57 protein-coding genes (2 of these 57 running past the window's edge) are annotated in these 57,671 nt (G+C 32.0%); 33 read left to right on the plus strand and 24 right to left on the minus strand.

Features of this window, described 5'->3' with window-relative positions:
* The 9 genes from N534_RS0109650 to N534_RS0109690 form a co-directional block, all read right to left on the minus strand.
* Positions 1-1,668, minus strand: partial view of an RND family transporter gene (locus N534_RS0109650; RefSeq protein WP_028892293.1) — the 5' portion only. It extends 699 nt beyond the left edge of the window; 1,668 of the gene's 2,367 nt are visible here — the first part of the coding sequence; the start codon lies at positions 1,666-1,668; its stop codon lies off the left edge, out of view.
* 96 nt (positions 1,669-1,764) lie between these two features.
* The gene (gene frr / locus N534_RS0109655) at positions 1,765-2,319 is read right to left on the minus strand and encodes a ribosome recycling factor (RefSeq protein ID WP_028892294.1); all 555 of its coding nucleotides are present in this window, start codon (positions 2,317-2,319) and stop codon (positions 1,765-1,767) included.
* A gap of 47 nt (positions 2,320-2,366) precedes the next feature.
* Positions 2,367-3,077, minus strand: coding sequence for a UMP kinase (pyrH, locus tag N534_RS0109660; RefSeq protein WP_028892295.1), 711 nt, complete (start codon positions 3,075-3,077; stop codon positions 2,367-2,369).
* 127 nt (positions 3,078-3,204) lie between these two features.
* Positions 3,205-3,765, minus strand: a complete 561-nt coding sequence (locus N534_RS14685) for an RDD family protein (RefSeq protein WP_051435892.1) — start codon at positions 3,763-3,765, stop codon at positions 3,205-3,207.
* A 120-nt stretch (positions 3,766-3,885) separates the two neighbouring features.
* The gene (tsf, locus tag N534_RS0109670) at positions 3,886-4,854 is read right to left on the minus strand and encodes a translation elongation factor Ts (protein WP_038005889.1); all 969 of its coding nucleotides are present in this window, start codon (positions 4,852-4,854) and stop codon (positions 3,886-3,888) included.
* 85 nt (positions 4,855-4,939) lie between these two features.
* Positions 4,940-5,686 carry a 30S ribosomal protein S2 gene (gene rpsB, locus N534_RS0109675; protein WP_028892297.1) on the minus strand — a complete coding sequence of 249 codons (747 nt, stop codon included), beginning with the start codon at positions 5,684-5,686 and terminating at the stop codon, positions 4,940-4,942.
* A 142-nt stretch (positions 5,687-5,828) separates the two neighbouring features.
* Positions 5,829-6,215 carry a 30S ribosomal protein S9 gene (rpsI, locus tag N534_RS0109680; protein ID WP_028892298.1) on the minus strand — a complete coding sequence of 129 codons (387 nt, stop codon included), beginning with the start codon at positions 6,213-6,215 and terminating at the stop codon, positions 5,829-5,831.
* A gap of 2 nt (positions 6,216-6,217) precedes the next feature.
* Positions 6,218-6,673, minus strand: coding sequence for a 50S ribosomal protein L13 (gene rplM / locus N534_RS0109685; RefSeq protein ID WP_028892299.1), 456 nt, complete (start codon positions 6,671-6,673; stop codon positions 6,218-6,220).
* 188 nt (positions 6,674-6,861) lie between these two features.
* Positions 6,862-7,710, minus strand: coding sequence for an OmpA family protein (locus N534_RS0109690; protein ID WP_028892300.1), 849 nt, complete (start codon positions 7,708-7,710; stop codon positions 6,862-6,864).
* A gap of 133 nt (positions 7,711-7,843) precedes the next feature.
* Between N534_RS0109690 and N534_RS0109695 the strand changes: the two genes are divergently transcribed.
* Positions 7,844-8,815 carry an FAD:protein FMN transferase gene (locus tag N534_RS0109695; RefSeq protein ID WP_156025591.1) on the plus strand — a complete coding sequence of 324 codons (972 nt, stop codon included), beginning with the start codon at positions 7,844-7,846 and terminating at the stop codon, positions 8,813-8,815.
* On the opposite strand, the gene N534_RS0109700 is transcribed toward N534_RS0109695, so the two are convergent.
* The 5 genes from N534_RS0109700 to N534_RS0109725 form a co-directional block, all read right to left on the minus strand.
* Positions 8,812-9,582, minus strand: coding sequence for a class I SAM-dependent methyltransferase (locus N534_RS0109700; RefSeq protein ID WP_028892302.1), 771 nt, complete (start codon positions 9,580-9,582; stop codon positions 8,812-8,814). The genes N534_RS0109695 and N534_RS0109700 overlap by 4 nt on opposite strands.
* 204 nt (positions 9,583-9,786) lie before the next feature.
* On the minus strand, positions 9,787-10,605 hold the full coding sequence (gene map / locus N534_RS0109710) for a type I methionyl aminopeptidase (RefSeq protein WP_028892303.1): 819 nt from the start codon (positions 10,603-10,605) through the stop codon (positions 9,787-9,789).
* 29 nt (positions 10,606-10,634) lie between these two features.
* Complete coding sequence (locus N534_RS0109715; RefSeq protein WP_028892304.1) at positions 10,635-11,165, minus strand: thioredoxin family protein; 531 nt, start codon at positions 11,163-11,165, stop codon at positions 10,635-10,637.
* Positions 11,166-11,176: 11 nt separating this feature from the next.
* Complete coding sequence (gene gpmI, locus N534_RS0109720; RefSeq protein WP_028892305.1) at positions 11,177-12,694, minus strand: 2,3-bisphosphoglycerate-independent phosphoglycerate mutase; 1,518 nt, start codon at positions 12,692-12,694, stop codon at positions 11,177-11,179.
* A 48-nt stretch (positions 12,695-12,742) separates the two neighbouring features.
* Complete coding sequence (locus N534_RS0109725) at positions 12,743-13,012, minus strand: hypothetical protein (RefSeq protein ID WP_028892306.1); 270 nt, start codon at positions 13,010-13,012, stop codon at positions 12,743-12,745.
* A gap of 153 nt (positions 13,013-13,165) precedes the next feature.
* Here N534_RS0109725 and N534_RS0109735 point away from each other — a divergent pair, with 153 nt between their 5' ends.
* Positions 13,166-14,923, plus strand: a complete 1,758-nt coding sequence (locus tag N534_RS0109735; RefSeq protein ID WP_028892307.1) for an aromatic amino acid hydroxylase — start codon at positions 13,166-13,168, stop codon at positions 14,921-14,923.
* A 34-nt stretch (positions 14,924-14,957) separates the two neighbouring features.
* Complete coding sequence (locus N534_RS0109740) at positions 14,958-15,242, plus strand: rhodanese-like domain-containing protein (protein ID WP_038005946.1); 285 nt, start codon at positions 14,958-14,960, stop codon at positions 15,240-15,242.
* An 8-nt stretch (positions 15,243-15,250) separates the two neighbouring features.
* Here N534_RS0109740 and N534_RS0109745 read toward each other — a convergent pair whose 3' ends face one another.
* Positions 15,251-16,201 (minus strand): GSCFA domain-containing protein, encoded by a 951-nt coding sequence (locus N534_RS0109745; protein WP_028892309.1) that lies wholly within the window; start codon positions 16,199-16,201, stop codon positions 15,251-15,253.
* A gap of 112 nt (positions 16,202-16,313) precedes the next feature.
* Here N534_RS0109745 and N534_RS0109750 point away from each other — a divergent pair, with 112 nt between their 5' ends.
* The 17 genes from N534_RS0109750 to N534_RS0109830 all read left to right on the plus strand — a co-directional run bounded on the left by N534_RS0109750 (position 16,314) and on the right by N534_RS0109830 (position 30,324).
* Positions 16,314-17,207, plus strand: a complete 894-nt coding sequence (locus N534_RS0109750) for a MerR family transcriptional regulator (RefSeq protein WP_028892310.1) — start codon at positions 16,314-16,316, stop codon at positions 17,205-17,207.
* Between the two features lie 211 nt (positions 17,208-17,418).
* Positions 17,419-18,378, plus strand: a complete 960-nt coding sequence (locus tag N534_RS0109755) for a fasciclin domain-containing protein (protein ID WP_038005891.1) — start codon at positions 17,419-17,421, stop codon at positions 18,376-18,378.
* 79 nt (positions 18,379-18,457) lie between these two features.
* On the plus strand, positions 18,458-19,939 hold the full coding sequence (locus N534_RS0109760) for an NAD(P)/FAD-dependent oxidoreductase (RefSeq protein WP_028892312.1): 1,482 nt from the start codon (positions 18,458-18,460) through the stop codon (positions 19,937-19,939).
* Positions 19,923-20,765, plus strand: coding sequence for a phytoene/squalene synthase family protein (locus N534_RS0109765; RefSeq protein WP_028892313.1), 843 nt, complete (start codon positions 19,923-19,925; stop codon positions 20,763-20,765). The genes N534_RS0109760 and N534_RS0109765 overlap by 17 nt, the downstream gene beginning before the upstream one ends.
* Positions 20,762-21,208 (plus strand): hypothetical protein, encoded by a 447-nt coding sequence (locus N534_RS15100; protein WP_051435893.1) that lies wholly within the window; start codon positions 20,762-20,764, stop codon positions 21,206-21,208. The genes N534_RS0109765 and N534_RS15100 overlap by 4 nt, the downstream gene beginning before the upstream one ends.
* Positions 21,205-21,660: a sterol desaturase family protein gene (locus N534_RS0109775; RefSeq protein ID WP_197017710.1), complete on the plus strand. Its 456-nt coding sequence runs from the start codon at positions 21,205-21,207 to the stop codon at positions 21,658-21,660. Before N534_RS15100 ends, N534_RS0109775 begins: the two co-directional genes overlap by 4 nt.
* A complete protein-coding gene (locus N534_RS0109780) occupies positions 21,657-22,358 on the plus strand; it encodes a lycopene cyclase domain-containing protein (protein ID WP_028892315.1) in 702 nt (233 codons plus the stop codon). The genes N534_RS0109775 and N534_RS0109780 overlap by 4 nt, the downstream gene beginning before the upstream one ends.
* Positions 22,345-22,818, plus strand: coding sequence for a TspO/MBR family protein (locus N534_RS0109785; RefSeq protein WP_028892316.1), 474 nt, complete (start codon positions 22,345-22,347; stop codon positions 22,816-22,818). The genes N534_RS0109780 and N534_RS0109785 overlap by 14 nt, the downstream gene beginning before the upstream one ends.
* A 3-nt stretch (positions 22,819-22,821) precedes the next feature.
* Positions 22,822-23,475, plus strand: coding sequence for a TetR family transcriptional regulator C-terminal domain-containing protein (locus N534_RS0109790; protein ID WP_028892317.1), 654 nt, complete (start codon positions 22,822-22,824; stop codon positions 23,473-23,475).
* Entirely contained in the window at positions 23,472-24,782 is a 1,311-nt protein-coding gene (locus N534_RS0109795) for an AarF/ABC1/UbiB kinase family protein (RefSeq protein WP_028892318.1), read from the plus strand. Before N534_RS0109790 ends, N534_RS0109795 begins: the two co-directional genes overlap by 4 nt.
* A 56-nt stretch (positions 24,783-24,838) precedes the next feature.
* Complete coding sequence (locus N534_RS0109800; RefSeq protein WP_231517317.1) at positions 24,839-25,396, plus strand: flavin reductase family protein; 558 nt, start codon at positions 24,839-24,841, stop codon at positions 25,394-25,396.
* Positions 25,393-26,811: an SDR family oxidoreductase gene (locus tag N534_RS0109805; RefSeq protein WP_028892320.1), complete on the plus strand. Its 1,419-nt coding sequence runs from the start codon at positions 25,393-25,395 to the stop codon at positions 26,809-26,811. Before N534_RS0109800 ends, N534_RS0109805 begins: the two co-directional genes overlap by 4 nt.
* Before the next feature lie 2 nt (positions 26,812-26,813).
* Entirely contained in the window at positions 26,814-27,491 is a 678-nt protein-coding gene (locus N534_RS0109810) for an SDR family NAD(P)-dependent oxidoreductase (protein ID WP_028892321.1), read from the plus strand.
* 3 nt (positions 27,492-27,494) lie between these two features.
* Complete coding sequence (locus N534_RS0109815) at positions 27,495-28,019, plus strand: CIA30 family protein (protein WP_081728308.1); 525 nt, start codon at positions 27,495-27,497, stop codon at positions 28,017-28,019.
* Between the two features lies 1 nt (position 28,020).
* A complete protein-coding gene (locus N534_RS0109820) occupies positions 28,021-28,563 on the plus strand; it encodes a glutathione peroxidase (RefSeq protein ID WP_028892323.1) in 543 nt (180 codons plus the stop codon).
* Entirely contained in the window at positions 28,563-29,048 is a 486-nt protein-coding gene (locus N534_RS0109825; RefSeq protein WP_038005894.1) for an SRPBCC family protein, read from the plus strand. Before N534_RS0109820 ends, N534_RS0109825 begins: the two co-directional genes overlap by 1 nt.
* Positions 29,038-30,324, plus strand: a complete 1,287-nt coding sequence (locus N534_RS0109830) for a deoxyribodipyrimidine photo-lyase (protein ID WP_028892325.1) — start codon at positions 29,038-29,040, stop codon at positions 30,322-30,324. Before N534_RS0109825 ends, N534_RS0109830 begins: the two co-directional genes overlap by 11 nt.
* A gap of 37 nt (positions 30,325-30,361) precedes the next feature.
* Here the strand turns inward: N534_RS0109830 and alaS are convergent, their stop codons facing one another.
* Positions 30,362-32,977, minus strand: a complete 2,616-nt coding sequence (gene alaS / locus N534_RS0109835) for an alanine--tRNA ligase (RefSeq protein ID WP_028892326.1) — start codon at positions 32,975-32,977, stop codon at positions 30,362-30,364.
* A gap of 154 nt (positions 32,978-33,131) precedes the next feature.
* Between alaS and N534_RS0109840 the strand changes: the two genes are divergently transcribed.
* From N534_RS0109840 to N534_RS0109865, 6 genes are read left to right on the plus strand one after another with little or no spacing between them, the layout of a single operon-like run.
* Positions 33,132-34,100: a M23 family metallopeptidase gene (locus N534_RS0109840; protein WP_028892327.1), complete on the plus strand. Its 969-nt coding sequence runs from the start codon at positions 33,132-33,134 to the stop codon at positions 34,098-34,100.
* A gap of 20 nt (positions 34,101-34,120) precedes the next feature.
* A complete protein-coding gene (locus N534_RS0109845) occupies positions 34,121-34,450 on the plus strand; it encodes a MerR family transcriptional regulator (RefSeq protein ID WP_028892328.1) in 330 nt (109 codons plus the stop codon).
* Between the two features lie 13 nt (positions 34,451-34,463).
* Entirely contained in the window at positions 34,464-35,066 is a 603-nt protein-coding gene (locus N534_RS0109850; RefSeq protein ID WP_028892329.1) for a LemA family protein, read from the plus strand.
* Between the two features lie 3 nt (positions 35,067-35,069).
* Positions 35,070-35,507, plus strand: coding sequence for a TPM domain-containing protein (locus N534_RS0109855; RefSeq protein ID WP_028892330.1), 438 nt, complete (start codon positions 35,070-35,072; stop codon positions 35,505-35,507).
* Between the two features lie 22 nt (positions 35,508-35,529).
* Positions 35,530-36,372, plus strand: a complete 843-nt coding sequence (locus N534_RS0109860) for a YgcG family protein (protein ID WP_028892331.1) — start codon at positions 35,530-35,532, stop codon at positions 36,370-36,372.
* The gene (locus N534_RS0109865; RefSeq protein ID WP_231517318.1) at positions 36,281-37,231 is read left to right on the plus strand and encodes a hypothetical protein; all 951 of its coding nucleotides are present in this window, start codon (positions 36,281-36,283) and stop codon (positions 37,229-37,231) included. Before N534_RS0109860 ends, N534_RS0109865 begins: the two co-directional genes overlap by 92 nt.
* Before the next feature lie 73 nt (positions 37,232-37,304).
* Here N534_RS0109865 and N534_RS14695 read toward each other — a convergent pair whose 3' ends face one another.
* On the minus strand, positions 37,305-37,757 hold the full coding sequence (locus N534_RS14695) for a hypothetical protein (protein ID WP_051435895.1): 453 nt from the start codon (positions 37,755-37,757) through the stop codon (positions 37,305-37,307).
* 166 nt (positions 37,758-37,923) lie between these two features.
* On the opposite strand from N534_RS14695, the gene N534_RS0109875 reads away from it, so the two are divergent.
* From N534_RS0109875 to N534_RS0109900, 6 genes are all read left to right on the plus strand, one after another.
* Entirely contained in the window at positions 37,924-39,759 is a 1,836-nt protein-coding gene (locus N534_RS0109875; protein ID WP_038005954.1) for a tetratricopeptide repeat protein, read from the plus strand.
* Between the two features lies 1 nt (position 39,760).
* The gene (locus N534_RS0109880; protein WP_028892334.1) at positions 39,761-40,510 is read left to right on the plus strand and encodes a LytTR family DNA-binding domain-containing protein; all 750 of its coding nucleotides are present in this window, start codon (positions 39,761-39,763) and stop codon (positions 40,508-40,510) included.
* Between the two features lie 91 nt (positions 40,511-40,601).
* On the plus strand, positions 40,602-41,012 hold the full coding sequence (locus tag N534_RS0109885) for a hypothetical protein (protein WP_028892335.1): 411 nt from the start codon (positions 40,602-40,604) through the stop codon (positions 41,010-41,012).
* Positions 41,013-41,045: 33 nt separating this feature from the next.
* Complete coding sequence (locus N534_RS0109890) at positions 41,046-41,687, plus strand: hypothetical protein (RefSeq protein WP_028892336.1); 642 nt, start codon at positions 41,046-41,048, stop codon at positions 41,685-41,687.
* Between the two features lie 20 nt (positions 41,688-41,707).
* Positions 41,708-42,868 carry a DUF6882 domain-containing protein gene (locus tag N534_RS15455; protein ID WP_197017711.1) on the plus strand — a complete coding sequence of 387 codons (1,161 nt, stop codon included), beginning with the start codon at positions 41,708-41,710 and terminating at the stop codon, positions 42,866-42,868.
* A gap of 13 nt (positions 42,869-42,881) precedes the next feature.
* Positions 42,882-44,372, plus strand: a complete 1,491-nt coding sequence (locus tag N534_RS0109900; protein ID WP_028892337.1) for a M48 family metalloprotease — start codon at positions 42,882-42,884, stop codon at positions 44,370-44,372.
* A 43-nt stretch (positions 44,373-44,415) separates the two neighbouring features.
* Here N534_RS0109900 and N534_RS0109905 read toward each other — a convergent pair whose 3' ends face one another.
* The 4 genes from N534_RS0109905 to N534_RS0109920 form a co-directional block, all read right to left on the minus strand.
* Positions 44,416-44,799, minus strand: coding sequence for a DUF423 domain-containing protein (locus N534_RS0109905; protein WP_028892338.1), 384 nt, complete (start codon positions 44,797-44,799; stop codon positions 44,416-44,418).
* A gap of 12 nt (positions 44,800-44,811) precedes the next feature.
* On the minus strand, positions 44,812-48,450 hold the full coding sequence (locus N534_RS0109910; protein ID WP_051435896.1) for a ShlB/FhaC/HecB family hemolysin secretion/activation protein: 3,639 nt from the start codon (positions 48,448-48,450) through the stop codon (positions 44,812-44,814).
* 66 nt (positions 48,451-48,516) lie between these two features.
* Complete coding sequence (locus N534_RS0109915) at positions 48,517-49,101, minus strand: NTP transferase domain-containing protein (protein ID WP_028892340.1); 585 nt, start codon at positions 49,099-49,101, stop codon at positions 48,517-48,519.
* 4 nt (positions 49,102-49,105) lie between these two features.
* The gene (locus tag N534_RS0109920) at positions 49,106-50,125 is read right to left on the minus strand and encodes an XdhC family protein (protein WP_028892341.1); all 1,020 of its coding nucleotides are present in this window, start codon (positions 50,123-50,125) and stop codon (positions 49,106-49,108) included.
* A 97-nt stretch (positions 50,126-50,222) separates the two neighbouring features.
* Between N534_RS0109920 and N534_RS0109925 the strand changes: the two genes are divergently transcribed.
* Complete coding sequence (locus N534_RS0109925) at positions 50,223-51,452, plus strand: Pycsar system effector family protein (RefSeq protein WP_028892342.1); 1,230 nt, start codon at positions 50,223-50,225, stop codon at positions 51,450-51,452.
* 3 nt (positions 51,453-51,455) lie between these two features.
* Here N534_RS0109925 and N534_RS0109930 read toward each other — a convergent pair whose 3' ends face one another.
* The 3 genes from N534_RS0109930 to der all read right to left on the minus strand — a co-directional run.
* A complete protein-coding gene (locus N534_RS0109930; protein WP_028892343.1) occupies positions 51,456-53,840 on the minus strand; it encodes a hypothetical protein in 2,385 nt (794 codons plus the stop codon).
* Positions 53,841-53,960: 120 nt separating this feature from the next.
* A complete protein-coding gene (locus N534_RS0109935) occupies positions 53,961-56,735 on the minus strand; it encodes a TonB-dependent receptor (protein ID WP_028892344.1) in 2,775 nt (924 codons plus the stop codon).
* Between the two features lie 78 nt (positions 56,736-56,813).
* On the minus strand, positions 56,814-57,671 hold the 3' portion of the coding sequence (gene der / locus N534_RS0109940; RefSeq protein WP_038005898.1) for a ribosome biogenesis GTPase Der. The gene runs 450 nt beyond the window's last position; only the last 858 of its 1,308 coding nucleotides appear in the window; the start codon falls outside the window, past its right edge; the stop codon is at positions 56,814-56,816.

The following is a 57,671-nucleotide window of genomic DNA, read 5'->3' on the forward strand; positions in this document are numbered from 1 at the left end:
GATACGAGCATAGCGACCAGTACTATCTACAAAATTCTTTAACATTCCAGAGTTGCTGTCAGAATTTTTTGTGTAGGCAAAAATGTAACTTTTTTCTTGACTTGTAGGTAATTGATAGTATTTTGGATTACCATTATAGTAAGCCTGTTTAGAATATTTTACCAAGTTGGTTACCGATATTGGCTTAGAAAGCTCAGGGAAAGTTTCAATAGCTTCATTTAGCTCTTCCATCTTTTTCAAGGTAGAAAGTTTCATTACACCTTTTTCTCTCTTGGTGTCAATCAAAATTTCTAACGGCATGATTCCTCCAAACTCTGATTCGAAAAACTTAATGTCTTTATAGAATTGTTTTCCTTTAGGCATGTCTTCAATCAAACTACCAGATACACGTATCATATACAGTCCAATCATACTGAAGATAATAATAGAAACCGTGGTAATATAAATGGCAATACGTTGTTTCCTTACCATGTTCTCCATCCAGTTTACTACATTTTCCATCCATTTTTTCTCTAAATGATTTAAATGTTTCTGTTCTGGAAGAGGCATAAAGCTGTAAATAATCGGAATGATTAATAAAGCTAAAATGAAAATACTGATGATATTTATTGAAGCTAAAATTCCAAATTCTCGCATCAATTGACTCTTTACAAAAATAAACGTAGCAAAACCAGATGCAGTGGTAATGTTAGTCATTAAAGTTGCATTTCCAACTTTAGAAATAACTCGTTGCAATGACTTTGCTTGATTACCGTGTTTTTTTACTTCTTGTTGATATTTATTAATAAGGAATACCGCATTAGGTACACCAATAACTATAATTAGCGGTGGAATTAAAGCTGATAATACTGTAATTTCATATCCTAAAAGACCGATAAAGCCAAAAGCCCAAATAACACCAATACCAACAACTAATAATGTGATAAATGTTGCTCTAAATGAACGGAAAAAAAAGAAGAAAATAATAGCAGTAATAAGTAAAGCACCTATTACAAAAATTTCCATTTCATCTGTAATGTTCTGAGAGTTTAAGGTTCTTATATATGGCATTCCTGAAATACGAACATCTACACTATGTTTCTTTTCGAAAGATTCAACAGTTGGAATTAAAACATCCATCACAAAATCTTTACGAACAGGGGTGTTAACAATATCTTTATTTAGGTATATAGCGGTTTGTAAAACACCTTTGTCGTTGTAAAGTAAATTGTTATAGAATGGAAGCTTCTCAAAAAGCTGTTTTTTTATTTCAGTAACTTCTTCGTTGGTTTTTGGTGCTTTATCAAATAAAGGTTCAATAACAAATTTACGCTGTTTTCTGTCTGCCTTTAATTGTTGAACATCTGCTACAGATACTGTAAAATCTACCTGAGGCAAACTGTCTAAATCTTTTACAAGTTTATTCCAAGCATTGAATTTTTCAGGAGTGAAAATTGTAGAATCTTTTACCCCAAGAATTACTAGGTTACCTTCTTCGCCAAAAATCTCTAAGAATTTATTATACTCGATGTTAGCTTCGTGATCAGTAGGAAGTAAATTAGCTTCTGTATAAGAGAAGCGCATGTATTTTGTTTGGGTGACTAAGAACCCTGTGATAATTGCAATAGTAAGTAAAACTAAGTAACGATTTCGCAATATGAATCCTGCGATTTTAGTCCAAAAAGTCATCCAAAAAAAATTTTAGCAAATTTATGCTAAATGAACTAATTAAACGAAAAAAGGGCGTTTTAAAACGCCCTTTTTTCTATTATTTTCAAAAAGAAATTAAACGGTCATAATTTCTTTTTCTTTAACTACAAATTTCTCGTCAATTTCTTTTATAAAATTGTCAGTTAAATTTTGGATATCAGCTTCAGCATTTTTTTTCATGTCGTCAGAAACGTCTAATTTTTTGATGTCGTTATTCGCATCTTTACGTGCATTACGAACTCCAACTTTGGCATGTTCAGCTTCAGCTTTAGCTTGTTTAGCTAAATCTTTACGGCGTTCTTCAGTTAATGGTGGAACGTTAATGATAATATTCTCTCCATTGTTCATTGGGTTAAAACCAAGATTAGCAAGCATAATAGCTTTTTCTATTTCTTGTAACATATTTTTTTCCCAAGGTTGAATCGAAATTGTTCTAGCGTCAGGTGTATTTACGTTTGCAACTTGTCCTAATGGGGTTGCAGAACCATAATAATCTACCTGTACATTTGCTAACATGGCTGGAGATGCTTTACCAGCTCTAATACTGCGTAATTCTTTTACTAAATGTTCAATAGCACCATTCATTGCCTCTTTGGCCGAATCTAAAATAAAATCAATTTCTTCAGTCATTTTGTTCGTATTTAAAACCTCAAATAGGTTGAGGGTAATTTTTCAGTTTATTCGTTATCAACTATTGTTCCAATATTTTCACCAGAAATTAACTTTAATAAGTTTCCTTTGGTGTTCATATCGAAAACAATAATAGGTAATTTGTTTTCTTCACTTAATGTAAAGGCTGTCATATCCATTACTTTTAAGCCTTTGTCAATAACGTCTTTAAAGGTAATGTTTTCATACTTAACTGCATCTTTATTTTTTTCAGGATCTGAAGTGTAAATACCATCTACTCTAGTTCCTTTTAAAATAGCATCAGCATTAATTTCAATAGCTCTTAAAACTGCAGCGGTATCTGTAGTAAAGTACGGATTTCCTGTTCCTCCACCAAAAATTACAACACGTCCTTTTTCTAAATGTCTGTTTGCACGACGTTTAATGTAAGGTTCTGCAATTTCTTTTATTTCGATAGCGGTTTGTAAACGGGTGTGAATACCTTCATCTTCTAAAGCACTTTGTAAGGCTAAACCATTAATACAAGTTGCTAACATACCCATGTGATCGCCTTGTACACGATCCATACCTTGGCTAGCACCAGCAACCCCTCTAAATATATTTCCACCACCAATTACTATGGCAACTTCTACACCTTTATCTACAACTTGTTTAATTTCTTGAGCGTATTCTTTAAGTCTGTTTGGGTCGATACCGTATTGGCGCTCTCCCATAAGTGCTTCACCACTTAATTTTAAAAGGATTCTTTTGTATTGCATTTGTTTTGTTGAAAGTTGTGCAAAGCTACATATTTTTTTTGAGAGTTTTATGCTGAAAATGCAAGGAGGTAACTATAGTATTACTCTTTATTGCTTAATTTTAATGACACGTGTTTTGGAAAAAGAATCATGCCAACCAACAGCATCTGATCCTAAAAAAGAAAAAAGCATTAAAAGGAATGTATCGACATAATGATCTTAATAGTATTACGTCAAATGTAGGTTTGTTACCGTTTTCATCAACAACTTTTGTTCCTGTTATAAACTTAGCAATAGATCTACCAGTTAAAGCTTCAAAAAATGAGTAGTAGAACATTCCTATGATAAACCCCCATACAAACTCTTCCAGTTTTCCTATTTGCTCAAAATATCCAGCAGAGTTAGGAGAAATAATAGTAAGGAGAAGAGTAAATATGAAGCCTAGAAAAAAGCTGATGATTAATATAAATATTCTGTCAAGAAGATAATTGGCAAAGCGTGTGCCTTGGCTAGCAATTTGATTGCTTAATTCGTTTTCACTATTTTTTGCTAAAAGTTTTTCTTTTAGCTGTGTGTTTTCGTCGAATGATTCACAAGTATCTTCAAAATCTGCAATAGAGTTTCTTAGTCCACAAATAATTCCTTTTTGACTATCAAATTTTTGATTTTTACAAATTTTACAAAATTTTAAATGTTCTTCTCTTGTCATAGCTGTTTTTTAGATGAAGTGCTAATGTATTTAAAATTGAGTTGAAAATGAATCTAAATTAGTTGTATAAAAAAACCATCCAAAAAATGGATGGTTTTCATATAAAATTATTGTTGAGAATTATCCTAAAGTAACTCTTACGAAATTTTTAACTTCAACGTCACCGTAAGAAGAAACATATTCTGCAACAGTTTTCTTTTCGTCTTTGATGAACTTTTGATCTAATAAACATTGTTCTTGATCTAAAGTTGTGTTATCAGAGATAAATCTTTCCATTTTACCAGGTAAGATTTTGTCCCAGATTTGCTCTGGTTTACCTTCAGCTTTTAATTGCTCCTTAGCTTCTTTTTCAGCTTCGGCCATAGCTTCATCAGTTAACTGTAATCTAGATACGAATTGAGGTACGTTCTTTAAAGTTTTACCTAAACGAGCTAACTCTTCGTTATCTTTAATAATTGCAGCAATTCTAGCTTCAGTTTCAGAAGCTACATAAGCAGGATCAAAATCTTTGTAAGATAAAGAAACAGCTCCCATTGAAGCAGCTTGCATAGCTAAGTCTTTAGTTAACTCAGCAGCGTTATCTACAGCAGCAGTTAAACCTACCATTGCAGCAATTTTACCAACGTGAGTATAAGCTCCTACGTATGGTGCTTCGATTTTTTCGAAAGAAGTGATATCGATTTTTTCACCGATAACTCCTGTTTGCTCGATTAATTTCTCAGCAACAGTTACTCCTCCAAAATCAGCAGCTAAGAACTCCTCTTTTGTATTGTAGTTAAAAGCGATGTCTACAAATTCTTTAGCTAACTCTTTGAAAGAATCGTTTTTAGCTACGAAATCTGTTTCACATGCTAATACGATAGCAACACCGTAAGTGTTATCATCGCTGATTTTTGTAATAGCTACACCTTCAGTAGACTCACGATCTGCTCTTTTAGCAGCGATCTTTTGTCCTTTTTTACGTAAAATTTCAATAGCTTTATCAAAGTCACCTTCTGCTTCTACTAATGCTTTTTTACAATCCATCATACCAGCTCCGGTAGTTTCTCTTAATTTTTTTACGTCTGCAGCGCTAATTTTTACTGACATTTCTATCGTTATTTTTTAATTGTAATTATTGTTGTAAGGTATAAAAATTTAAAGGCCTCAATGTAATGAAACCTTTAAATTAAAATTATTTTGCTTCTTCAGATGCAGGTGCTTCAGCTGTTTTTTCAGTTTTAGCTTTTTCTTTATCTGCTTTTCTTTCAGTTAAGCCTTCAGCAATCGCATCAGTTACATATGATAATACTTTATCAATAGATTTTGAAGCGTCATCGTTTGCAGGAATTACAAAATCAATCGGTCTTGGATCAGAGTTTGTATCAACCATTGCAAAGATTGGAATGTTTAATTTTTGTGCTTCAGCAACAGCAATGTGCTCTTTCTTCACGTCAATTACAAATAAAGCTCCTGGTAAACGAGTCATATCAGAAATTGAACCTAAGTTCTTTTCTAATTTTTCACGTTGACGGTTGATTTGTAATTTTTCTCTTTTTGATAAAGCGTCGAAAGAACCATCAGTCTTCATTCTATCAATAGAAGCCATTTTCTTTACAGCTTTACGAATAGTAACGAAGTTTGTTAACATACCACCTGGCCATCTTTCAGTAATGTAAGGCATGTTTACAGCTTTAGCTTTTTCAGCAACGATATCTTTAGCTTGCTTCTTAGTAGCAACGAATAAGATTTTACGTCCTGAGTTAGCTATTTTTTGTAACGCAGCAGAAGCCTCGTCAATTTTAGCTGAAGTTTTATACAAATCGATGATGTGAACACCATTACGCTCTGTATAGATGTATGGAGCCATGTTTGGGTTCCATTTTCTAGTTAAGTGTCCAAAGTGAACACCACTTTCTAATAATTCTTGAATGTTTGCCATTTTAATAAATGTGTTTACGTTCTGTTTTCGCAATATTTCAGTAGTTATTAAGTCTGAAATATTTAGATACTAAACTGTTAAAAATTGATTTATAAATAACAGTCTCAAAACATTTAAATACTGAAACAAGTTCAGTAAAATATTAACGTTTAGAGAACTGGAATTTCTTACGAGCTTTCTTCTGACCGAATTTCTTACGTTCAACCATTCTTGGATCACGAGTTAATAATCCTTCTGGTTTTAATACAGCTTTGTTTTCTTCGTTAATTGATACTAATGCTCTAGTAATTGCTAAACGAATAGCTTCAGCTTGACCAGTAACACCACCACCGTATACGTTTACTTTAATGTCGTAAGCCTCTAAGTTCTCAGTTAACATTAAAGGTTGTTGAACTTTGTATTGTAAAGTTGGTGTAGTGAAATAGTTTTTAAACTCTCTTTTGTTGATAGTGATGTTTCCACTTCCTTGAGAAACATAAACACGAGCAACAGCTGTTTTTCTTCTACCTATTTTGTGTACAGTTTCCATAATTATTTAAGATCGTTAAGGTTAATAGCTTTAGGTTTTTGAGCTTCTTGACCGTGCTCTGTACCTGCGTAAACATATAAATTTTTGAATAACGCGCTACCTAAACGGTTTTTAGGTAACATACCTTTTACTGCTTTTTCGATTAATCTTGTAGGATCTTTTTCGAACATTTCTGTAGCAGTTAATGATCTTTGCCCTCCTGGATAACCTGTGTGACGGATGTAAGACTTGTCAGCCCACTTGTTACCAGTTAAATTGATTTTTTCAGCGTTGATGATTACAACGTTGTCTCCACAATCTACGTGAGGAGTATAATTTGGCTTGTACTTACCTCTAATAAGCTTTGCAACTTTAGAAGCTAGACGACCCAATGTTTGCCCGTCCGCATCAACTAAAACCCACTCTTTGTTTACAGTGTTCTTGTTAGCTGATACTGTTTTGTAACTTAATGTGTTCATAATTACACGATTAGTTTTTGTTTATAATTAATAATTCTTTGTCCTTTAAAAAGGTCTGCAAATGTACAATTAATTATTTGATTGACAAATAGCGTGTTAGTTTAATTTTTTTCTTTTTTAATTTGCCAGAGTTTAACGCATAAAAAAACGTGCTTTAAGCACGTTTTTTTATAATTATGTTTTAAAAACTATTCTACTTTTTGATCTAATAAATCAAAGAATTGATTTAATCTAGGTAATATGATAATTTTTGTACGTCTGTTTTTAGCTTTATTTTCAGGAGTGTTGTTTTCTACTAAAGGAACATAGCTACTTCTACCTGCAGCAATTAATCTTTCAGGAGCTACATTGTACTTTCCTTGTAATTCACGAACAATGGCAGTAGAACGTAAAACACTTAATCCCCAGTTGTCTTTTAAAGCAGAACCAGCAGCAACAGGAGTGTTATCTGTGTGTCCTTCTACCATTACATCCATTTGTGGTTGTCCGTTAACAACTGTAGCAACTTTTTCTAATACTTTAGATGCTTTGTCGTTAATAGTGTAGCTTCCGCTTTTAAATAATAACTTGTCAGAAATTGAAATAAATACTACAGTTTTTTCAACGTTTACTTCAATGTCTTCATCATCAATACCGTCTTGTAATTCTTTTTTTAAGTGGAAAGCAACTACTAAATTAAGAGAATCTTTTTTAGAAGCTGCTTCTCTAATTTTGTTGATGTATTTATCTTTTTTGCTTAACTGAGATAATGTTTCTTTAATGTTGTCATTAGCTCCTTGAGTTAATACAGTTAGATTTTCTACTTGTTGTAATGTGTTTTCTTTGTCTTTCTTTAACTCTGTTACTCTAGATTCTAAAGAGAAAGCCTTTTCTTGACAAGTTTCTTTTTCAACCAAGCATTTAGTTAAGTTAGCTTTTACCGCTAATAATTCTTCTTTTGTTTGTTCATGTTTAGCCTTAACAGCCTCTAGTTCTTTTGTAGAAGCACACGATGCTAGTAAAAGAGCGGCACTAAGGAATAAGAATACTTTTTTCATTTTGATTCTATGTTTTAGATGTATTATTAATAATTAATAGTTGAGCAAATTTATAAAAATGAAGACACAAAAAAGAGAATTAACAATCTTTTATGAAGATTGAAAGTGCTAATTTTGTGATAAAATTTTTATCATGATTAAAAGAGTAACGCTTGTAGTAGTTTCATTATTGTTGTTTATATCTTGCAAAGAAGAAAAAAAAATAAACGAGACTAAATTACAAGGAGGTGTTTTTGGAACTACTTATCATATAACTTACATGAGCAATGAAAATTATCAAAAATCTATTGATAGTTTGTTTCATTTAGTGAATAAATCACTGTCAACGTATATGCCTACTTCTGATATTTCAAAAATAAATCAAGGAGATACTACGGTAGTGGTTGACGATATGTTTGTTGAAGTGTTTGATAAAGCAAAAAGAATTTATAAAGAAACTGATGGGTATTTTGATCCGACAATTGGAAGGTTGATTGATGCTTATGGATTTGGGTCAGGTAAGGAAAAAAAGAATCTAACTACCGAGGAAATTTCAGTCTTAATGGAACATGTGGGGTTTGATAAAGTTTCTTTAAAGGATAGAAAAGTTTATAGAGAAAGCTCAGATATAGAGTTTAATGTAAATGCATTTGCTAAAGGATATGGTGTAGATGTGGTAGGAAGATTTTTAGAATCAAAAAATATTCATGATTATTTAGTAGAAATAGGGGGTGAGATTAGAGCAAGAGGTACAAAAGATGGGAAATTATGGAAAGTGGCTATTGAAAAACCAAATGTTGACGGAACACGCTCTATTCAAAAAGTAATTGAATTGGATAATGAGTCAATGGCAACTTCTGGAAATTATAGAAAGTACAAGGTAAATGCTGAAGGGAAAAAGATAGTGCATACGGTAAATGCAAAGACAGGATTGGCAGAGGAAAGTAACTTGCTAAGTGTGTCGGTTAGATTAAAAGGAGATTGTGCTGATGTAGATGCTTATGCTACTGCTTTTTTAGCAATGGGCTTAGAGAAAACAAAAGTATTTTTAGAAGAGCATCCAGAGTTAAAGGTGGTGTTATTATATCACAATGAAGTAAATGAGTTAGCAGAGTATGCTAATTAATTTTTATAACATACAGGCAAAATTTCGCCTTTCATTAAAGCAAATCGTTCTAGTTTTTCTGGAGCGATTTTTTTTGTGTAGTCTATTTCATCAACTTTAAAACCTATAGAACGTAGTTTGTTAAAATAATCACGACCGTATACGCGAACATGGTCATACTGGCCGAATATTTTTGCACGCTCTTTTGGATCAGTAATCGAATCGTCTTCAAAAGTAATTTCTCTAGATAAATCTTGAGGAATTTGAAAAATACCAAACCCGCCAACTTTCATTACACGATACAATTCTTGCATTGCTTTCGTATCGTCAGAAATGTGTTCTAATACATGATTACAAAATACTACATCAAAAGAGTTGTCTTCAAAAGGAAGGTCGCAAATATCTGCTTTTACATCTGCTATAGGCGATTCTAAATCAGAAGTAGTATACTCTAAGTTTGTTTGTTTTCTAAAAATATCTAAAAAGCATTGCTCAGGAGCAATATGTAATACTTTTAACTTTTTATCTGAGGAGAAAAAGTTACTCTCTTGTTGTAAGAAAAGCCACATTAAACGATGCCTTTCTAGAGATAGGGTAGAGGGAGATAGTGCGTTTTCACGTTGTTTTCCGTACCCGTAAGGTAAAAATTTCTTAAATGATTTTCCATCAATAGGATCTGTGAAATTATCACCTTTTAGCCACCAAGCAATAACTGGGCGAGCCCAATAACTAGCTTTAATTAATATTGGTCTAGGTATGGTATTTAATATTGTTTTGAAAATGCTCACTTAATTATTACCAGTTAAGTATTTCTTTAATTTTTTTTGAGGTTATTAGTTTCCAAAGAAGCATTATACCAAAAATTAATTTTAAAAGGAATCCTATTAAAAACATTTCTGAGGCATATGGCCAATGCATTATTTGAAACAAAGAGATGAAAATAGAATGGATGAATAGGATTACTAAAACAATTAGTATGTGTCTTACCTTCATTATATAACTAATGGTTGCTGTCTGAATTCGTCTTCCTCATTACTTTCAATACCTAATGCATCGTATATATACTTAAAGGTAGATAATAACTCAGGTTTACCATCAATAATAGCTACATCATGCTCAAAGTGGGCAGAAGGTTTATTGTCTAAAGTAGTGATGGTCCATCCGTCACTGTGCTGGCGAATTTTTTGTGTTCCTAAGTTTGTCATAGGCTCAATGGCAACTACCATACCTTCTACAAACTTTTTACCACGACCTCTTTTTCCGTAGTTAGGCATTTCAGGATCTTCGTGCATTTTACGTCCTAATCCGTGACCTACTAATTCACGAACAACACCATAGCCATGCTTTTCTGTGAAGTTTTGAATAGCAAAACCTACATCTCCAACACGATTTCCTACTTTAAATTCACGAATACCTACATATAAACTCTCTTTAGTAACGTCAAGTAGTTTTTGAGTTTCAGGAGCAATTTCACCCACAGCAAATGTGTAGGCATGATCTCCATAGAAATCATTTTTTATAGCGCCACAATCAATAGAAATGATATCACCTTCTTGTAAAGGTGTGTTATTTGGGATTCCGTGAACTACTTGTGAGTTTGGGCTCATGCAAAGAGTGTTAGGGAAATCATATAAGCCTAAAAAACCAGGAATGGCACCTTGCTCACGAATAAAATCTTCGGCAAGTTTATCAAGATACAATGTAGTAACTCCAGGTTTTACTTCTTTGGCAAGCATACCTAAAGTTTTTGATACTACTAAAGCACTTTCGCGCATTAATTCAATTTCTTCTCTAGTTTTTGGTTTAATCATGGTAAAAATGTTGAGGCGCAAATTTACAGTTATTTTTGATATGGATGTTTGTATTCTTGACCAGAAAGTATTTTTAAGAAATCTTCTTCAACAGAGCTATCATCCAAAGCATGTTCTACAAAACGACCAATTTCTTTTCCATCTTTATAAAATATAAATGTTGGAACATGAGTGATGTTAAATCCTTCTTCTAATCCGTTGGCTTTTTTCTGACGGTTTACTGTAACCAATTCAAGGTTTTTATAGTTGAATTCAGCTTCGTCTAAAATTTTATAAAAATTAGGAACATCTCTTTTACTATCTCCACACCAAGTTCCCATAAATCCTTTTATTTTTATGTCTTTTAAGTATGGTTTTAGTTTTTCTATGGTACCCTTGTCTGTTTCGTAATAAGAATAAAAATCGTTGAACCAGTCACTTCCATAAGGTTCTTGTTGGAAGTCTTTTTTAGTAGCGATACCAACTAAATTTCCGTTTTCGTTTTTTGTTGCTAGGTTTTTAGGAGTAGATGCACAAGAAACAATTAGTAAGGCTACAAAAAGGTATACGATTTTTTTCATAAGATTTATTTTTAAATAAGCGAATGTTGTGTCATTTCTTCAGGTTGCTCAACACCCATTAGTTTTAAAATAGTTGGAGCAACATCGCCTAAAATACCACTTTTTATTGATTTTAATTCTTTATCGACTAAAATCATAGGAACAGGGTTGGTAGTATGAGCTGTATGTGGTGTTCCGTCTGGGTTAATCATTGTTTCACAGTTTCCGTGATCTGCAATTAAAATAGTAGTGTAGTCGTTATCTAGTGCTGTGGTAATTACATCTTTTACACAATCATCAACCGCTTCACAGGCTTTAACAGCAGCTTCAAAAACCCCTGTATGTCCTACCATATCACCATTTGCAAAGTTTAAACACACAAAATCAACATCACCGCTTTGTAGTTCGGGAACAATAGCATCTCGTATCTCATAAGCGCTCATCTCAGGCTTTAAATCATAAGTAGCTACTTTTGGTGACGGACATAGTAAACGTTTTTCACCTTTAAACTCTTCTTCTCTTCCGCCTGAGAAAAAGAAAGTTACATGTGGATATTTTTCTGTTTCAGCAATTCTAATTTGACTTTTTCCTGCCGATTCTAATACTTCACCCAAGGTGTTTTCAATGTTTTTCCCATCGTAAATAACATGAATATTGTTAAACGTATCATCATAATTTGTCATAGTAACAAAATACAATGGTAACTTCTTCATGTTGAACTCAGGAAAATCTTTTTGACTTAAAGCTTCTGTTAACTGACGCCCTCTATCGGTTCTAAAATTGAAGAAAATAACAACGTCGTCTTCTTTAATTGTGGTTTTTGGTTGGTTATTTTCATCAACCATAATTATAGGCTTGATGAATTCGTCAGTAACATCAGAATCATAACTTTGTTGAATACTTACTGAAGCATCTGAAGAAAAAGAGCCTTCTCCATTCACTAAAGCATCGTAAGTAAGCTTTACACGTTCCCATCGATTATCACGATCCATAGCATAGTAACGACCGGTAATTGTTGCCAATTCACCTGTGGTTTTTTGCATATGTTCTTGAATGTCGTTGATGAAGTATTTTCCTGATTTTGGATCACAATCACGTCCGTCAGTAAAAGCATGTAGGTATACGTTATCTAAACCAAAATTGTTGGCTGCAGATAGTAATCCTTTTAGGTGGTCAATATGAGAGTGAATTCCTCCATTAGAAACCAATCCTAAAAAATGGACATTTTTATTGTTTGCCTTTGCATATTCAAAAGCATTTAGAAGTTCCTTTTCTTGTGCTAAAGTCCCCTCTTTTACAGCCTTGTTGATTTTAGCTAAGTTTTGATATACAATTCTACCAGCACCTAAGTTCATATGACCAACTTCAGAATTTCCCATTTGTCCTACAGGTAAACCAACATGTTCGCCATCAGTTCTTAACTGTGCATGTGGGAATTTATCGTATAACGAATTTATAAACGGGGTTTTAGCGTTGTATATGGCCGATACTTTTGGATTTTGGGTAATTCCCCATCCATCCAAAATCATTAAAATTACTTTCTTGTTCATTTGTTGTGTGTTACACTACAAAAGTAAGAAAGATTTTTGTTGATTATTTTAAGAATTCATAAAAACAAACACACTATAAACTAAGATTACGAAGATTAAAAAGAATAGAATACTGTTCTTGATAAGTTGATTTTTATTTTCTTTGAGTACTTGTTTTTTTAATTGAACTAGCTCTTTTTTACTAGCAGATTTTTTAAAGTATAGTTTATCGTCATTCTCTTTTTGAAACCGTTCTAGTTTTTCAAAAGCGCTCACTCTTTTTCTTTTATTGTTTTTTAAACTGGTTATCATTGCAGATACCGATCCTCCAAAGCCCATAGCAAATTGTTTAAGTTATTAAAGATAGTAGGTTCTAATTTGAGTTTTAGAACTATTGTATGTTAGTAAATATAAGAAATTTAGAATTTAACGGATATCAATTTTTTGTAAGCTATAAAAAACCTAAATTTACAGAGCAAAACAAACAACATTATGGAACCTCATTTTGAACTAAACGAAGTTACCAAAAAGCTACCCAAGCACTTACATAAATTCGTGGTAAAACAACCGTATGATGAGTATACTGCCCAAAACCAAGCAGTGTGGCGTTATGTAATGCGAATGAATGTAGATTATCTTGGTAAAGTAGCACATGCTTCGTATATAGATGGACTGAAAAAAACTGGAATTTCAGTTGAAAAAATTCCTCATATGGAAGGAATGAACCGTATTTTGAAAGAAATAGGTTGGGCGGCAGTATCTGTAGATGGATTTATACCGCCAAATGCTTTTATGGAATTTCAAGCATACAACGTATTGGTAATCGCATCCGACATGCGTACAATTGACCATATAGAATATACACCAGCACCTGATATTATTCATGAAGCTGCAGGGCATGCACCAATTATCGCAAACCCAGAATATGCTGAGTATTTACGTCGTTTTGGAGAAATAGGAGCTAAGGCAATTTCTTCAGCGAAAGATTATGAAATGTATGAAGCCATTCGTTTATTATCTATTTTAAAAGAAGATCCAAATTCTACTCAAGAAGAGATTGATGAGGCACAAGAGAAAGTAGAGTGGTTACAAGATAATATGGGAGAGCTTTCCGAAATGGCTCAGATTAGAAATCTACACTGGTGGACGGTTGAATACGGGTTGATTGGAACTCTTGAAAACCCTAAAATTTATGGGGCAGGATTATTGTCTTCAATAGGAGAGAGTAAATGGTGTATGAAAGATGAAGTAAAGAAAGTACCATATACACTAGAAGCTGCCAATGTAAGTTTTGATATCACAAAACCACAACCTCAACTATTTGTTACACCAGATTTTGCCCATTTAAGTTTGGTGTTGGAGCAGTTTGCTAACAAGATGGCTATACGAACTGGAGGACTGAAAGGAATTGAAAAACTAATAGACTCTAAAAATTTAGGAACTATTGAGTTGAGTACTGGTATTCAGATATCTGGGGTTTTTGCAAATGTAATAACAGATGAGAATAATAAAGCTATATATGTACAAACTACAGGACCTACTGCCTTAGCAAATAGAGATAAAGAGTTAATAGGTCACGGTATAAATTACCATGCAGAAGGTTTTGGAAGTCCGATAGGAAAACTAAAAGGAATTAACATCCCGATAGAAAATATGAGTCCGCGAGATTTGAAAGCTTACGGAATTTATGAGGGAGAGCAAGTTACACTTGAGTTTGAAGGAGGAATAAAAGTAGAGGGAGAAGTAATTACAGGAACAAGAGATTTACGAGGTAGAATTTTATTGATTTCTTTTAAAGATTGTACTGTAACTCATGGTGACACATTGTTATTTCACCCAGATTGGGGAGTGTATGATATGGCAGTTGGAGTTGATGTGATTTCAGCCTTTGCAGGACCTGCTGATATAACGTCATTTGGTGATGTAGGAAAGGTTTCAGAAACAAAAACGCATAAAATTAACTATTCTGAATCAGATAAAAAGTTGTATAGTTTATACAGCGAAGTAAGGATGATGAGAGAAGTTGGCACAGTTTCTGAAGAGAAAGTTCAAGGAATTTTCGACGAAGTAAGTTCTCAATTTAAAAACGATTGGTTACTGCCTTTGGAATTGTTGGAGTTAGCGTTAGTGAATAATTTTTCAATAAAAGATACGTTACGTAACTACCTTGAATCAATGAAAAGTAACAAGAGTTACACAACGTTAATTGAAAACGGCTTACTTTTGTTGGAAAATTACCAAGAAGCATAATATGGGATTATTTAATTTATTTAGAAAGAAAGATATGAGTAACGAAATACAGGAATATTTAGCTAAAGGAGCGGTAGTATTAGATGTAAGAACTTTAGCAGAATGGAATGAAGGGCACAGTGAAGGAGCTAAGCATATTGTATTAGCTACGATTCCTACAAATGTAGAGGAAATTAAATCGTGGAATAAACCAGTAATCGCTGTTTGTAGAAGTGGTGGTAGAAGTGGACAAGCAACACAGTTTTTGCAGAATCATGGAGTAGATGTAATTAATGGTGGTCCATGGCAAAATGTAGATCAATACTTGGTTAGTAAGTAATAAATGAACTAAAAATTCATAAAAGGAAATGCTTGTAAAAGTGTTTCCTTTTTTTGTTGTAACTTTTTTAAAAATAATAGATGTGCTTCCGAATTAGGATTAAATGGTTTGTGTGCAAATCCTTTTTGAATAGTTTCAACTTCTTTCATAGTTTCTATAGCTTCCTCACTAAACCAAACTTCTGAAAATTTTTCCCAAATATAATTGATTGCTGTTTGGTTGGGGTGAATCATATCTTCAGCATAAAAACGATAATCACGCAATTCATCCATCATAATTTCATACGAGGGAAAATAATGAGTATTATTTCTAGGTTCAATAGTTTGGTGAATAGCTGAAAGTAAATGCGCTTTACTACGTTGGTTTTCTACAAATCCATCTTTAATATGACGAATAGGTGAAAGGGTGTAAATAATTGTGGTTTTTGGGTCTATAGACTTGATTAAAGAATTAATAGCTTCTAAACTTTCTGAAACTTCTTCAACAGTTAATAATTCTTTTAAAAATTTTTTCTGAGGAATTTTATGACAATTCGCAACTATAGTATCTGTGGCAATTTCACGATATACCCAAGCTGTTCCAAGGGTAATAATAACATGTGAAGAACTTTTTAATTGTTGAAATGCTGAGGTAATATTATTGTTTAGACTAGTCAGTAGCTCTTCTTTTGAAGAGGAGCTTAAAACCGAATGAGCATCAAAGCTATGCCAACGCTCATTGTGAAAAAACACATCATTTTCGGTGTACTTCTCTTTGTTAGTAGTTTTTGTAATGAAGGTTTCAATAGCTTTTGGGTGGAATAAAATTCCAAATGGATTTTGCTCCGATTGAAATTTGTAATACGATAACTTATTGCCTATGTTTTCAGAAAAACAAGATCCTAACAATAACAGTTTAGAATTGTAATTAATTAAATGGTGTTTTTGTTTTTTTAAAGGAATATGAGTTTGAAAAACCATAGGTAAAGAGTGAAAAATTGTATCAAAAATAATAATAATATAACCTAGAACAAGATGGTAGAGTCTTAATTTAAAGAAATTTGTATATTTGTTTAATAGAAAATAAAAAGTATTGAACAATATTAAGTCAACTTTTACAATTAAAGACCTTGAAAACATTTCAGGTATAAAGGCGCATACAATTCGTATTTGGGAGAAGCGCTATAATTTGTTGTCGCCTGAAAGAACTGATACTAATATTCGTTACTATTCTTCTGAGAATTTACAGAAACTTTTAAATGTTGTTTTATTAAACCAAAATAACATTAAAATTTCTAAGATTGCTGAAATGTCTGATAATACAATTGTTTTAAAGGCTAGAGAGTTAGCTTTTAAAATGGCGGTAAATGATGAGGCGATAAATTCTTTTAAAATAGCAATGTTTCAGTTTGATAAAACGTTGTTTAATAACACGTATAATAGTCTATTAAAAAGGAAAACATTTAGAGAAATTTTTAAAGATGTTTTTATTCCTTTTTTAAACCATATAGGACTCTTATGGCAAACTGACACGTTGTTGCCAGCACATGAGCATTTTATTTCAAACTTAATTGTTCAAAAAATACAAATTAATATTGAGAAGTTAGAGTATTCTAATAATAACTCAGAAGTTACCTATGTGTTGTTTTTACCAGAAAATGAGATACATGAATTAGGTTTAATGTACCTGAATTATGAGCTTACGTTAAGAGGGTATAATACAATTTATCTAGGACAAAGTTTGCCTTTAGATAATTTAGATTATTTTTTTAAAAGTAAAACAAAAATTTGTTTCGTTACTTCTATGACTGTTCAACCTTATGATGATAAGATCCAAGAATATTTTTCAGAAATAGAAAGGGTGCTTAAAAATACAGAACATGAGTTAATAGCAATAGGAAGTAAAGCGATGGCTGTTGATAGTGTTGATTTTAAAGCAAGAATAAAAGTTCATTCTTCTTTAAAAGAATTCTTAAATAAATATTAAAAATTTTAATCAATTAAATTTTGTTTACTTATTTTTTGTTTTTGTTAAACAAAAAATGTAATTTTGGATAATGTTTTGATTTTCAAGACATATTTTTTTAGTTAAACTTGTTTTGTTTAATAGATTTGCTAAAAACATAAACAAAGTCTGCCGAAGCTGAAAAGTAGACTATAAAAAAATAAGAGTAAGTATTAATTTAAAGTGTGAAATTATGAAAATCAAGAATTTAACATCATTGATGTTTTTAGGTTTGTTTTTAAGTTTTGGTTTGTTAACGTCATGTAGTAATGATGATGATCCGATTATAGAAAAGCCAAAGTCTATAGTTGATGTAGCGGTTGCAGATTCAAATCTAAGTATCCTAGTGTCTGCTTTACAAAAGGCTGATTTAGTGTCTGCACTACAAGCTGATGGACCTTTTACTGTTTTTGCTCCAACTGATACAGCATTTCAGGCGTTGTTAGATAGTAATGACTCATGGAATTCATTAGATGATATTCCAGTAGAAACATTAAAGTCGGTATTGTTATTTCATGTGATAAGTGGTGAAGTAAAAGCGGCAGATTTATCTAATACTTATGTGAATACCTTATCAACAGGTCCAAATGATGATATGTTGTCATTACAAGTAGAAGTTGATGGAGCAGTGGAGTTCAATGGGGATTCAAAACCAATTGCTACAGATGTTATGGCTTCAAACGGAGTTATACATACAATAGATAAAGTAATGTTGCCAGCTAATGTAGTGACCTTAGCGTTAAATAATAGTGGTTTTACTTCTTTGGTAGCAGCATTAACAGATAGCCGTCATACTACAGATTTTGTTTCTTTATTGAGTCAAGAGGGGCCGTATACAATATTTGCACCTACAAATGATGCATTTCAAGCATTGCTAGATAGTAATGATTCTTGGAATTCATTAGCAGATATTCCTATTGCAACATTAGAAGCAGTATTAAAGTATCATGTGTTTGCGGGAGGAAATGTGCAGTCAGATGAATTAAGCGACGATCAAGAAATTACAATGTTTGATGGCAATATAGTTACAGTTGATTTATCTAGCGGAGCAAAATTAGATACAAGTTCAGGGCAATCAGTAACAATATCTTTAACCGATGTACAAGGAACAAATGGGGTGGTTCACGTTGTGAGCAGTGTTCTTTTACCGTAATATTTAGGTTAAACAGTTGATCGTGAGCGAGATTTATTTCTCGCTTATGATTGTTTTAATTATATTTATAATAAAGATTTTGAAAAAAAAAGTATACATAATAGGCTCGGGATTTTCTTCTTTGTCGGCATCATGTTATTTAGCCAAGGCTGGGTATGAAGTAACTGTGTTAGAAAAAAATGCTACCATTGGTGGGAGAGCAAGACAATTATTGAGAGAAGGGTTTACTTTTGATATAGGTCCTACATGGTATTGGATGCCAGATGTTTTTGAAAAGTTTTTCGCAGATTTTGGTAAGAAGCCATCAGATTACTACGAGTTAGAAAGATTAAATCCGGCTTATGAAGTATATTTTGGAATAAATGATTCAATTGTAATTCCAGGAACACTAGAAGAGATTTATGAAGTTTTTGAAAAAGAAGAAAAAGGAAGTTCAAAACATCTTCAGTCTTTTTTAAAGTCAGCAAAATATAATTATGATGTTTCTATAAATGATTTAGTCTATAAACCTGGTGTTTCCCCTTTAGAATTAGTAACTCCAGTTACTATGGGGAAGATATTTCAGTTTTTTTCTACAATTAGACATGAAGTAAGAAAGAAAATTAAAAGTAAGAAGCTGATTCAAATTTTAGAGTTCCCAGTATTGTTTTTAGGTGCAAAGCCTAGTAATACACCTGCTTTTTACAATTTTATGAATTATGCTGATTTTGGCTTGGGTACATGGCATCCAAAAGGAGGTATGTATAAGGTAATTGAGGCTATGACCACGCTTGCTACTAGTTTAGGGGTAGAGTTTCAAACTAAAGCAAATGTAGAAGAGATTGTAGTAAATGATAAAGGAGATACAATTGGTGTTGCGGTAGATGGAAAACTAATGGAATCCGATATAGTGTTAAGCGGGGCAGATTACCATCATACAGAAACACTACTTCCTAAATATTTAAGACAGTACTCAGAAAGTTATTGGGATAAAAAAACATTTGCGCCTTCATCATTACTCTTTTATGTAGGGTTTGATAAGAAATTAAAAAATGTATGTCACCATACACTGTTTTTTGACACAGATTTTGATGTGCATGCAAAAACAATATATGATGTTCCCAGTTGGCCAAAAGAACCATTGTTTTATGCGAGCTTTCCCTCAATAACAGATGGTTCTTTTGCGCCTAATGGAAAAGAAGCTGCTACTTTTTTAATTCCATTAGCGCCAGGTATAGAAGATACTCCAGAGTTAAGAGAGCGCTATTTTAACATTATAATAGAGAGGTTAGAAAGATTAACAAATCAATCCGTTAAAGAACACGTGTTGTTTAAAGAAAGCTTCTGTGTAAATGATTTTATAAAGGAGTATAATTCATATAAAGGAAATGCCTATGGTTTAGCAAATATTTTAACGCAAACAGCATTTTTAAGACCCAAGATAAAAAGTAAAAAGGTAAAGAATTTATTTTTTACAGGACAGTTAACAGTACCAGGACCAGGAGTTCCTCCGTCTTTAATTTCAGGAAAAATAGCTTCAGATTTAATTTTAAAAACGTACAAAAATGAAACAATTATTTGATGAGGTTTCTTACGCATGTAGTAAGTTAGTAACTCAAAAGTATAGCACCTCGTTTTCGTTAGCCACGAAGATGTTATCACCCAAAATACGTGCGGATATTTATAATATTTATGGTTTTGTGCGCTTTGCGGATGAAATAGTAGACTCTTTTCATAAATATGATAAAGAGCAATTACTATTAAAATTTGAAAGAGATTATTATGAATCTAAGAATAGAGGAATTAGTTTAAATCCTATTCTAAACTCTTTCATACATACTGTAAATAAGTATAAAATTTCTGATGATTTAGTACAGTCGTTTTTAAAAAGTATGAAAGCTGATTTGTACAAAACAGAATATACAACTACAGAAGAGTATAATGAATATATCTATGGTTCTGCGGATGTTGTTGGATTAATGTGTTTAAAGGTTTTTGTAAATGGAAATCAGCAAAAATACGAGGAGCTAAAAGAGCCTGCAATGCGATTAGGATCAGCGTTTCAAAAAGTAAATTTTCTAAGAGATCTGAAAGAAGATTTTAACGAATTGAATAGATCTTATTTTCCAAACATCAATTTTGGAGATTTAAGTGCAGAAGGAAAAAATACAATTATTAAAGAAATAGAAAACGATTTTGACTTTGCTTATAAAAATGGTATTTTAAAGCTGCCAGTTGAAGCAAAGTTTGGAGTGTACATGGCGTATAGGTATTATAAAAAGTTATTAAAGAAACTGCAAGATACGCCTTCAACAAAAATTATGGATACTAGAATTCGAATTTCAAACCCTATGAAAATTAATCTTCTAGCAAGAAGTTATGTAAGGTATAAATTGAATTTAATATGATAAAAAGTGCTATCTTAGGAGTACTGTTTTTTATGTCGATTATAGGCTTCAATAATGCACCTGATTTTGTTGTAGAATACCATGAATTAGCTACTAAAGATGCAGAATTATCTTACATAAAAAAATATAAAAACAATAAAGAAGTAAGTATACAAGCCTATGTAGTTTCTTTACAAATGAAACAGGCAAAATATAGAATGATGCCGTGGAGTAAATTGAAAGTTTTTAATACAGAAAAAAATAAACTAGAAACACTAATTTCAAAGAATCCTAACAATATTCATTTAAGATATGTTCGCTTAGTAATACAAGAAAATACACCAAGTATTTTAGGATATAAATCGTCTATAAAAAAAGATAAACAGTTTTTAAAAGAAGCACTCCAAAAAAAAGACAGTACAAATTATTTACATACATATATAATTAACAATACATCATTATGAATATAGTAATTTACATAGCAGTTACTACACTAACATTTATTGTTATGGAAGGAGTTACTTGGTGTACTCATAAATATGTAATGCATGGTTTTGGATGGTATTTACATGAAGATCATCATCAACCAGGATACCCACATGTGTTTGAAAAAAACGATGCCTTTTTCGTGGTTTTTGCTATTCCCAGTATGTTGCTTTTTTATTTTGGAATTCATCCAGAATTAAATGTTTTATTTTTTATAGGTCTGGGAATATTATTTTATGGTATTGCTTATTTCTTGGTACACGATGTATTAATTCATAGAAGGTTTAAGTGGTTTGACAAAACAAATAACCAATACTTAAAAGGATTACGAAAAGCACATAAAATTCATCACAAACATTTGGGAAAACACGACGGAGAATGTTTCGGTATGTTGTTTGTTCCCTTTAAATACTTTAATAAAAGACAGTGAGTCAGTATTTGTATCTAATATTAAACCTAGGTAGTTTAAGTATTCCGCTATTATATAGTGTTTTTGAAAAAAAATTACACTTTATACAATATTTCAAACAAGCAGCGCTTAGTATTTTATTAGTCGCCTTGTTTTTTTTGATTTGGGACAGTTGGTTTACGCAAATAGGAGTGTGGGGTTTTAACCCTGATTACCATTTATCCTTAAAATTACTGCACATGCCAATAGAAGAATGGATGTTCTTCTTTTGTATACCTTATGCATGTTTATTTACACATGAAGCATTAAAATTTTTATTTCCAAAGTTTAAAATGTCAAAGTCAATGACAGTAATCATAAGCTTTTTACTCATAGTTTTAGTGAGTTTATTATTGATTTTTAACTTCGGAAAGTGGTATACAACAGTTAACTTTATGCTATTCCTATTGCTGTTGGCTTATGCGTTAAAATATCATTTGAATACGTTACAAGAATATTATCCAAGCTTCTTGGTAATATTAGTTCCTTTTTTAATCGTCAACGGAATTTTAACAGGAAGCTTTATAGAAGAACCAGTTGTTTGGTATAACAACTCAGAAAACTTAGGATTTAGAATTTTCACCATACCCTTTGAAGACATTTTTTATGCATTTACAATGTTGTTTTCAGTACAGTTAATCTTCAATTCTTTAAAAAGAAAAAAACTTGAAAGAAAATAAATACATACGATTTTTAATATTCCTAATAGCTAATTTTTCAGCTTTAGCTATTGGAGCTTGGTTAATGAACGAAGGGCCAAGAACAGATTGGTACTTATCTTTAAACAAAGCTCCATGGACACCGGCAGGATGGGTTTTTGGAGCAGCATGGACAACCATTATGGTATTGTTTTCTGTATATATGACTAAAGTGAGTTTTCAACATGAATTTTTAAACAAAAAAGTACTCATTTTATATATAGACCAATGGATTTTAAATGTAAGCTGGAATTATATTTTCTTCAATCAACATTTAACAAAACTAGGTTTAGTAGTAATCGCTTTATTGTGGATACTCGTAGGTTATTTCACTTTTGAGTATTTAAAAAAAGTAAAATGGTACACACTATTTATTCTTCCATATCTAATATGGATGACGATTGCAACTAGCCTAAACGCATACATTGTATTAAACAATTAAATCATGGCAAAAAAAAAGAACATAACTCAAGAAAAAATAATAGAATGGTATATGAACGCTGTACTATCAGCAGGTAAACCAAACTCCATATTTTCTTTCGCGCAAGAAAACAACTTTGAAGAGGCAGATTTTTACAAACATTTTTCAAGTTTTGAAAGTTTAGAAAAAGCTATTTTCGGAGTTTTTGCAAAAGAAACTATTCACTTATTGCATAAAACAGAGGCATACAAAGACTATTCATCAAAAGATAAACTATTAAGTTTTTACTTTACTTTTTTTGAACTGTTAACAGCTAACAGATCGTACGTGTTGTTGCAATTCAAGGAAATGAAAACCGACTTTTCAAGATTATCTGTATTGAAAGAGTTGCGAGTAGAATTTATTGATTTTGTAAACGGATTAGATCTTGAAAAAATTGACTTTAAAAATGAAAAAGTAAATAAAATTCAAGATAAAACTGTTGCAGAAGGATATTGGATGCAGTTACTAATGATCTTAAAATTTTGGATAGATGATGAATCACCTAATTTTGAAAAAACAGATCTTTTTATAGAAAAATCAGTCAAAGCAAGTTTTGATATTCAGCAAATAGCACCTGTAAAAAGTGTGATTGATTTAGCAAAGTTTTTGTGGAAAGAAAAATCACCAATGGTATGAAAACGCTAAATAAAATACCAACCTCAAAAATAGAACGTGCTACAAAACTAGTTTCAACAGGGGTAAAAGTAGGTGTAAATTATGCTAAATATTACGGTAATAAAATCACTAAATCAGAAGAGGAAGCTAAAAAGCAGCTTAATGAAGATAATGCTACCGATATTTATGATGGGTTAAAAGAACTAAAAGGTTCAGCATTAAAAGTAGCGCAAATGCTAAGTATGGAAAAGAATATTTTACCCAATGCTTATGTAGAAAAATTCTCATTATCTCAGTTTTCAGTACCGCCATTATCAGGACCTTTGGTAACCAAAACATTTAAAAAATACTTCAGCAAAACACCTAATGAAGTTTTTGATACGTTTACGGCAGAATCAGTAAATGCAGCAAGTATAGGACAAGTTCATAAAGCGACGAAAGATGGAAAAAAGTTAGCTGTAAAAATTCAGTATCCTGGAGTAGCGGATAGTATTTCAACCGATTTAGCAATGGTAAAACCCATTGCAATGAAAATGTTTAACATTAAAGGTGAGGGCTCTGACGAATACTTCAAAGAAGTTGAAGACAAACTTTTAGAGGAAACTAATTATGAATTAGAGCTAGCTCAGAGTAATGAAATTGCTGATGCATGTAAACATATTCCAAATTTAAAATTCCCAAGCTACTATCCAGACTTGTCATCAGATAGAATTTTAACGATGGACTGGATGGATGGGGTTCACCTGTCAGAATTTACTAAAGAAGAACAAACTGAAGATGTTTCAAACAAACTAGGGCAGGCTTTGTGGGATTTTTACATGTACCAAATGCACAAGCTAAAAAAAGTACATGCAGACCCACATCCAGGAAACTTTTTAGTATCCAAATCAAACGAACTTATTGTAATTGATTTTGGATGCATGAAAGAAGTTCCTGAAAGTTTTTATGTGCCTTATTTTGAATTAGCAAAACGAGAGAATATAGATAACCCTACCTTCTTTGAAAGCAAACTGTATGAGTTAGAAATCTTAAGAAAAGACGATACTCCAGAAGAAATAACCTTTTTTAAGTCACTTTTTTATGAGATGTTATCACTCTTTACACAACCTTTTCAGCAAGAAGAATTTGATTTTTCTGATGAGATTTTCTTTGGAAAAATAGCTGATTTAGGTCAAAAATATGCCAAGAGTACAGAACTAAAAAAGATGAATGGGAATAGAGGGTCAAAACACTTTATTTACATTAATAGAACATTTTTTGGTTTGTATAACCTAATGCACAATTTAAAAGCTAACAAGGTAAAAATCAATAATTTTAATACGATATAATGCATATTACGCGTCAAGAAATAGACGAGTTTCCTCATCTTTATAAAATAAATTTGATGAATAGTATTTCTGGTTATAAACCAGCAAATCTTATTGCGACAAAATCTAATGACGATATTACCAATGTAGCGGTGTTTAGCTCTGTAGTGCATTATGGTTCAAGTCCAGCAATACTAGGTTTTGTGCTACGTCCCACAACCGTTGTGAGGAATACATATAACAATATCAAAGAAACGGGTTACTACACAATTAATGCTATTAATGAAGCAATAATAGAAGAAGCGCATCACACCTCGGCTAAATATCCGTCAGAAATTTCAGAATTTGATAAAACAACACTTTCGGAAGAATTTAAAAATAACTTCCATGCTCCATTTGTAGCAGAGTCACCCTTACAAATAGGAATGAAGTTTTTAGAAGAACATCATATAAAAGCTAACGGAACTATTTTAGTTCTGGGAGAAGTTACTGATTTGTATTTTAATGACAATATGCTTTCAGAAGATGGTTTTTTAAACCTATCCAAAGAAAAAGTAGCTGCAATTAATGGATTAGATACCTATATGGTTGCAGAAAACTATACAAGATTATCATATCAAAGACCAAAGGAATGAAAATCTTAGTTACAGGCACAACAGGTTATATAGGAAAACGATTAATTGTTAGGTTGTTGGAAAATAACCATCAATTAGTCTGTTGTGTTCGTGATTTAGATAGAATACCAGATGAGTTTGAAAACAATCCGAACGTTACTTTTATAAAAGTAGATTTTTTAAATACAGAAAATACAGTTTTTCCTAAAGATATTGATGCTGCGTACTATTTAATTCATTCGATGGCGACGACATCAGAAAATTTTGAAAACTTAGAATTAACCTGTGCACAGAATTTTAAAAAACTATTAGAATCTACTAATTGTAAGCAAGTGGTGTATTTAAGCGGAATAGTTAATGACAATTCGCTGTCCAAGCACCTAAAATCAAGATACGAAGTAGAAAAAGAGTTACAATCAAACAGTTATGCCTTAACGACCTTTAGGGCAGGAATTATTGTAGGAAGTGGAAGTGCTTCTTTTGAAATTATAAGAGATATCGTAGAAAAGCTTCCGGTAATGGTAACACCAAAATGGTTAAAAACGAAAACACAACCTATTGCAGTTAGAGATGTATTAGCCTTTTTAGAAAATAGTTTACAAGTTAAAGAGGTCTACGATAAATCTTTTGATATCTGCGGTCCTGAGATACTAACCTATAAGGAAATGTTGTTACAGTTTGCTGAGGTAAGAGGGTTTAAAAGATACATTTATACACTTCCAGTATTAACACCAAAACTATCTTCCTATTGGTTATATTTTGTAACATCTACATCTTTTAACCTAGCACAAGCCTTAGTGGATAGTATGAAGGTTGAAGTAATCGCAAAACCAAGTAACATTAATACGTTACTTAATGTGGAGCCCATAACCTATAAAGAAGCAGTAGCATTAGCATTTCAAAAAATAGAGCAAAACGAAGTAATTTCTAGTTGGAAAGATGCCATGAGTAGTGGAGTTTTTCACGATCAATTGGCAAAACATATACAAATACCTCAATACGGCTGTTTTAAAGACATAAGAGTTAGAGAAATACAAAACGAGGAGAACACATTACACAAAATTTGGAGCATCGGAGGAGAAACAGGGTGGTACAAGTTTAATTCTCTTTGGAAGATAAGAGGATACGTGGATAAACTTTTTGGAGGTGTTGGATTACGAAGAGGTAGAAGACACCCCACTGAATTAGAACCAGGAGATCCACTCGATTTTTGGAGAGTATTGTTAGCAGATAAAAAAAATAAACGATTGATTTTATTTGCAGAAATGAAGTTGCCTGGTGAAGCATGGTTAGAATTTAAAATAGAAAAAGGTAAGTTACATCAAAGAGCCATTTTTAGACCCAAAGGAATTTGGGGAAGAATGTATTGGTATAGCGTTTTACCTTTTCATGCATTTGTATTTAAAGGAATGATTAATCATTTAATAAAAGCGTAATTATGAAAACAATTGTAGTAGTAGGAGGCAGTAGTGGCATTGGTAAAGCAATTATTGATGATTTAAAAGACACTCATAAAATTATCAATATAAGTAGAACCCAACCAGAAACTCATCAACATATAACACATTACACTTGTGATATAACAAAAGATGAACTTCCAGAGTTAGAGGAAGTACATGGATTGGTATATTGTCCAGGAAGCATTAATTTAAAATCATTTTCAAGATTAAAAATAGCTGATTTTCAAGCTGATTTAGAAATAAACGTAATAGGAGCAATTAAAACACTGAAAGCTTATGAAGGAGCTTTGACAAAAAATAAAGGAAGCGTTGTGTTGTTTAGTACTGTAGCTTCGTTTTTAGGAATGCCTTTTCATGCAAGTATCGCAACAAGTAAATCAGCAATTGAAGGACTAACAAAATCATTAGCGGCAGAATATGCAACCAAAGTCCGATTTAATGCCATTGCTCCTACAGTAACTGATACACCATTGGCTGCTCGTTTATTACGAAATGAAAAACAACAAGAAAGTTTACAAAATAGGCATCCGCTAAAAAAATATTTAAAAGCAGAAGAAGTAGCAGGATTGGCAACCTTTTTACTTTCAGACGTAGCTGCGTCAATGACAGGACAAATAATTCCCATTGATGCTGGAATTGTAAGTGTAAAAATGTAGAAAATGAAATGGTTTTTAATTCTAAGTTTTCTTATGTGTTTGAATGATGAAATTATAATTTTTGACAAAGACAACAACACACAAAAGTGGTATATCACTAACGATACTGTAATGGGGGGTGTTTCTAATTCATCCGTTAAGATTAATGATGAAGGAAATCTTGTTTTCTCAGGAAGAGTTTCAACTGAGAATAATGGAGGGTTTGCTATGACCAAAATGTCAACAGCTATAAATTTAAATAACCAACATTCAAAAATTATATTAAGAGTAAAAGGAGATGATAAGCAATATCAATTACGATTAAAGTCAGACGAATCTCAACGTTATTCTTATGTGCAAGCATTCAGAACCAACAAACAAGAACAAGAAATTGTACTACCACTAAAAGGATTTTATCCCGCTTTTAGAGGTAGAAAGTTAAGCTTTGGTAATTTTTCTGCTAACCAAATAAAAGAAGTAGCAGTTTTAATAGGAAACAAAAAAGACGAAAAATTTTCGTTAGAAATAATAAAAATAGCAATTCAATAAAATGAACACAGTAAAAATATTCTTAATCATGGCATTATTTAGTTTTTCAGGAAAAGCACAAACAGTTGCTCCTAAAGAATCGTTATACGATATAAAAATTGAGGGAATTGATGGAAAAAACTTAGACCTTAATCAATTTAAAGGAAAGAAAATACTATTTGTAAATGTAGCATCAAAATGTGGCTTTACAAATCAGTATGAAGGTTTACAAGAACTATACTCAAAACACAAAGATAAGTTAGTAATTGTAGGTTTACCATGTAATCAATTTGGAGGACAAGAACCAGGAACAATAAAAGAAATTCAATCATTTTGTAGTGTCAACTATGGAGTAGATTTTCCTATGACAGAAAAAATTGAAGTTAAAGGAGAAAATCAACACCCGTTGTACCAATGGTTAACGCAAAAAGAGAAAAATGGAAAAATGAGTTCTTCAGTAAAATGGAATTTTCAAAAATATTTGGTAGATGAAGAAGGAAGGCTAATTGATGTTTTTTATTCAATTACCAAGCCAATGAGTAAGAAAATCACCAAACTGTTATAATGATTTATTTCAAAAAACATTCAGGAATTTATACTTTATCAACAGAGCAAATTTTAAACGTTCCGTTGAAGCAAGCGTGGGATTTTTTTAGTTCTCCAGGAAACTTACAAAAAATAACTCCTTCACATATGGGCTTTCAAATAACTTCTGAGGTTAATAAAAAAGCGTATGCAGGGCAAATAATTACATATAAAATAGGGATTCTACCTGGGATTAAGTCTAGTTGGGTTACTGAAATTACACAAGTAAAAGAGCAGCATTTTTTTATAGATGAACAGCGATTTGGTCCCTATAGCATGTGGCATCACGAACACTGGTTTGAAGAGTTGCCAAATGGAAAAACATTGATGAAAGACAAAATATCATACAAAATACCTTTCGGTTTTTTAGGACATATAGCCCAGTCAATCTTTATAAAAAGGCAGTTAAAAGGAATATTTAAACACCGTTATAGTACGTTAGAAAAATTATTTAATGGAAAATAAAGTATCGATTTTTTGGTTTCGTCGAGATTTACGTTTAGAGGATAACAAAGGATTGCATGAAGCGCTTCAATCAGGAAATAAAGTTGTACCATTATTTATTTTTGATAAAGATATTTTAGAAAGTCTTCCTAAAAATGATGCACGTGTAACGTTTATTTATCAAACGCTACAAAAGCTTGATAAAGAATTAAGAGAGTATCGATCATCTCTTATAATTAAAAAAGGAAAACCTCTAGAGGTTTGGAGAAAACTTGTAGAAGAATATACGATTCAGGGAGTTTATACAAATAAAGATTACGAACCTTACGCAACTAAAAGAGACAAGGAAATAGCTGACTTTTTAACATCAAAAGGAATAAGATTTAATGCTTTTAAAGATCAAGTAATCTTTGAAGAAAACGAAGTTTTAAAAAATGACGGAACTCCATATACAGTTTTCACTCCCTATAAAAACAAGTGGTTGCAAAACTTCTCTGAAAAGAAAGATACGCAAGATTTTACGATAGACTTAGCTAACTTTTATCAGTTTTCATCTGAATTTCCACCATTAGCTTCCATAGGTTTTGAAGAAAGTAAGATTAAAGTAAAACCATATAACTTATCTAATTTGGATTTGTATGATGAGGTGAGAGATTTTCCTGCTGAAGATAAAACTTCATACTTGTCACCATACCTACGTTTTGGACTGTTAAGTACTCGAAAAATGGTTCGTTTTGCTTTAAAAACCAACCAAACTTTTTTAAGTGAACTGATTTGGCGTGAGTTTTTTATGCAGATTCTATATCATTTTCCAAAAGTAGTAACCCAGAACTTCAAACAAAAGTACGATGCAGTTCCTTGGAGAAATAACGAAGAAGAATTTAAAAAATGGTGTGAAGGTAAAACAGGGTATCCCATGGTAGATGCAGGTATGCGAGAGTTAAATGAAACAGGGTACATGCATAACAGAGTTCGTATGATTACTGCTGGGTTTTTATGCAAACATTTATTAATAGATTGGCGTTGGGGAGAAGCTTACTTTGCAGAAAAGTTATTGGATTATGATCTGTCAGCAAATAACGGAAATTGGCAATGGGCGGCAGGTACGGGTTGCGATGCAGCTCCGTATTTTAGAGTGTTTAATCCCGAATCTCAATTAAAAAAGTTTGATAAAGATTTACAGTATGTTAGAAAATGGGTGAAAGACTTTGATGAGCTAACCTATCCGCAACCAATAGTGGAACATAAATTTGCGAGAGAACGAGCGATAAGTACATATAAAAACGCACTGCAATAAAAAAGGTTCAGAATTTTCTGAACCTTTTTAGTATGTATTAAGCGATATAATCTTTTGCTCTTTCTAATGCTTTTGGAATTCCTCCAGGGTTTTTACCACCAGCGGTTGCAAAGAAATTTTGTCCACCACCACCACCGTGGATTAGTTTTCCTAACTCTCTAACAACCTTTCCAGCATCGTATCCTTTTTCATTAGCTAAGTCTTTAGAAATATAACAAGTTAACATAGCTTTATCTTCTGATGGAGCAGTAGCAAATAACAAGAATAAGTTATTAACTTCTCCTCCTAATTCAAACATCAAATCTTTAATACTGTTTGGATCTAAATCTACTTTAGTTGCTAAAAACTGAACCCCATTTACTTCTTGTAACTGGTTTTTAAGTTCACCTTTCATGTTTTTAGCTTTGTCTTTTAGTAATTGTTCAATTTGCTTTTTTAAAGCTGCGTTTTCATCTTGTAAACTACTAACTGATTTGGATACATCTTTAGGATTCTTTAATAACTGTTTTACAGCATCGTAGTTACGTTCAACATCTTCAAAATAATCACCAACAGCAACATTGGTAATTGCTTCAATACGTCGAATACCAGCTGCAACAGCACCTTCCGATTTTATTTTGAAATACCAAATGTCACCAGTTTGTTGTACGTGTGTACCTCCACATAATTCCATTGATTGTCCAAAACGAATGGTACGAACACTGTCTCCATACTTCTCACCAAATAAAGCTACAGCACCTTCGTCAATAGCTTTTTGCATTGGTATGTTTCTTTGTTCTTGTAGTGGAAGATTCTCACGAATACGAGCATTTACAAACTCTTCAACAGCTTCTAATTGATCTTTATCTACTTTAGAGAAGTGAGAAAAGTCGAAACGTAAGTAGTTAGGGTTTACTAATGATCCTTTTTGCTCCACATGATCTCCTAAAATAGCTCTTAACGCTTGGTGTAATAAGTGTGTAGCTGAGTGGTTGCTTGCAGCTAATCTTCTAAATTCACCACTAACAATTGCTTTAAATGTTTCGTGTAAGTTTTTAGGAAGGTGTTTCGTGTAATGAATAATTACATTATTTTCCTTCTTAGTATCTAACACGTGAATAATGTCTCCGTTAGGAGATTCTATATGGCCTTTATCACCAACTTGTCCTCCTCCTTCTGGATAAAAAGGAGTCATGTTAAATACTAGTTGATATTGGTCTCCGTCTTTTTTTGTGGTAACTTTTCTATAGCGAGTTAATCTTACGTTAGCTGTTAGCATATCGTATCCAATAAACTCTTCAACATCATCTTCAATTAAAATAACCCAATCACCCGTTTCACTTGCTGAAGCAGCACGAGAACGCTCTTTCTGAGCTTTCATACCTGCATTAAATTCCTCTTCATTAATTTCATACCCTTTTTCACGAGCAATTAGCTGTGTTAAATCTAAAGGAAATCCGTAAGTGTCATATAATTCGAAAGCACGTTTACCAGAAACTACTTTTCCGTTGGTTGTTTCAATAACTTGGTCTAGTAATAATAAACCTTGATCTAAGGTACGTAAGAAAGAACTTTCTTCTTCCTTAATTACATTACTAACTAAATTACTTTGTTTTCTAATTTCAGGGAAAGCATCGCCCATTTGATGAGCTAATGTTTCAGCTAGCTTATAAATAAAGGGTTCTTTTTTGTTTAAGAAGGTAAACGCATAACGGACTGCACGACGTAAAATACGACGGATTACATATCCTGCTCCGTTATTACTTGGTAATTGACCGTCTGCAATAGCAAAAGCTACGGCACGAACATGGTCGGCAATAACACGAATAGCAATGTCTATTTTTTCGTCTTTACCATAATCAGTACCTGTAATTGTTTCAATTTCTCTGATTAAAGGAGTGAAAACATCTGTATCGTAGTTAGATTGAACCCCTTGTAGTACCATACATAAACGCTCAAATCCCATACCAGTATCAATATGTTTCGCAGGAAGTTCAACCAATGAACCATCTGCTTTACGATTGTATTGCATGAATACTAAGTTCCAGATTTCAACAACTTGAGGATGATCTTCGTTTACTAATGATTTACCATCAATTTTAGCTTTTTCTTTTGCAGAACGAATATCAACGTGAATTTCTGAACATGGACCACAAGGACCTTGTTCTCCCATTTCCCAGAAGTTATCTTTTTTATTACCCATTAAGATACGATCTTCAGAAATGTATTCTTTCCATATATCATACGCTTCTTGATCCATCTTTGTACCGTCATTCTCATCACCTTCAAAAACGGTTACATATAAAATGTCTTTATCTATTTTGTAAACTTCAGTTAGCAATTCCCAAGCCCAAGCAATAGCCTCTTTTTTAAAGTAATCGCCAAAACTCCAATTACCTAACATCTCAAACATAGTATGGTGGTAAGTATCGTAACCAACTTCTTCTAAATCGTTATGTTTACCTGAAACACGTAAACATTTTTGAGAGTCGGCAATTCTATTATTTTTTGGAGTGGCGTTTCCTAAAAAGTACTCTTTAAATGGTGCCATACCAGAGTTAGTAAACATTAAAGTAGGATCGTTCTTTAACACCATAGGTGCAGAAGGAACAATATCGTGTTGTTTTGATTTAAAAAATTCTAAAAATTTAGCTCTAATATCTTGAGATTTCATACAACTCTTAGTATCTGGGTTTTGTTAAAATATTTCTAAAAAACTGCTCGAAAAAAGAAGTTTTAAAAGATTTTGTAAATTTGTGAGTTTCCAAATTGTACATCCCCTTAAGGATGCTTAATTTAAAAAGCACAAAAATAGTACATTTAGCATTATGGCAAAAGTAAAATATTATTACGATCCAGAGACTTTATCCTATCGAAAGATAGAGGTAAAAAGAAGCGAAAAGTATAAAAAAACGTTTTTAGGGTTACTAAGTGTTTTATTAATTGCTTTTTTTGGTTTTATAGGATTTAGTCAATTTTTGATGTCTCCTAAAGAACGTACCCAAAAAAGAGAATTAGAAAATTTAAAACTTCACTATGAGTTACTTTCTAAAAAGATGGAAGAAAGTTCTGAGATTTTGGGTGAATTACAAAATAGAGATAACAATATTTATAGAACTTATTTTGAAGCGAGTCCTATACCAGAAGAGCAACGTAAAGCTGGTTTTGGTGGAGTAAACAGATATAAACACTTAGATGGTTTTGATAACAGTTCTATGGTAAAAAAAGTAACTAAAGAGCTTGATATTTTATCAAAACAAATGGTAGTACAATCTAAATCGTTAGATGAGATTGTTGAGTTAGCAAAAGCTAAAGAAAAAATGTTAGCTTCTATACCTGCAATTCAGCCAGTAAAAAATGAAGATTTAACACGAATGGCATCTGGGTATGGTATGCGTTTACATCCTATTTTAAAATCGTGGCGTATGCATAATGGTATGGATTTTACCGCACCTACAGGTACTCCAATTTTTGCCTCTGGAAATGGTGTAGTTAAGAAGGCACACAGAAGCTCAACTTTTGGAAATGTTGTGTATATTAATCATGGTTATGGGTATGAAACTATTTATGCTCATATGAATAAGATTGTAGCCAAAAAAGGACAAAAAGTAAAACGTGGCGATTTAATAGGGTACGTAGGAAATACAGGTCGTTCTGCAGCACCTCACTTGCATTACGAAGTACATAAAAATGGTAGACCAGTTAACCCGATTTATTATTACTACGGAGATTTAACACCTGAAGAATTTGTAGCTATGCAAAAAGCTTCGCAACAAAAAGGTCAATCGTACGACTAATTTTATAGAAGCTGAGAAAAATGCACATTGACTTACCTGACAAACGATATTACAAAATAGGAGAAGTAGCCAAAGCTTTTGGAGTAAACAGTTCCTTAATTCGATTTTGGGATAAAGAATTTGAAATTATCAATCCTAAAAAGAATGCGAAAGGAGATAGATTGTTTACTAAAGAAGATGTAAACAACTTCAAAATTATTTATAACCTTGTAAAAGAAAGGGGTTTTACTCTAGATGGAGCAAAACAAAAGCTGAAGAAAAATCCTACGAAAGTCGTAAGCAATCAGGAAATTATTAGTAGATTAGAAGCAGTGAAAGCTGAATTAATAAAAATTAAAAATCAATTATAAAAAATCAAAAATTATGAAAAAATGGTTAGTGCCTTTAATTGTTATTGGAGTTCTAGTATTTGGTATTTACTCTTGGGCAAAAGGATTTTATAACACAGGAGTTACCTATCAAGAAGATGCCAAAACAACTTGGTCTAATGTAGAAAGTTCTTACCAAAGAAGAAACGATTTAATAGGTAACTTAGTAAAAACAGTTCAAGGAGCAGCTGACTTTGAAAAAAGTACATTAACAGAAGTTATTAACGCAAGAGCAAAAGCAACTTCTGTAAATATAAATGCAGGTGACTTAACGCCAGAAAAAATGGCACAATTTCAACAAGCACAAACAGGGTTAAGCGGTGCTTTATCAAAATTATTAGTATCTGTTGAACGTTATCCTGATATCAAAGCAAACAAAAACTTCTTAGAATTACAAAGTCAGTTAGAAGGTACAGAAAATCGTATTAATGTAGCTCGTGATCGTTACAATGAAGCTGTAAATATTTATAACAAACATATTAAAATGTTTCCTGGAAATTTATTAGCAGGAATGTTTAACTTAACAGAAATGGCACGTTATAAAGCTGACGCAGGATCAGAAAAAGCTGTAGATGTAGATTTCGATTTTAAAAACTAATATATGTCTAACGTAGAAGATTTTCTTACTGCTAAAGAAGAGGAAGAAATTGTTCTAGCTATACAACAAGCAGAACGAAATACTTCTGGTGAAATTCGTGTACATATAGAGAAAACTACTGCCATTTCTCATTACGATAGAGCACTAGAAGTATTTCAAATGCTTAAAATGTTTAATACCCAACAACGAAACGGCGTATTGCTTTATATTGCTGTTGACGATCATAAGTTTGTAATTTATGGAGATGAAGGTATTAATGCCGTTGTTCCTACAGACTTTTGGGAAACAACCAAAGAAGTCATCCAAAATCAGTTTAAACAAAGGAATTTTAAACAAGGAATTATAGATGGCATTCTGAAAGCAGGAAATGAACTTAAAGCTCATTTTCCTTGGGCTACAGATGATGAAAATGAGTTGAGTAACGAAATATCGAAAGGATAAAACCTTCCCAGAAGGAATAAGTATGATAAAGAATATAACGTTATTACATAAAAGAGCAAACAAGTTACAGAGCTTAAAAGTTGTTCTTTTTTTTATTGCATTTTTATGTGGACAAACTCTTTTTTCACAAGGGTACAAAATTCCCGAAAAGCCAAAATTTCAAACGAGTGTTTACGACTATATCAATTTATTATCTCCAAGTCAAAAAGCAAGTTTAGAAAATAAGCTCATTAAATATTCAGATACTACATCAACACAAGTAGTGGTGGCAATTATTAATTCTACAGAAGGAGAGAATATAGGGTATTTAGCAACCAATTGGGCACATGAATGGGGGATTGGACAAAAGAAAGAAGATAATGGGGTGTTTGTGTTACTTGCCCAAAAAGATCGAAAAGTAACTATTAGAACAGGTTACGGAACCGAACATTTACTTACTGATTATGTTTCTCGTCAAATTATAGAATATGATATTATTCCTTACTTTAAAAAGGGAGATTATTACGCTGGATTAGATAGCGGAGTAGAAGCCATTTTTAAGGTGATGAGTGGTGAGTATAAAGGAAGTAGAAAACAAACTAAAGGAAATAGTTTTGGTTTTATTGTCTTTATAATTATTCTCATAGTGTTTTTCATTATTATTTCTAGTGGGAATAGAGGAAATCGTGGAGGAGGAAGAAATTATAGAAAAACAGATTCTGTTAGAGATTTACTAGATATCATCATTCTAAGCAACGCAGGAAGAGGCGGATTCGGTGGCGGAAGCTTTGGAGGTGGATCGTCTGGAGGTTTCGGTGGCGGTGGCTTCGGAGGAGGCTTTGGCGGCGGCGGATTTGGTGGTGGTGGTGCTACAGGAGGCTGGTAGTTTGTACATGAAAAAACTCAGTATATTTTTCTTTTTATTTATTCTTTTAGGTTGTCAAAACTACGGGCAGCTTAGTGTTGTCACGAATTTACCTAAGTTACTCGATGAGGTTTCTGGAATTCAAAAGGAACCAAATTCTGATAAAATTTGGATGGTAAATGATAGTGGCAATAAATCTGAATTATACAGAGTTGCTTCTGAAGGTAAAATTGAAAAAACTATATCAATAAACGCTAAAAATTATGATTGGGAAGACATAACTTCTGACGACGATGGAAACATATATATTGCCGATTTTGGAAACAATAATAACAAAAGAAAGAACTTAGTAATTCTAAAAATCAAGAAAGAAGACTTGTTAAATGAAGATGGTGTTGAGGTGGAAAAAATACAATTTTCATACCCTAATCAAACCAAGTTTCCGCCCAAAAAGAAAGACCGTTTTTTTGATGCAGAATCCTTAATCTACAAAGATGGACTTCTATACATATTTACAAAAAGTAGAGTAAAAGATCGATACGGAAAAACAATGTTATATAAAGTTCCTGCCACAAAAGGAGAACATATAGCAACATACATTTCTGATTATACTAATTGCAGCGATGCTCATTGTGTAATAACCGCAGCAGCAATATCACCAGATAAACAAAAAGTGGTTTTGCTAACACATCAATCTGTATTTGTATTTACCAATTTTAAAGGAGATGATTTTTTTAGTGGAGATATAAAAGAACATACATTCAATCATATATCTCAAAAAGAAGGTGTTACTTTTAAAGATGAAAGAACTCTTTATATAACAGATGAAGCTGATAAAATAGGAAGCAGTAAACTGTATGAGTTTGTATTAAAGGACTAAAAAATCAGTTACCAATGTATGTACATTGATAACTGAGAGAGTTAGGGGAATAATCAACACCTAGTTTGGGTGTCTATACGTAATCAATCTGTCTCGAATATCCTGCATTTATAGCTAATAAAATAGAATCTTCTCGGCTAAAACTAAACGGAATAATAGAGCTTAAAGGTTCTTCAAATTTTTCTTCTATTTTTTGTTTAGATAATATCAAAGCTTGCTCTACCAATTTATGGTATTCAGTTATAAAGTATTTTTTAGGTAAGTTTTCAAACTTAGCAACATCAAAATCATAAAACTTTGTTCTTGTAACAGCTTTGTATTCTTGGTCGTTATGTATAAATAAATAGGTAAGATCAACGTGAATAGTAGTGTTAGCACCACTAGGGTCGTCTGGCCAATTATAAATTAAAAGATAAGCCCCATCAATACTAACCTTTGGTTTAGAAATTTCCTCAATTTTTTCAAAACTCGTTAAATTACAAGATCCTGTTTTAATAACTTCTTCTATAGTTTCAACTGTACTCATTATTAATAATTTAATTTTTTAGTCAAATATCTTAGATATTTGGGGCTGGCTTTTAGGTGTTTTATAAACGCATACTATTATTTTATAAACGTTTTGTTAAAGTGGTGGATAAGGAGGTGAAATGAAAATATATAATTATTTTAGTTGGCTAATTACTTACAAAAAAATGCCATTGTTTAAAAGAAGCTACTTTTTATATATCGCCTGTACCCTTTTAGTTTTTTCAGCCTGTAAAAGAAATGATGTAGATAAAGACTTACAAGAGTATTTATTAGCTGTTGATAGTATTTCTCAACAAAAACCAAAAGAAGGATTAAGAAAAATAGATAGTTTATTAGAAAAGAAACAAAATTCTAAAAACAGGGCTTTATTGTTGTTTAGCAAAGGAGAACTTTTTTACCTGAACGATAAGTTAATAGAGGCAAAAAACATACACTTAGAAACCTATAAATTATTTACAAATCTTAAAGATGATTATAACAAAGGAAGGAGCTTAATAACATTAAGTGCTACTTGTATGAAGCTAAATGAGCTAGAAGATGCTCAAAAGTATGCGTTAGAGGCTTTAGAAATAGGCGAAAAAATAGAAAATACCCGACTACAAGCAAAGGCAAATAATCAGCTATTTAATCTTCATTTTATATTAAAAGATTACAAACAGGCATTGTTTTACATAAAAAGGTCTGAAGAATTATTTACCGACCCAAATGACCCTAACTCAATTATAGCAATTAAAAGTAATATTGCTGGTGTTTATTTAATGTTAAAGCAATACAACAAAGCCTTAGAACAGTTTTCAGAAGCATTAGCCTTGGGTGAGTCAGCGAAAGATCCAAAAACTATCGTAAGTGTTCTTAATAATATTGGATACACGTATTTGGAAGCAAAACGTTTTGACGAAGCAGAGAAGTTTTTACGAGGAGCAGTAAAACTTAACCAAAAAATTAAAACAATTAACGGAGCTCCATACAAAGGTTTAGGAACCCTTTTTTTAGTAACCAATAAGTTAGATTCGGCAGAGGTAAATTACAACAAGGCCATGTCAATTTACAAGAGTAAGAAAAATCTTACAGAAGAATTAGAAATACGAGATAAGTTAATATCCATAGCTATTTTAAAGAAACAATATAGAGAAGCACTTCATCATCAAATAATTAGAGATAGTATAGAAGTACAGAAGAACAAAAAACAGAATCAAGAGTTACTTCATTTTGCAAACGTAAATTATAAAGTAAAAGAGAAAGAAATAGCTTTAGCACATCAAAAAGAAATTAATAAACAAAACCTGTGGTTAGGAATTAGTGCTATTGTATCGTTGCTACTTACTTTAACTATAGCATTGTTCATTGGTTATAATAACAAACTTCTGGCTGCAAATAAAGCATCAAAATTGGAGCAACGTTTGTTGAGAGCTCAAATGAATCCACATTTTATATTCAACACCTTAGCGGCGATTCAAAATATTACATTGGAAGGAAATCCAGTAAAATCATCAAATTATATAGCTAAGTTTTCAAAGCTTATTCGTCAAAATTTTGATTATGTTCGGAAAGAAGAAATTAGCTTAGAAGAAGAGCTAGCTATGATTTCTAACTACATAGATACACAGCAGCTACGTTTTAATAATAGTTTTAGTTATCATATAAATATTTCTGAAAACTGTGATACAAAACAATTAAAAGTACCTCCTATGTTGTTACAGCCTTTTGTTGAAAATGCTATTGAATATGGCTTAAAAGAAAAGAAATCAGGAGGAATATTGAACTTAAATATTCGAAAAACAGCAGATGAACTGTTTTTTGAAATAGAAGATAACGGAGTAGGAAGAGAACAAAAAATGAGTCAAGAAAAAGTAGCAAAAGATTTACATGCTACCGATATTTTTATAGAAAGACTACAAATAAGAAAAAAAGGAGAAGAAAAATCTTTTGTTATAGAAGATTTGTGTGATAAAGAAGGAAATCCTTCAGGAACCAAAGTTGTATTTAAATTAAAGTTGTAAAATGATAAAAGCTGCTATAATAGAAGATGAGTTTAATGCATTAAATACATTAACAAAACTGTTGCAATACACCCAAAAGGATATAGAAATTGTAGCAAAAATAGATAATGTAAATGAAGCAATCGATTTTTTGAGTAATAATGATTTAGATTTAGTATTTATAGATATTGAGTTGATTGGCGGAAATGCTTTTCAAATATTAGAGGCCTTAGAAACCATAAACTTTAAAATGATATTTACCACAGCGTACGATGAATTTGCAATAAAAGCTATTAAGTTTGATACGGTAGATTATTTATTAAAACCTATAGATTCAGACGAATTAAATGCTTGTATAGAGCGTTTTAGAGCGGACTTTGAAAAAGAGAAAAAGTACACGAAAGCACTAAGCAAAATAAACGAGTTTGATAAAAAAGAGGCTCAAAAAACATTGCTTATTAAAACTACCGAAGAGCAACATTTTTTACATGTAGATGATATTGTACGTTGCCAATCAGACGGAAGTTATACGCTTTTTTATACTACAGATAAAAAAATAATGAGTGCTAGAAACTTAAAGTATTACGAAAATATTTTAAGCACCCATGCCTTTGCTAGAGTACACCAATCTCACTTAATTAATATAAAATATTTAGCTTCAGTAAGTGCCAATACAGTTAAATTATCAAGTGGCGAGAAAATTCCTTTATCATCAAGAAAGAAAACATATTTAAAACAGTTTTTAGAGAATTTTAATACGAATACAAAATAAAAAGTAACACATATAAAACTCATTAAAATAGCGCTAAAGTTCCATGTAGTTTTGAGGTGAATAATAGAAAATAACCTTAAAAAACAATCATATGGGACTTAAAGAAAAAAGATTTACAAAAACTTTTCAAGAAGAAAAATATCCTGCTTTAAAACAACAAATAAACGACGCAGCAGGTTTTGATGTAATAATTGATGTAGAGTGGGAAACCATGTTTGAAGATAAGTTTTTACACTTATATGATGATAGTTATCCTAAAATTTACTTCCAACCACTTATTGATGCCTTCTCTGCCATAACTGCAGATGATATGGGGAAAGAAGCATTGACAGAATCGTTAAAAAGAGTGGTTATTACCAATAAAGACGATTATCACAACCCAACGCATGCTTACACCTTTGAAGAAGGAGTTTTACAAGTAAATCATAGTCCAATTTTAAATGCAGATAAAGTTCAAGACAGAACAGATGCACTTGTTGATTTATTAGAAAACAACTTATAGTCTAGTAATTCATACCAAAAAAATAAAATTGCTATGGAAACAGATTATATCAATCAATTTAAAGCGCAATCGCCAGCAGCTATAATTCAGGGTCTGTTTAGTGAAAAAAAGCAATTAAAAATTGCTTTATCACTAAAAAATGGACTTTATGTAGAAGGCTTTATAGTAGACATTACCAAAGAAGAATACCGAACATTTGTGTGTATGAAAACCGAAGAACAAGAAGTATTGTTTTTCGATCTTCAAGAAGTATCTGTTTTACGAATTAAGCATCCTAAAAAAATAGCAGTTTCATTATCAAAAGGAAATATTAGCCGTCCTTTAGGAGAAGATCCCATAAGTGTTTTACAATTAAAAAGATGGACTCTTGAGCAAGAGCCTTTGTTAGAGGCAACGATTAATTTATCATTTGAAAAACCAGCATTACAAGAAGCAAACGCTCGATTAAATTGTAAAGATGTTATTGCAAGCTTATTAAAAGCAAAACAGTTAATAGTAGAGGATGAAATGGGGTTAGCAGCATGGAAAGAAATAAAAACAGTTGCTATTACTAATACAAGAACATTACAAGTAACTAAAGAAGGAAATGTTTTAAAAATTGGGATTGAAATTACTAAAGTATTGCCAAAAGAATTAGAGAATCTTTTTATTGAAAAGATAGAAAAAGTATTGTAGAATAATAAAATTATTAAAAAATGGGTCTTAAAGAAAAAAGAGCAGTTCAAACATTTAAAAACGAATCATTTCCAGCATTAGAAGCGGAAATAAATAATAAAGCAGGATTTAACGTATCGTTAAACATAGTGTGGGATACATTGGTAGAAGATAAGTTTTCTCACCTTTACAATGATACGTTTCCAAAAATATATTTTCAACCGTTAATAGAAGCTATCAAAGCAGTTAACATTGATGAAATTGGGGGAGAGTTGCTAAAAAATGGATTAAAAGAAGTAAAGATTGTTAATGAAAACAACGAGCATAATTTAGAAAGAGCAATCACTTTTGTAGATGGGGTATTAACCATTAATCACAGCCCAATTATGAATGCTGATAAGGTGGAAGAGAAAACGGAAAGAATTGTACATCTTTTAGAAACTCATTTAGAAGAATTTGCAGGAAGCGAAGCTAGTGTTGAGAGTAATGAAAACCCAAATAATATTGCAGGAGGAAAGGTAGATAACACTATAAAATTAAGTTTGCCTCAGTTGCACAATCAATATGTAGCTTTAGCTTTTGAAAAACAAGATAACTTAGCTGATATAGTTGAAGATTTACCTTGGACTTGTGATATGCTTCAAGGAACGGTAACTTATGGAGATCTTACCTTTAAAATGCAAGTATTAGGAACCTACTCTCACAATGAACAATCATGGTTGTGGGCTTGGGCAAATAAGCAAAGTGGTATTCCAGAACAATTTTTAGAAGCTTCATTACAAATGAAAGCTCTAGGAGAGAGACATGGGATAGAAGACTTACTTTCATCAAAAATAGAAACAGAACACGACCCAGGACATTACTTCTCATTTGTAGCAACTGGGGTAAATCAGGCAAGTTGTTATGCACCATTACCTTTTAAAGGGCTAACTGTATATGTATTGCTTTACACTGATGTAGTGGATGAAAAAGAGATAAATATTCCGGCTTTAATTTGTTCACATTTTTCAAAAACAACAACTCGTATGGATTTTGAACACAAGCACGCATTGTTTTGCTATTTAGTTCAAAAAGGATATGAGGTTGAGGTATCAGGAAACAATATAGTTGCGAAAAAAGGAGAGGATCAAATTTTAGGAATTTTTGACCTAAAAGGAAGGTTATTAAAATTGTCTAACTCAACAGTTCCAGTAGGAGCTTAAAAAAGAAAAAAGGATGTACCAATCTACAACATTATCAGAATTAGAAAAAGAGCATCAAGAAGCGTTAACTCAAGCGCAAAATAAAATGATGGAAGATTTGAATCTTGCTCAACAAAATGGTGACAACGATTTAATCCATCAAGCAAGTGTTCATTTTCAAAATATAGCAAAAGAATTAGCAGAACAATACACAAAACGTATTGAAGAAATTAATGAGTTAAATCTTAAAAATGTTACTGAAAACATTCAAGAGGTATATGATAATTCTAGAGCAGAAATTGATTTAAATGCTTTGGTTTATGACGGTGATCGAGATTATGTTTTAAAGTTTCAAGAAGATGAGTTGATTCAAAAAACCTTAGAAAGAATAAAAGAAAACAACCCAGTTTTCAAGTCGAGAAGACACCTGTTAAAGTCAAGTTTAAGATTAACAAAAATGTTAGCTCCTGTACTTCATGAAATTGGGAATCATTGTAAAGAGGTATTGAAACTAAAAGCAGATATTGAGTTTTTCGTGTATCAAGAAGATAAATTCAACGCTTCATGTTATCCACCAGATGAAGATAAATTATACATCATTTTAACTTCAGGGATTTTAGAGCGTTTTAGTAAAGACGAATTAGCTTTTGTTATTGGGCATGAAATTGGGCATGTATTATTCGAGCACTTTAATTATCCAGTAAAACATATTTTAGACGAAGGAGCAAACGACTTAGCGCCAATTCATGCCATGAAGTTATATGCATGGAATCGTAATGCTGAAATTAGTGCCGATAGAGCAGGTTTATTATGTTGTAAGAGTTTTGAAGCAGCTGCAAGAACATTCTTTAAATTATCATCGGGAGTAACTTCTAATTCTTTAGATTTTAAATTGAACGAATACATTAATCAGTTTTCAGATTTAGAAGAAGTTTTAAATGACGATACGCACGACCCTTCAGATTGGTATAGTAGTCACCCATTTAGTCCACTTCGTATTAAAGCTTTAGAGTTGTTTAATAAGAGTAAGACATATGAGTTATTTAATCCAGCAATTAATGGAGAAATAACAGAGGAGGCAATGGAGTTAGAAATACAGCGAATTATGTCGTTGATGGAGCCAGAAGATTTAGGAAAAGAAACTGAACACTCAGAAAAAATTCAACGCTTTATGTTCTTAGGAGGTTATATGATTTCAAAGGCAGATGGTGTTGTGGATGATTCTGAAATACAAGCATTGAGTAGTGTTGTATCACCATCGGTTTTTGCTCAATGTATGTTAACCATTAAAGGGTTAACAGAGCAAGATATTATTGATGAGATTATGGCGCTAGCCAAAGAGTTAGATATTGTAATTTCTGTAATGCAAAAACTAAATATTCTAAGAGATTTATCTATTATTTCTTATGCTGATGGAAGTATAGATACTTCTGAAGTTGATGTACTTTACAACTTAGCAAGACAATTATATATAAAAACTGAATTTATTGATAGAATCATTAGTGACGCTCAGGGTGTTGACTAACAATATGATTTTTGTTTATCCATGTTAGCTAAACCATACCATATTAACCGTGTATGGTTTGGCTTATGTTATATATTAAAAGTGCCCACCCAACAATTAGTATCAAACCTCCTAAAGGAGTAATAGGACCTAAAAACTTCATTTTTTTACCTTTTGCATCTGATAATACCAAGCCATAAATGCTAAAGGAAAAAAGTATAATTCCAACTACAAAAGCGTAATATATTGTCGAACTAGGAACGTCAAAATAACTTCCAACAAATAACAAAACCAATGCGTGGTACATTTGATATTTTACACCTGTTTCAAATGATTTTAATTGCTCTTCATTTAAAACTTTCTTTAAAGCATGTGCTCCAAAAGCACCAAATATTACAGCGAACATACCAAATAAAGCGCCTGTAATTAATACAATTTGTTGTGTCATATTTTTTAAGAATTAAAAAGAAAAACCAATACTTAAGGCTACTCTGTCTTCTTGTGAGTTTCCTTTAAAGTATGAAATATTAGCTGTGAACAGGTCAATTCCGCTTAACCATAAAGAACCACCATAACTGGTATGCCATTTCTTTGAGTTTGGAGAATACGGAGACCATACACGACCATAATCAAATCCGCCAGTAATACCAATTTTCATAGGAATAATTCCTGTACGAATGCGTCCGAAACGCAAACGTAAATCGTTACTGTGATAAAAACTTTGTGTACCAGAAAAACGTTCTCTATTAAATCCACGTAAACTACGTTCACCACCTAAAGTAGCCGCTTGGTAAATTTCAAAACGATTTCCTACATTGATTTGAGTTGCTACCTCAGAAGCAAAAACTAATGAACGGTTGAATACTAGATTTTGATACATAGCTAAAGAACTCTTAATGTAACCAAAACGTCTGTCGAAATCTTCTAAGTTGGCTTTAGCTCCAACAGCTAAATCGAAGTTCATCCCTTTGGTAGGGAAACTGCTATTGTCTACACGGTTGTGATTAAAGTTAAACTCACCACCCCAAAAATAGTTAGTATCAAAAATAGCGGTAGGTTGATTGTCAAAATTATTGATAAATCGATTAGGAGTATCTTCAACTTCAATAGCCTCAACAATTCCAGAAATTTTAAAGATGCTTCCTCCACGTAATCGCTTTAATAATGAGGGATAGAAACTTATTTCTTCTTTTTTAACACGGTAGTAATCTAAATCAAAAGTTTGATCGTAAACACTTTCGTTACCCCATCCAAAGAAGTTAAAAGAATAATTATCACTAGTAGCTTTAGCACGCACATGCAAGCTCCAGCTACCAATTAGTTCAGTGAATTCACCATTGTACTCTAAATCGTATCCACCAGTTGCAGAGTAGTAGTTTGCTGCTAAAGTATGTTGGTTTGCAAAAGGACGTTTTTTAAATCCTTGTTGTGTATACGTTACCGAAGCACCAAAAAAGAAACCATCATCTGGGTTGCTTCCTAAGCTAGGAAAAACAATAGTTGTATTGTTATTGATGTCGTGTGCGTCGTAGGTGTTTTTTAAATAACTATCCGAACGTAAATCCACAGTTTCAGAACTTGGATTTATCGTATTTTTCTTTGATTTAAAATCGTATATTTTAGTTTTCTTTCCCCAACCTGCAACAGATGATTTATCGGTATACACATCGTGATTTTGACCACCTATAATTCGCAATAAAATTCCATCATGTACATCACCAGAAATTAAAAACTCATCATCTCCATTTAAACCATAAATCTGTATTTCTTTAGTTTCTTTTGTTTTGAAAACACGGTTGTAGATTTCATTTTCTTTTCTAAAAACAACAACACTAGTTTCCTCATCATTTAAACGTTTGATGATAAATTTATCATCTTTATCTGTACCAACTACATGTACAACTTTATTTAGTTTTGTGTAGTAACGTTTAGCAATTTCTTTTAATTTATCTCTTCTAGCCTTAATTTTAGCAATGGTTTCTTTTCCATCAATATCGTAAATAGCCTCTGGTAATTGTTGAATTGATTTTTCAATTACTTCATCGGTTAAATGTTGTTGAATATATTCAACTTGTTTATTCCAATCATCAAGTGTTAATTGATTTAAAAAGGCAGCATCAAAGAAGCGAGCATAGTTATTGTACCATTTCATGTTTTTGATATCGTTATCAAAAGTTTGCATATTCTTTACTAAGGGCGCAAATTGCTGAAATAGAGGAATCATAACTCCATCAAACTTAGAAAAAGGTTGGTCTCTATCTCTAGGAATTGGACGGTAATATTTTTTACCCTCTTCAGTTTTAAAAGAAGCCCAACGCCATTGGTCTTCATGCCTATCCCAATCACCAATTACCATATCAAACAAACGCGAACGAATTACCCATTCTTGGTCAATTGAATGTTTACCGTTTTTCCTGATTTTTTCTAACACATCAAATGTGCTAATTATATCATCTGAATTTCCGAAGTTGTCTAATTCACTACGGTCTCCAGCAGGTCGTTCTTCTAATAGGTATAACTGCCCTCCAAAGATGTCGTTATGTTTTCCTAAAGCAGGTTGTTTAGGCATGTAATATAGCTTTGGATTGGTATGGTAAATATTTACAGCGTTTGCCATATCAGGAAGTACAAAAGCAGCATATGGGTGAGACATTGTAAAAAGATCTTGAACCACATCAACTAAAAACGTCCCTTTTAAAATACCTCCCATAATACGACTTCCGTCTTTTACCATTGAACGTAAAACATACTGTTTACCTTCAGGATTTTCTAATCGTAACGAATTTGTTTGATTACCACCACCTCTTCTAATAGGAGTTAAACCTCCAAAAACATTTTCTAATTCCAATACAGGAACTTTTACTGTTTTTCCGTATTTGTCTCTATTTAAATCTCCCCACATAAATTTATGAAAACCACTAACATCAGTAGCTTCAGGAGGATAAATAGAGGTTTCTATAAACTTCTTGTGCTCTTCGTATTCAGGAAAGCTTGAATAGTTTTTTGTTTGTTTTGGTTTTACAATTTCTTTACTAAATAAGAGTTTATGTCCGTCTTTGGTATTGGCAGCGTAGTATTCAATAACAGCTGAACCGTCTTTGTAATAATTCAATCTAGCATACCCGTGATTACCGTAAGTAAATTGTGCGCCATAACCAACTAAAGCTGCCGATTGTTTTGAACCAGAACCACTAATTACTTGTTTAAATCCGTCTTGTTCTATGTATTGTAAGTTGTGATCATGGCCAGAAACGAATACAACATTGTCTGTGAAATCATCAGAGACTGCTTGTATTTGATTAATAAAGTCACTGTAGTTTTTATTAAAAATATCAGTTTGAATACCTGCATGAGAGCGTAGTGCATTTTTCAATGTACCTAAAATTGGTGCTGGTTTCATGTGGTCTTTTACTGAAAAGCTTCCACCATGAGGTCCATTACTATATAAAGGATGATGCACTGCGACTACAACATTTTTATACCTGTTTTTTTTGAACAAACTAGATAGCTCTTGAATAAAACGTTCACGAGTTTTAATATCGCAATTATCGTTCATTTTAGGCTCTTTATCCCAGTTCATAATAAACCAACGGCTATCAATAAGAATTAAAGTTAGGTCTTCATTGATTTCTATTTTGTCAAGACCACAACCTCCTTCAGGTAGAAAAGAACCTTTACCTAAAGCCTGTTCAACCAGTCGTTCTTGTTCTTTTAAGCCATCAACACCATTATACCAGTCATGATTTCCAGGAATAAAAATTGTTTTCCCTTTAAAGTCTTGCAAAGCATCAATTTGTGTTTGTAAGCGATGTTCAGCTAGGGCTCTATCTTTGTGGTTTTTGTCTGGTATTCCGTATGGATATATATTGTCTCCTAAAAATATGGTGGTAGCATTTTTAGTTGCTTTAGCTAACTTTTCTTGAAAATATTTTAGAGTAGGGGTAGTCTGTCCCATTTCGGCATTACCAGCATCTCCAATTAAATAAAAGGAGTGTACCAATTCTTTATTTGTTTGAATTGTTCTTGGAGAAGTTTTATCTGCGTACTTAGCTTTATAAGATGCACAACCACTAACTATAACATTTATAGTTAGATACATGCAAAACTTGGTTAAGTTCATGTTTTGTTTTTTGGTTATGTAAAAATAAGGCTTTTTGAGCTAAAATTATTGCTTTAGTAAATGCTGATAGTCTTCAGGAGTATCAATGTCTAGTAAGTTTTGATGGGAATTAATTTTAAGAACATTACTGTTATGTTGTAATAGGAAATTCTTAGCTCCTTTATCGCCTTCTAGATTTAACAAATCATTAAAATATTTTTTCGGAAACATAGCAGGAACTCCAATACTACCTTGGTAGTTAGAGGCAATTATTTTAGTAGGGTTCTTTTTTGAAGCTTCAATCAACGAGTTCAAGTATACGGGAGTAACATGAGGTTGATCCGCTAGCATTATTAAGGCATTGTCAAAGTTATGTTTTTGTAAGAAATCAATTCCTGTTACGATGCTAGTACTTAATCCGCTTTCATAATTAGGGTTGTAAATAATTTTAATGGTATTTGAAGTAAGTTGTTTTTCAATAGTATCCTTATTAGCTCCTAATACACAAAATACATTTTTAACTATTGATTTTAGAGCTTGTTCAATTATCCATTCTAGTAACGTGGTGTTTTTATAAGGAAGCAATTGTTTCATTTTTCCCATTCGGGAAGCGCTTCCAGCAGCTAATATGAGAATTGCTGTTTTTTGCATTGTATTAATTATGGATTCGTCCAGTAATCTTTTTTAGAGAAAACACTTCCTTATTTCGAATAACTGATAATATTTCTGCTAAGATTGATAATGCAATTTCTTCAGGAGTTTCAGCTCCAATGTTTAAACCTGCTGGTGTATGAATTTTATCTAAAAAATCATCAGTAATATCGGGTGAAAATTCAAATAGTTCGTTAAATAGTTTTTCTCGTCGTTTAGCAGCACCTAAAATACCAATGTAAACAGGGTTTTGCTCTTGTAATTTAATCAACCAACGTAAATCGTATGTAAAATTATGATTCATAATAACAACTGCAGTATTGTTATTTACATGTGAAAGCTGAATTACTTCAGGAGTTTGCGCAACTACCGATTTAGCACCTGGAAAATTAGCTAACTCTTTTGGGTCTTTTATAGAGGTAACTACATCAACTTCCCAACCTAACTGAGTTGCTTGCATACATAGTTTTACAGCATCATGTTCTCCACCAATAATAAGCAGGCGAAATAGTGGTTGTAAGGTTTGTTTAAAAGTAGTTAAATGGTCTATTTTTTCAGAATAAAAATCTTTGTTGAAAGAAAATCTTTGTTGGCTGTTAAATTGAATTATAGAACCGAAATTCCCGTATGCTTCATCTTCTTTTAGAAAGAAAGATGTAATGTTATACGACTCTCTTTGAATATTATTTTCTAAGAAAGCTTCAATAAATTTAGTTGAAAGATTAAAAGGTTCTAAAAGAACATATAATATTCCTTCACAACCTAAACGATAACGACCATCATAGGTTATTACTTTAGGTTTGTTGTTTTCAAAAACCGATTGAGCTCTACGTTGTACTTCTTTTTCAACACAGCCTCCACTAATAGCTCCAATTATTTTTCCGTCAGAAGAAAGTAGCATTCTAACCCCTGGTTTTCTATAAGAAGAGCCGTCTAAATCTACAACCGTTGCTAAAACATTCTGTAAGCCTTGTTGTTGATTTATGGTGGCTTGTCTTATAATTTCTTTAAGTTCGTGTGTCATTTTGTGTAAAAAAACTCTTTTAAAAATACACTTTTTTATCACTTTATTAAAAATTAATACTGGTTAATAATTTATTATTTTAGCAAAAACCTTTTTCATGAATAGTTTGATAGAAAAGACAGAGCAGTTTGTGGTGGATTTACTAAATGAAAGTTTAGATAAGAATTTTGTGTACCATAATATTGCGCATACTCAACGAGTGGTTGAAAAAATACTCGAATTAATTGAGGGAGAAACTTTTTCAGAAGCGGAGAAACAAGCATTGATTTTAGCTGCTTGGTTCCATGATGTAGGGTATACTGTAAATCCAGATAATCATGAAGAAGAGAGTGTAGTTATTGCTACTGATTTTTTGAAAAATGAAGAGGTTTCAGATGAGGTTATTGATGAGGTGTCAAGACTGATAACTACTACTAAAATGGGGGTTAGTCCTAATACAGAAGTAGAAAAGATTTTAAAGGATGCTGATTGTTCTCATGTGGGGAGTAAAAACTACAGTGATTTCAATGAGTTATTGCGTAAAGAAAGAGAGTTGGTTTGTAATAGAACGATAAAAGATGTTGAATGGGACGATGCAAATCTTAACTTTTTAACTAAACATCGCTTTTATACTAGTAAAGCTTCTAAACTTTGGGAAAAACAGAAGAGTAAAAATATAGCGCAGCTTTTAAAGAAAAAGCAAAAGCAAGCACAAGAAGCTGCTAAATTGAAGCAGAAGAAAGAAGAACTAGCGTACAAAAAAAATAAAATAGAGCTACCAGAAAGGGGAATAGAAACGATGTTTCGTGTGGCGATGCGCAATCATATAACGTTGAGTGATATTGCTGATACAAAAGCAAATATTTTACTTTCGGTAAATGCAATTATTATTTCGATGACTTTATCTACTTTAATTCCTAAGTTAGATAATCCGTCAAATCATTACCTAATTATTCCAACAATAATTTTTGTTTTTTTTACGGTGGTTTCAATAGTGTTGTCAGTTTTAGCGACCAGACCGAATGTTACTGAAGGAAAGTTTACAAAAGAAGATGTAACCAATAAAAAAGTCAATTTATTATTCTTTGGAAATTTTCATCAGATGGAGTTGCTAGAATTTGAGTGGGCAATGAATGAGATGATGCAAGATCGTGACTATTTGTATGGTTCACTTAGTAAAGATTTATATTTCTTAGGGTTAGTGTTAAATAGAAAATATAAGCTACTACGAATTACCTATACCGTTTTTATGATAGGTATTTTGGTAAGTGTAATAGCTTTTGCTGTAGCTTTTAATATACAAGAAAATGCTTCAAAAGTGGCAGAATTAGTTTCGGAGTTATTGTAGAAATTATTTAAATTCCTGAATTAACTCATCGATAGTTATTGTTTTTTGAGAGTCAAAGCTTTCTTGATAAATTACCTCTACTCGTAAAGCTTTTAATCCTGAAACTCCTTGTAGGTCTTCAACTTCTAATTTTTCTACTTTACCTAATAAATTTTTAGATTGAAGATATTTAATGTATTTGTAGTACTCATCAGCATCTTTATCTTGAGAATATACGATAGCTATTTTTCCCGGGACAGTTAACCTTTCTTCTGTGCCTTTAACATGAGCTTTATCAATACGCTTTTTTATGATTTCATAACGAATATTGTAAGCCCCATCTACGTCAAACTGTTTTTCATCCATTCTAAATTTTATAGCTAATGGATTGCTGTGTACTAAAATTAACGAAGCTACTCGAAGTTTATGTTCCATCTTTTCTGCAGCTTTTAAGGCTACATTCTCCATTTCACACATTACTTGTAACTGCCATAACCTAAGGTTGTATAAGTATATGTCGTCGTATTTTTTCTCTTTTGTTAATGACTGACCTATATACATGTTGTATTCAACACCATCGGTTTTATAACGTTCAAAATAATGAGGAAACATTTGTTGAGCCTCTTCTTGTCTAGCATCAATAAAAGAAGCTAGTTTATCGTTTAATAAAGTAACACTATCTTCATAGGCTTTACGTTTTTCATATACTACTTGAAGGGTAGGATCTAAACGTTTAATGTATTCCTCAACTAAAGTGTTTAAGTGGCTATTGACCTTTTTTATATGGTTAAAAACAGGGTAGATATCACGTTTTAAAAAATCTAAAATGGCTATTTCATCACCAGCTTTTAAACCTTTTTTAACTTCGGATAAATATTCTTCAACCCTAAATCGTAATTCTTTATAAATTGGAAGACTTTCAATTTTACAGGCTTCTAGCAATACAGAAATAGCTAAAGAAAGTTGAGTATTTAGATCTTCTTTAATAGCTGTGTTTCTGGCGATAGATGACCCCTTAATGTCTGATTGACCGTATAAAGGGTGTACATCAGGAAAAATAATATCTTCAATTTTAACTTTCTGCTTTGCTTCATATGATTCTCTATGGAACCGTTCAGCAGCTTCATAAAAACGCCACTTTACTGTTGGATGAATAGAGGTGTAGTTTTCTTGAATTGTAGCTTCTAATATATTTTGATGCTCTTCAGAAAAACGGTCAACTGCAATTTTAAATAACGGAATTAAGTCTTGTAGCTTGTTTTGGTTGATAGAGTTTAGTTCAAAAGGTCTAGGAGAGGCAATTTCTATAATAGCTAAATTTCCTTTAGCTGAAGCCTGTATAGGAACTAAAATAATACTACCAATATTTTTGTCTTTTAATCTTTTATAAAAGTTTTTATTTTCGGTTTTTTCACCATATTTCTCTACATCAGAAATTGCAAGGGTTTCGTTGTTTATAAAAAGTTTTTCTAAAATATAATTACAAAAAATACAATCGCAAGAAACATCTTTTTCATAATTAAGTACTAAACTCTCTTCTTTGTTTATATGGGAAGAAGCAAAGTTGTTTGAGTCTGTTTCAAAAATAGAAAACCCTAAGGATAAATCATTTATTCCAAAGAATTTGCGAAATATTCCTTGTAATGTACTAACTAAATCATCATCTTTTTTTATGAGACTAGTTCTTATTTCTGAAATAATTTCATCGGTTGTAACATCAAATAGATTCATTATTCCAAATCCCTTAAAGATATACGATTCAAGAGGGAATTTTTCTTTCCAAACATCAATGTCGTCAAAATTATCGAGTAAAAATTTAATGTCTTCTTCAGTTATTTTCGGAGCATTTTCGGTAGGGAAAATCTCCATAAAGTCAGCATTAAAAGCGGCACGATAATTTTTTATAGTATTGGTTGTTTTATCTGGAATATCGAAATAAAAGGGACGTTTTATATCAATAGAGTAGTTGTATACCTCAGTTAATATGATGCTACAAGCATACTTATACATTAAATCATTTTCAAAATGACGAACTTTTAACTCGTAGTCGTCTCCAGCATCTTGTAAAATTTTTTCAAACCGATTAGTGAATTTAAAAGATGTAAAAGTAAACGGAATACTTACCGCTTTAATTTCATTCTCTAATAATAATTCTGGGAATAAGGGTTCAAGTAACATCTCGATAGTATCCTTGTGTTTTTCTAATACAGATTCATCAGAAAAGCCATCAATTAGTTCAGGAGCTTTTTTTGCCTCTCGAACAATGTTTATTGAGGATTGATGGTATGGATGTTTTTGAAATTCTTCAGTTGCATATTTTTGAAATAAGGCAACAATTTTTTCAAAACTTATTTTAAGTTTAAAAGGGAGTTCTATATTCTGAATGTCTCTAGTTCGTCTTATGTTCATAAGGAAAGAAAATGAATCAATACAAATTTACGAAATTGATAACTAAAGAGTCGTTTTTAACAAGGCTCCCTTTCAAAAAAAAACACTCATCAATACTTGATGAGTGTTTCGTAAGTTTTTTTAAAACCTAAAGTTATAATCTCGAATTTTACCTTTTTTACCTAAGCTGTTGAATTTCCAACTAAAGCCTAACATAAAATATTGTTGTAGCACAGTACTTTCAGAGTCTTCTATGTAGTTTGAGGTAGCTCTACGTTGTGCATTGGTATTTTGATTTAATAAATCATAAGCTTTTAAACTAATAGTACCTTGATCTTTTAATACAGAGTAGGCTAGGGTAGCATTCCAAAACCAAGCAGCTTTGTTAAATCCAATTACATTTGGATTGTATGTGTAGCGGATATCATTTCTCCATTCTAATTTCTTTGGAATGTTTGTTTTGGTTCTAATATCAACAGAATGTCTAGTGAAGTTTCTGTTTTGGGTAGTGTTTATGTCGTATTTTGTATTTGAGAAATCAATATCGTAGCTACCTTCAATAGAAGCTATTTTATCCCACTCTAAAGTAGCTCTGAATACAGGACTAAGTGAAGTTGTTTTAGCTCCTTCTTTTATGTCATTTAAAATATTGAAGTTTTTATCCGTTCTAATATGCGCTCCAGCTCTAAGTTGTAAACTTAAAATAGAATCTAGTTTTATTTTTTTACTATAACTACCTCCTCCTACAAAATCATAACCACCATTTGTGTTTTCATAAGTAGTATTTCTAACTAAGTCATCATCAATAGATGTATTGATAATTACTTGATCATTGTATAGGCTACCCCTCATGTAAACCCAAAAACCTGTTCGCGCTTGCCAATTAAATTTATTAAAATTAATATATGCAGTATGGTTTTGAGTAGGTTTTAGGTTTGGGTTACCTGTAATAATATTAGAAGGATTGGTTACGTCAGAAAAAGGCTGTATTTGATTTATATTAGGTGCGTTATTGCTTAAACGATAATCAAAATAAACAGAAGCTTTAGAGTCAAATCGGTATCTAAAACTAGAATTAAGATCTAAGTTATTATAATCTTTTTGTAAGCTTAATTCAGAGCGTAATTTGTCGTTGTTTTCTAAGGTTCTGTTTACAAAACCAGTTCCAAAATTAAAACGCCATTTTTTTGTTTTATACACTAATTCTACAGAAGGAGTTTTAGTAATGTCGTTGTAAGTAAAATCAGAACTTAAATCCGTATTAAAGTCACTATACTGCTGTGTGGTATCATTAAAATCAAAGGTGTTTTCTTTATTTTCTCGTTCATTACGTTGATAACGATATTTTGCATCTAAAAAGAATTTATTAGCAACTAAAGGAAAACGATAGGTGAATTGTGTGGTCATTCCGGTTAAATCATTCTCAATAGAGCTTTTTTGGTCTCGGATTTCTGTACTAGGAGAACTGCCAAAAACTTCAATAGTAGATTTATTTATTTCTTCTGTGTCTGATTTATCAATACGGTTGGTAATAGAACCTTTTATAAAAGAACCTTTACTTCCAATTTTTTTTGTAATGTCTAATCTGTTTTCAAAGTTGTTGGCTTCAGATGTAGCGTAAGCTGTACTTGTATAGCTATTTGTAAGTGTATTATTTTCATCTAAAGATTCTTCTTGTCTACGATTACTTCCTTCACGCTTATTAAAAACGAAAGTAGGTCTGATGTTAATTAAAAGAGTAGAATCTATTTCTATATCAAACTCAGTGTCAAAACTATGATTGTGGTTTTCATCGTCTGAGGAAGAAACAGCATTAGAGAAATATTTTCTATCAGGAAGGGTATATTCTCTGTTGCTTTTTGACTCGTTGTTTGAAGTACTTCCAGAGTAAAAATAGTTGGCATTTACATCTAAACCTTTCCCAAACTCATCTGCATAGGTCGCTCCTGCAGTTTTAGACTTTATAATTCCGGAACCACCACCAAAACGTCTTCCGTTAATGCTGAAACCGCCATTTCCACCAATCCAAATATTACCACCGCCACCAAACATTTTTTGAATTTCTCCAAAGCTGAACCCAGGTGAGTTAATATTGTTTGTACTTGCCAATACACTAAAACGTTGGTTATTGTCAAAACGATTTACCATAGCAGCGCCTTCAAAACGTTTGTCAGTACCAGCGCCACCAGATACTCTACCAAACCAACCTTTATTGTTTTCTTTTTTAATAGTTAAGTTGATGGTTTTGTTATTAGCATCTCCGTTTTCACCTGTAAAAGCTTCTGATTTAGATTTTGTATCAGTAATTTGTACCTTTTCAATAATATCTTTTGTTAGATTTTTAGTTGTAATACTAGGATCATTTCCAAAGAAAGGCTTTCCGTTAACCAAAATTTTATTTACTTCTTTTCCATTTACAGTAATTTTACCATTTTCATCAACTTCTACACCAGGTAGCTTTTTTAGTAGGTCTTCAACGTTAGCATCTTTTTTCGTTTTAAAAGATTTTACATTAAATTCTAAAGTGTCTTTTTTAACTGTGATAGGAGCTCTAGATTGAATAACAACTTCACTTAATATATTACTTTCTTCCTTTAATGAAATTGTTCCTAAATTCAAAGTAGAAGATTTATCAAGTTGAATGTGTTTTGAATAACTGTCCATTCCCACATACGAAACAAACAGTTTTACATTCTTATCATATGATTTTCCTTCTAAAGAAAATTTTCCTTTATCATTTGTAATAGTGTAGGTAACAATAGTGCTGTCTTTAGTTCTTTCAAGATGAACTGTGGCAGCATCGATAGGTGTTTTTTCTTTTTCGGAGTTTATTGTTCCTGTAATTTTGAACTGGTAAGATTGCGCTATAATTGAACTAGTTAATAATAGCGTAAAAATAAAAAGTAGTTTTTTCATTTTTTATAGCAATTTGATTTTCAATTGGCTACAAATAAAGAGAAAAAACTACTTTCTGGAAGTTAATTTTTGTTAAAATTATTTTTGACGGAAATAAATGCTAATTGGAACTCCGTTAAAATTATAGTGTTCGCGTAATTGATTTTCTACATAACGCTTGTAAGGATCTCTAATATATTGTGGTAAGTTAGCAAAAAATGCAAACTGTGGTGTATGCGTAGGTAATTGCATACAGTATTTAATTTTAATAAACTTACCTTTGGTTGCTGGAGGTGGATTATGTTCCATAATCTCCAACATCGTTTCGTTTAACTTACTTGTTTGAATACGACGTTTTCTGTTTTCAAAAACATCAACAGCAGTTTCAATAGCTTTAAAAATACGTTGTTTAGTTAACGCAGAAATAAAAATAATTGGAACATCAGTAAAAGGAGCAATAGTTTGGCGGATTTTAGCTTCAAAATCACGCATGGTATTGGTTTCTTTTTCAACTAAATCCCACTTATTAACTAAGATTACAATTCCTTTACGGTTTTTCTCGGCTAACCAGAATATTTTTTCATCTTGACCTTCAAATCCGCGTGTAGCATCAATAACTAATACGGCAACATCACAATGTTCAACAGCACGAACAGCACGCATTACCGAATAGAATTCTAAATCTTCTTTTACTTTTGATTTTTTTCTGATTCCAGCTGTATCAACCAAATTGAATTCAAATCCAAAACGATTGTATTTAGTATCGATAGAATCTCGTGTCGTTCCAGCAATATTGGTTACAATATTTCTGTCTTCGCCAATTAAAGCATTGATGAAAGATGATTTCCCAGCATTTGGACGCCCAACAACAGCAAAACGAGGTAATTCGTCTTGTTTATCTTCATTTTCATCTGGTTCAGGAATTTCTTCAACAATAGCATCTAGTAATTCACCAGT

The sequence above is a fragment of the Tenacibaculum sp. 47A_GOM-205m genome (assembly GCF_000518405.1).
GTDB classification, from domain to species: domain Bacteria; phylum Bacteroidota; class Bacteroidia; order Flavobacteriales; family Flavobacteriaceae; genus Polaribacter; species Polaribacter lutimaris.

Coding starts and splice junctions, on each gene's coding strand:
- frr (WP_028892294.1), bottom strand. CDS start 2,319: ATGACTGAAGAAATTGATTTTATTTTAGATTCGGCCAAAGAGGCAATG.
- pyrH (WP_028892295.1), bottom strand. CDS start 3,077: ATGCAATACAAAAGAATCCTTTTAAAATTAAGTGGTGAAGCACTTATG.
- N534_RS14685 (WP_051435892.1), bottom strand. CDS start 3,765: ATGACAAGAGAAGAACATTTAAAATTTTGTAAAATTTGTAAAAATCAA.
- tsf (WP_038005889.1), bottom strand. CDS start 4,854: ATGTCAGTAAAAATTAGCGCTGCAGACGTAAAAAAATTAAGAGAAACT.
- rpsB (WP_028892297.1), bottom strand. CDS start 5,686: ATGGCAAACATTCAAGAATTATTAGAAAGTGGTGTTCACTTTGGACAC.
- rpsI (WP_028892298.1), bottom strand. CDS start 6,215: ATGGAAACTGTACACAAAATAGGTAGAAGAAAAACAGCTGTTGCTCGT.
- rplM (WP_028892299.1), bottom strand. CDS start 6,673: ATGAACACATTAAGTTACAAAACAGTATCAGCTAACAAGAACACTGTA.
- N534_RS0109690 (WP_028892300.1), bottom strand. CDS start 7,710: ATGAAAAAAGTATTCTTATTCCTTAGTGCCGCTCTTTTACTAGCATCG.
- N534_RS0109695 (WP_156025591.1), top strand. CDS start 7,844: ATGATTAAAAGAGTAACGCTTGTAGTAGTTTCATTATTGTTGTTTATA.
- map (WP_028892303.1), bottom strand. CDS start 10,605: ATGATTAAACCAAAAACTAGAGAAGAAATTGAATTAATGCGCGAAAGT.
- N534_RS0109715 (WP_028892304.1), bottom strand. CDS start 11,165: ATGAAAAAAATCGTATACCTTTTTGTAGCCTTACTAATTGTTTCTTGT.
- gpmI (WP_028892305.1), bottom strand. CDS start 12,694: ATGAACAAGAAAGTAATTTTAATGATTTTGGATGGATGGGGAATTACC.
- N534_RS0109725 (WP_028892306.1), bottom strand. CDS start 13,012: ATGGGCTTTGGAGGATCGGTATCTGCAATGATAACCAGTTTAAAAAAC.
- N534_RS0109735 (WP_028892307.1), top strand. CDS start 13,166: ATGGAACCTCATTTTGAACTAAACGAAGTTACCAAAAAGCTACCCAAG.
- N534_RS0109740 (WP_038005946.1), top strand. CDS start 14,958: ATGAGTAACGAAATACAGGAATATTTAGCTAAAGGAGCGGTAGTATTA.
- N534_RS0109745 (WP_028892309.1), bottom strand. CDS start 16,201: ATGGTTTTTCAAACTCATATTCCTTTAAAAAAACAAAAACACCATTTA.
- N534_RS0109755 (WP_038005891.1), top strand. CDS start 17,419: ATGAAAATCAAGAATTTAACATCATTGATGTTTTTAGGTTTGTTTTTA.
- N534_RS0109765 (WP_028892313.1), top strand. CDS start 19,923: ATGAAACAATTATTTGATGAGGTTTCTTACGCATGTAGTAAGTTAGTA.
- N534_RS15100 (WP_051435893.1), top strand. CDS start 20,762: ATGATAAAAAGTGCTATCTTAGGAGTACTGTTTTTTATGTCGATTATA.
- N534_RS0109775 (WP_197017710.1), top strand. CDS start 21,205: ATGAATATAGTAATTTACATAGCAGTTACTACACTAACATTTATTGTT.
- N534_RS0109790 (WP_028892317.1), top strand. CDS start 22,822: ATGGCAAAAAAAAAGAACATAACTCAAGAAAAAATAATAGAATGGTAT.
- N534_RS0109795 (WP_028892318.1), top strand. CDS start 23,472: ATGAAAACGCTAAATAAAATACCAACCTCAAAAATAGAACGTGCTACA.
- N534_RS0109800 (WP_231517317.1), top strand. CDS start 24,839: ATGAATAGTATTTCTGGTTATAAACCAGCAAATCTTATTGCGACAAAA.
- N534_RS0109805 (WP_028892320.1), top strand. CDS start 25,393: ATGAAAATCTTAGTTACAGGCACAACAGGTTATATAGGAAAACGATTA.
- N534_RS0109810 (WP_028892321.1), top strand. CDS start 26,814: ATGAAAACAATTGTAGTAGTAGGAGGCAGTAGTGGCATTGGTAAAGCA.
- N534_RS0109815 (WP_081728308.1), top strand. CDS start 27,495: ATGAAATGGTTTTTAATTCTAAGTTTTCTTATGTGTTTGAATGATGAA.
- N534_RS0109820 (WP_028892323.1), top strand. CDS start 28,021: ATGAACACAGTAAAAATATTCTTAATCATGGCATTATTTAGTTTTTCA.
- N534_RS0109825 (WP_038005894.1), top strand. CDS start 28,563: ATGATTTATTTCAAAAAACATTCAGGAATTTATACTTTATCAACAGAG.
- N534_RS0109830 (WP_028892325.1), top strand. CDS start 29,038: ATGGAAAATAAAGTATCGATTTTTTGGTTTCGTCGAGATTTACGTTTA.
- alaS (WP_028892326.1), bottom strand. CDS start 32,977: ATGAAATCTCAAGATATTAGAGCTAAATTTTTAGAATTTTTTAAATCA.
- N534_RS0109840 (WP_028892327.1), top strand. CDS start 33,132: ATGGCAAAAGTAAAATATTATTACGATCCAGAGACTTTATCCTATCGA.
- N534_RS0109845 (WP_028892328.1), top strand. CDS start 34,121: ATGCACATTGACTTACCTGACAAACGATATTACAAAATAGGAGAAGTA.
- N534_RS0109850 (WP_028892329.1), top strand. CDS start 34,464: ATGAAAAAATGGTTAGTGCCTTTAATTGTTATTGGAGTTCTAGTATTT.
- N534_RS0109855 (WP_028892330.1), top strand. CDS start 35,070: ATGTCTAACGTAGAAGATTTTCTTACTGCTAAAGAAGAGGAAGAAATT.
- N534_RS0109860 (WP_028892331.1), top strand. CDS start 35,530: ATGATAAAGAATATAACGTTATTACATAAAAGAGCAAACAAGTTACAG.
- N534_RS14695 (WP_051435895.1), bottom strand. CDS start 37,757: ATGAGTACAGTTGAAACTATAGAAGAAGTTATTAAAACAGGATCTTGT.
- N534_RS0109875 (WP_038005954.1), top strand. CDS start 37,924: ATGCCATTGTTTAAAAGAAGCTACTTTTTATATATCGCCTGTACCCTT.
- N534_RS0109880 (WP_028892334.1), top strand. CDS start 39,761: ATGATAAAAGCTGCTATAATAGAAGATGAGTTTAATGCATTAAATACA.
- N534_RS0109885 (WP_028892335.1), top strand. CDS start 40,602: ATGGGACTTAAAGAAAAAAGATTTACAAAAACTTTTCAAGAAGAAAAA.
- N534_RS0109890 (WP_028892336.1), top strand. CDS start 41,046: ATGGAAACAGATTATATCAATCAATTTAAAGCGCAATCGCCAGCAGCT.
- N534_RS15455 (WP_197017711.1), top strand. CDS start 41,708: ATGGGTCTTAAAGAAAAAAGAGCAGTTCAAACATTTAAAAACGAATCA.
- N534_RS0109900 (WP_028892337.1), top strand. CDS start 42,882: ATGTACCAATCTACAACATTATCAGAATTAGAAAAAGAGCATCAAGAA.
- N534_RS0109905 (WP_028892338.1), bottom strand. CDS start 44,799: ATGACACAACAAATTGTATTAATTACAGGCGCTTTATTTGGTATGTTC.
- N534_RS0109910 (WP_051435896.1), bottom strand. CDS start 48,450: ATGTATCTAACTATAAATGTTATAGTTAGTGGTTGTGCATCTTATAAA.
- N534_RS0109915 (WP_028892340.1), bottom strand. CDS start 49,101: ATGCAAAAAACAGCAATTCTCATATTAGCTGCTGGAAGCGCTTCCCGA.
- N534_RS0109920 (WP_028892341.1), bottom strand. CDS start 50,125: ATGACACACGAACTTAAAGAAATTATAAGACAAGCCACCATAAATCAA.
- N534_RS0109925 (WP_028892342.1), top strand. CDS start 50,223: ATGAATAGTTTGATAGAAAAGACAGAGCAGTTTGTGGTGGATTTACTA.
- N534_RS0109930 (WP_028892343.1), bottom strand. CDS start 53,840: ATGAACATAAGACGAACTAGAGACATTCAGAATATAGAACTCCCTTTT.
- N534_RS0109935 (WP_028892344.1), bottom strand. CDS start 56,735: ATGAAAAAACTACTTTTTATTTTTACGCTATTATTAACTAGTTCAATT.